Genomic DNA, 56,456 nt, shown 5'->3' on the forward strand with positions numbered 1-56,456 from the left:
CCACGACCGGCCCAAGCGGGAGCGGACGCCGGGGGAGCCGCTGCGGATCGGGATCGGCGGGCCCGTCGGGTCCGGGAAGACCGCGCTGACCGCGGCCCTGTGCCGTCAGCTGCGGGACGAGCTGTCGCTGGCCGTGCTGACCAATGACATCTACACCACCGAGGACGCGGATTTCCTGCGCCGGCACGCGGTGCTGCCCGACGAGCGGATCACCGCGGTCCAGACCGGCGGCTGCCCGCACACCGCGATCCGCGACGACATCACCGCGAACCTGGACGCCATCGACGACCTGATCGAGGCGAACCCGCCGCTGGATCTGATCCTGGTCGAGTCGGGCGGCGACAATCTGACCGCCACCTTTTCCTCCGGCCTGATCGACGCGCAGATCTTCGTGGTCGACGTGGCCGGCGGCGACAAGGTGCCGCGCAAGGGCGGACCGGGCGTGACCTGGTCGGATCTGCTGGTCATCAACAAGACCGACCTGGCCCCCATGGTCGGCGCGGATCTGGCTGTCATGGACCGGGATTCGACCAAGGTGCGCGAGGGCCGGCCGTTCGTGTTCACCTCCCTCACCGAGGATCCGGCCGCGACGCCGGTCCTGGCCTGGGTGCGCGAGCAGTTGCGTGTGGCGGCCGAACAGGACGCGGCGGCGGGCAGTGCCCATTCGCACTGAGCTCCGTATCACCGCGACCGCCGGGAGGCTGCCGCACATTCACGCGGTCGGCGGCCTGGCGGCGCGGCACACCGGTGTGGACACGGTGCACATCATCGGCACCGCCGCCACCCCGCTCGGCGGCGACGTGCTGGACATCGTCGTCTCGGTGGGTGAGGGCGCGCGGTTGATGGTCCGGTCGGTGGCCGCCACCATCGCGCTGCCCGGGCGCGAGACCCGGAAGTCCATGGCGCACTGGCACTTCGACGTGGCTGCCGGCGGCGAACTCGATGTCGATCCCGAACCGACGGTGGTCGCGGGCGGCGCCGAGCACGACACCTTCACCACCATGCGGCTGGAAGAGGGTGCGCGCCTGCGCATTCGGGAACGTATCCAGATCGGCCGCACCGGCGAGGACCACGGCTCCTGGAGCGGCGAGCTCACCGCCGACATCGGCGCCACCCCACTCCTGCGTCACCGCCTCGAACTCGGCGCCGAGACCATCACCGACGACGCCCTCTCGGCCCCGCGCGCACTGGAGAGTGTGCTCACCTACCCCGATGGCCGCCCGGCCGACACCACCGGCCTGAACGCAGCACTCCTACCCCTCGCCGCAGGCGGCACCCTGTTCACCTGGACGGGTCCCCTGCTGACCCGCTGACCCGCAGTTCCCCCCTCGAGGAGATCTATGCCTGGGCTGGGGTGAGCGCTCGGACCAGTCGTTCGAGCCATTCGCGCAGGCTGCCGGTGACGTCAGGATGGCTCTGCCGGAACGTGTCCCAGTGGACGTTCCAGGTGAGGATGTCGTCGGCTTCGAAATCGTCGGCTGCTGCGCCGAGGGCTCTGCGCAGCAGCGGCCGGGGTAGGTGGATGCACGGGGACTCCGCCAGGAGCACGGCGTCGTAGAGATCCTTGCCCGCGCCGCCGTCGCGGATGTCGACGTACTCCGAGGTTCTGGTGGATTCGGCGAACAGCCACAGGAGTTTCCATGCCAGGGACAATTCCGGGCTCGCCGTGACGCAGGGGGTGGGCGCGCTGCCGTCTCCGCGTGGCACGAGGGTCCAGACGGGGGAGTCGGGGAGGGATAGGTCGGCGGCGAAATCCACTTGAACCGAGCCCGTCATCGCGTCGGGGCCGGTCGTGTACCAGGGCACCCGGACCCTGAGGCCGGGGGTGTCGTTGTAGTCGAGGGCATAGCTCTCGTCCGCAGTGTCGTCGATACCGTCGGCGCTCAGGACCACACCTGCCGGGGTCGCCGGTCGCTGCCGGATCGTCTCGATCAGGTTGTCCAGCAGGGGAGTCCAGGTGTGGTTCTCGCTGTAATCGTCCGGATCCACCCAGTGCAGGCCCTCCGGTGGCAGGATCGGGCGTAGCCCGAAGGACTCGAACTGCTCGTCCTCCCACATCTCGTCGGTCGCCGCTCCGAACGCGGCCTCGGGCCAGTGCTGCACCCAGGACATGTCGTCGACATAGGGAACCGGGTCGGCAGGATCGGTGAAGGCGATATCGGTCGGTTCGGGCACGATCCAGTCCAGATCGGCCGGCGGCCTCGCCTTGTCGCCGACCCACGCGGCCATGGTGATGCTCCCGCGCAGCACCAGCCCACGACCCCAGGGTGATTCGGCGATCAGCTCCAGCGTGTGGTCCAGCGCCGCCCGATGAGCGGCGCGGAACCGCGGTGTCGTCTCCACCTCCCTGACGCTAGAACAGGGGTGTGACAGGAAATCGCGGTCATTCCAGGTTGTAGACCGCGAAAGCGCCACGCGCTCAGCAGACTTGGGCGATCAAGATCCGGGAGCTGTCACTGCGGAATTCTGCCCCTTACCCGCTCCGGGAGCGCCCTGATGTTGTCGCCAGCATTGCGCCGCAACGGATTCGGGCCCCCGATCATCGCGCTGCACGGGCTGCCTGGCCGGCCACGCGCGTCGCTACCTTCCGACCCGGGCCCGAGATGGCGGGACCAGTTTCGCAGCGGCCTCGGCGAGATCGATGCCCACCCTGACGACGGCAGATCCACGACCTGTACCTGCTCGGGCAAGTTGGCTATAGTTAGATATAGTCAGATGGCGCGAGTGAATCAGGAGGTAGATATGACGACAATCGAGGGTGCGAATGTTCTGGTGACGGGCGGGCAGCGTGGGCTGGGCCGTGCGTTTGCCCGGGAGTTTCTGGACCGGGGTGCGGCCAAGGTGTACGTGAGCGCGCGGAAGCCGGAATCGAGCGACGTTCCGCGGATCGTGCCGGTCGAGCTGGAGGTCACCGATCTGGATTCGATTGCCGCGGTCGCGGAGCGGGCCGGGGATGCGAGCATTGTGGTGAACAATGCGGGGGTGTTGCGGCCGGCTCCGCTGTTGCAGACCGAGATGGCGGATGTGGTGGAGACGTTCGAGACGAATGTCTTCGGGCCGCTGCGGATCGCGCGGGCCTTCGCGCCGATCCTCGCCGCGAACGGTGGTGGGGCGCTGGTGGATATCCACTCGGTGCTGTCCTGGAGTTCGGGGGCGGCCGCGTACGGCGCGTCGAAAGCCGCTCTGTGGTCGATCACCAATTCCCTGCGGATCGAATTGGCGGGGCAGGGTACGCAGGTGGTCGGTGTGCATCTCGGGTTCGCCGACACCGACATGGTGAAGGCCATCGCGGCGCCGAAGATCAGTCCGGCCGAGGTGGCGGCGGCGGTCGCCGACGGGCTGGAACAGGGGTCGACCGAGGTGCTCGTGGACGACTTCACCCGGCAGGTGAAGGCCGCGCTGTCCGGCCCGGTCGAGGGCCTCGTACTGACGCTCGGTCGCTGAAAATCAGTCTCTTCCAAGGGAGTTCATCATGCCGCTGTGGCACATCTATCACCCCGCCGACACCCTCACGGCCGAGGACAAACAGGATTTCGCCAAGGACATCACGGCTTACTACGCGCGATTCGGGCTGCCGGAGTTCTACGCGGTGGCGCTGTTCCACGAGGTCCCGGTCGACTCCTTCTACGTCGGCGGGGTATCGATCCCCGCGGTGCGGATCACCATCGACCACCTGGCGCGCCAACTCGACGACCCCGATCTGCGCAAGCACATGAGCCAGCGCCTGCACGACCTCATGGCCCCGTACACCCTCGATCGGGGGCTGCATCTCGAATTCAATATCAACGAGGTACCCCGGGACACCTGGATGATCGGTGGACTGTTCCCGCCCCCGCCCGGCAGCCATATCGAGCGCGGCTGGGCCGAGGCGAACAAACCCATTCCCTACTGACCGAGCGTGGCCCGTATCGGCGCGGTGGGATGGCGGGGGCTGGTGGGAACCGGCCCTCACCGCCGGTTCCCACCGCGAGCACAGCGGTGCTCGATCGAGCTGCTCGACGGCGAGGGTCAGTCGCCGACGACGCGGGGTTGAGCATTGAACGCGTTGAACGCGTCGACTGCAGCGCCTGCGGCGTTGGCCGAGACCGGGATCGCGCCCGGAATGTGCAGGCCCTCATGGGGATTCATGTTCGGGGCCTCGGCGGCCGGCCACTGCCTGGGCGCGTCGTCCTGCTGTGTCACCGGAGCGACCTCGGCCGGTGCCGCGTTCGCGGTGCCCGATCCGACGATCGCCGGTAATAGCGGAACCGCCCCTGCCGCAACCACATTGCCGACCTTGTTCCGGTGCGGGTTGAGTGGTCGGTGCTTACCTGCGGCCATGCAGAACCTTTCTGTTCAGGCAGAACATCTAGGGGTACATCGACGCTCGGCATTCGAACCCGCCGGTCGCCTGGATTGGTGACAAAGTGGGCAACCGGAAGTCATTGCCATAACTGAAAATTAGCCACAGTGATAATGAAAGGCCATGAAAGAGGCCGGAATCCAGTTCAGGGATTCCGGCCTCAGTGCATCTGCACTCACTTCTGAGTTGCCGACTCGTTCGCGATGGTTCCGCCGACGGGTGCGGAGTCGTCGATACCGCTTGCTGTCAGCCCGCGCGCTGCTGCGAGGACTTCTCCGCTTCCGCATTCGCCGCGGATTTGCCGTTACCGGAAGAACTTTCGCCGCCGATCTGTTTGGCGAGCTGACGCGCCTCGGCCGGATCGTCGAGCGCCTCGAGCGCCAGCCGCGCGAACACCCACTGCTCGGTGGCGGCCATCTGACCGCGGTGGCGGCCGAGGAAGGAGACGAACCATTCGAGCACGGTGACGAAACGGCTGCGGAAGCCGACCAGGTACCACAGGTGCAGGCCCAGCCAGGCCAGCCACGCGAAGAAGCCGCTGAACTCCAGCTTGCCCACCTGGCACACCGCGCTGAATCGCGACACCGTGGCCATGGAGCCCTTGTCGAAGTACTTGAAGGGCTTGCGGTCGGCCACCGTCTGCTTGCCCGCGACCTCGGCCTTGATGGCCTTCGCGGCGTAGGTGCCGCCCTGGATGGCGCCCTGCGCCTGCCCGGGCACGCCCGGCACCGACATCAGATCGCCGACCACGAAGACGTTCGGGTAGCCCTTGATGGTGAGGTCGGGCTCGACGATGACGCGCCCGGCCCGGTCCACCTCGGTGCCCTTGGACCGGTCGGCGAGGATCTTGCCCAGTGCGCTGGCCTGTACGCCGGCCGACCACACCTTGCAGGCGGATTCGATGCGCCGCTCGGAGCCGTCCTGGTCCTTGATGGTGACGCCGCGCGCGTCGACATTGGTGACCATGGCGTTGAGCTGGATCTCCACGCCCATCTTCTCCAGCCGCTGCTGCGCCTTGCCGCCGAGCTTGGGGCCCATGGGGGCGAGCACCGCGCCCGCGCCCTCGACGAGGATGACGCGCGCGTCGCGGGTGTCGATATTGCGGAAGGAGCCTTCCAGGGTGCGGTCGGCGAGTTCGGCGATCTGCCCGGCCAGTTCGACGCCGGTGGGCCCGGCGCCGACCACCACGAAGGTCATGAAGCGGTCGCGGACTTCGGGATCGGTGGCGAGCTCGGCCTCTTCGAAGGAGCCCAGGATGCGCGCGCGCAGCTCGAGGGCGTCGTCGATGGTCTTCATGCCGGGCGCGTAGGTGGCGAAGTGGTCGTTGCCGAAGTAGGACTGCTGCGCGCCGGTGGCCACGATGAGACTGTCGAACGGGGTGACGTAGTCCTGGTTGAGCAGGCGCGAGGTGACGGTGCCGTTCTCGACGTCGATGTCGGTGACCTCGCCCATGACGACGCGCGCGTTCTGCTGCTGGCGCAGCACGATGCGGGTGGCGGGGGCGATCTCGCCGGTGGAGAGGATGCCGGTGGCGACCTGGTACAGCAGTGGCTGGAACAGGTGCGTGGAGGTCTTCGAGATGAGGGTGATGTCGACGTCGGCCTTGCGCAGCTGCTTGCAGGCGAACAGTCCACCGAACCCGGACCCGATCACCACCACGCGATGACGCTGTGCGACGGATTTCTCGGTGTTCATCTAGTTCCTGCTCCTCGCCAGACGGGAAAGTACGACAACTCACCCGTAACGGTAATGCAGTGTGAGTAGCGCGGACCAATCAGGATCGACCGAAAACAGACCTTTAGGCAACAACCTTGAAACTACAATATGGACGGTCGTCCAGCGAGGATTGCCCAGAAGCGTGCCGCGGGCGGCCCCGGCCGTGCCGGAACCGCCCGCGCGTAGTGTCGGTGTCAGCGCCCCTGGAACAGCAATTGCGCCACGTGCGTGGTGGTTTCGGAGCCGTCGGCGTAACCGCCCTGATCGCCCTGCTCGGTCATGATGGCGAGGGTGTAGCGCTCACCCGGGCCCGCGAAGCCGACCGAATTGACCACCCAGCCCCCCTGCTCGTCGGACCAGCCGTTCTTCAGACCCGGGTTCATGGCCGCGCCCGCGCCCCACACGCCCCAGTGCTGGTTGGTGTCCACGTGGCGCATGCGGTCGAGCAGGTAGGCGCGGTCATCCGGGTGCATGCGGGTGAGGACGTTGTCCATCAGCCGGTCCAGGTCGGCGGGGGAGCATTGCTGGAAACCCCAGTCGGGGAACAGCTTGACCTGCTCGATCGAGGTGGTGGGCGGCATGGGGACCAGGCCGGTCATGCCGTTGGCGCGGAAGGCGTTGTTGAACGACATGCGGTCGATGCCGGCGTACTTGTTCCACAGGATGTCGGCGGCATTGTCGTTGGAGGTTGCCAGCATGGACTCCATCAGCGCGCGGTCGTCGGGGCCGAGCTGGATGGCGCCGATCCGGGCGCGGTTCAGCAGATCCTCGGCGATTGCCAGCTTGATGGTGGAGGCGGTCCAGAAGTTGGTGTCCGCGTTGCCGTTTCGATAAATGCCGCCGGTGACGCGGTCACGCATCACGTAGCCGGTGACGCCGGGGCGGGTGCCGAGGTAATTGTCGACGGCCGCGATGCGGCTGCTCATATCGGCGTCGAATCCCGCGATCGGACCCTGGGTGTGCACCGGTGCGGCACCGGCCATGGGGACGAAGGCGGGTGCGGCCGGAATGAGGGCCGCGGCAGCGAGAACACAAGCGGAGGAGGCCACGCGCCGGGCCTTGGGGGAACGCACGAGGGAACACAATAGAGGGGACGATGCCCGATACGCACGTCTTGAGGTGAATCGGTGTGTGTGTTATCGAATCGACACTGTTGCACGGACTTTCGCGCGGGTCAGTGGAAAGCCGCTTGTAGCTCTTCGATGCTGCGGCCATTGAGGCGGTAGCAGTGCTCGAATGCCTCGGTGTGCCGCTCCCGCGGCCACGACTGCAGTACGACGCCGCGTCCGTAATGCCGGGAGTTGACGAGTTCCCAGCGGTCTCCCACCCGCCGAACGGTGAACCCGGTTCTGGGCACGAGCGGAATCACCGACGCAGACATCGACGCGGACCAGCCTTTCCTGAGAACTTCGAACCTCCCCGAAAGGCACTGTCGCATACCACACTCGAATTTCGGAGTGACGCGCCCTAGCAAATCCTGGGCATGTGGTAGGTGTCACCCGGCGAGCCGGGGCGCTCGGTGTTTGCATGTCGTTCGCCGACTGTATAAACACAGCTCGTGCACATTCACCGGGCCGAACGCGCGGACACGCTCGCCGACGCGCTGGCCGAGCTGCTCGCCGATCCGCTCGGCGATCCGTTCACCCCGGAGGTGGTGGCGGTTCCCGCCAAGGGGATCGAGCGCTGGCTGAATCAGCGGCTGGCCACGGTGCTCGGCAGTGGCGCGGCGGACGACGGTATTTCGGCCAATATCGATTTCGCGGATCCGGCGGCCCTGGTGGCGGCGGCGCTGGCGGAGGCGACCGGGGTGGATCCGGAGCAGGATCCGTGGTCGCCGGAGCGGCTGGTGTGGACTCTGCTGCCGGTGCTGGACGGGGTGCTGGCCGAACCGTGGGCCGCGGTGCTGGCGCGCCATCTCGGGCAGGGGGACGCGGGCGGCCATCGGGTCGGCCGCCGGTACGCGACGGCCGCGCGGATCGCGTCGCTGTTCGACAGCTACGCCACCCAGCGCCCGGCCATGATCACCGAGTGGGCCGACGGCCGCGACACCGACGGCGCGGGCCGGGCGCTGCCCGCGGATCTGGTGTGGCAGCCACTGCTGTGGCGGCGCCTGCGCAGCGTGGTCGGGGTGGCGAGTCCCGCCGAGCGCCTGGGCGCGGCGTGCGCGCGGCTGCGGGTGGAACCGTCCATCGTGTCGCTGCCGGAACGGATTTCGCTGTTCGGCGTGACCAGGCTGACCACCGATCAGTTGGAGGTGCTGTCGGCGCTGTCGGCGGGGCGGCAGGTGCATCTGTGGCTGGTACATCCCAGCCCTACGTTGTGGACCAAGCTCGCCGATGCCGAGGTGATCCCGAGTCCCGGTGTGCGCGTGCGGCATCCGCTGCTGGCGGCGCTGGGCCGGGATGTGCGGGAGCTGCAGCAGCGGCTGTCGGGGTACGACCACATCGACACCTATCACCCGCGCCTGGAGACGGCCGCGCCACGCACGCTGCTGTCGGAGCTGCAGGCCGCGGTGCGGCAGGACCGGTGGTCGCTCGTGCCGGAGCCGAGCCTGGCCGACGGGACCATCGCGGTGCACTCCTGCCACGGGCCGGCGCGGCAGGTGGAGGTGCTGCGCGACGCACTGCTCGGACTGTTCGCCGCCGACCCGACGCTGGAGCCGCGCGACGTCATCGTCATGTGCCCGGATGTGGAGCGTTACGCGCCGTTGGTGCGCGCGGCCTTCGGGCAGTGGTCCCTCGACGGGGCCGAGCCCGGGCATCCGGCGCACGGGCTGCGGGTGCGGCTCGCCGATCGCGCGCAGCGGGCGGTCAATCCGGTGCTGGATGTGGTCGGCACGCTGCTGGAGCTGGCCGACGGGCGCGTCACCGTGACCGAGGTGCTGGATCTGTGTGCGGCCGAACCGGTTCGGGTGCGCTGCGGCTTCGACGACGACGATATCGAGCGGCTGCGGGAGTGGGCCGCCGAGACCGGGGCGCGCTGGGGGATCGGGCAGCGACAGCGGCAGGCGTTCGGGCTCGGCGACTTCGCGCAGAACACGCTGAACGCGGCGGTGGATCGCATCCTGCTCGGCGTGGCCGCCGGGGAATCCAGCGAGGACTGGCTGGATCTGGTGCTGCCGCTGGACGATGTGGACAGCAATGACATCGATCTGGCCGGCCGGTTCGCCGAATTCGTGGACCGGCTGGCGGTGTGCCTGCGCGATCTGCGCGGGTCCACGCTGGAGGAACCGGCGGGCACCGCGCGGCCCGCGGCCGAATGGGCGGCGGTGCTGGGCCGGGCACTGGACCTGCTCACCGAGATGCCCGCGAGCCAGGGCTGGATGGGGGTGCAGGCCCGCCGGGAACTGGCGACCGCGCTGGAGCCCGCGGGCGGGATTCCCTTGCGGCTCAGCGATATCGGGGCGCTGCTGACCGCCCGGCTGGCCGGGCGGCCCTCGCGCGCCAACTTCCGCACCGGCGAGCTGACGGTGTGCACCATGGTGCCGATGCGGTCGGTGCCGCACCGGGTGGTGGTGTTGCTCGGCCTCGACGACGAGGTGTTCCCCCGCGCGGGCGGCGTGGACGGGGACGACGCGCTGGCCCGGCACCGCTGTCCCGGGGATCGGGATCCGCGCAGTGAGGACCGGCAGCTGCTGCTGGACGCCATCATGGCCGCCGGGGAGCGACTCGTCCTGCTGCACACCGGATCCGATCCGGTGTCGGGTGCGCACCGCCCGCCCGCGATTCCACTGGCCGAGCTGCTCGACACGGTGCGCGCGCATGTCGGCGCGGCCGCCCTGGAGCGGGTGGTGACGCGACATCCGTTGCAGCCCTTCGATCGTCGCAACTTCCGGCCCGAGCAGCCGTTCAGTTTCGACACCGTGGCGCTGGCGGGCGCGCTGGCCGCGGGGCGTTCGCCGCAGCCGCGGCCATTGTTCCTGGGTACGCCGCTGCCCGCGCGCGAACGCGGCGATGTGGAGCTGGCCGATCTGGTGGCCTTCGCCGAGCATCCGGTGCGGGCATTCCTGTGGCAGCGCCTGGGGATCCGGGTGCCGGAGGACGAGGAGGAGATCGCCGACCGCCTCCCCATCGAGCTCGACGGCCTGACCAAATGGAACATGGGCGAGCGCATGCTGGCCGCGCGTCTGACCGGCGTGGACCCGAACGCGCTGCGCGCGGCCGAATGGCGGCGCGGCACCCTGCCGCCGTTCACCATGGGCGCGGCCGTGCTCGACGAGGTGGAGGGCACCGTCGACCAGTTGGTGCGGGTGGCGCGCCCGCTGCACGAGATTCCCTCCCGCACCGTCGATATCGCCGTGGATCTGGGTGACGGCCGCCGCCTCACCGGTACCGTTCCCGACGTCCACGACGACGCGCTGCTGCGCACCACGTTCTCGCGGCTGGCTCCGAAACACCGGATGGCGGCCTGGATTCGCCTGCTCGCGCTGGCCGCGACCGGGACCCACCAGTCGTGGCGCGCCATCACCATCGGCCGCGGCAAACACCATCGCCCGGCCTGGCAGTCCACCCTCACCTCGCCGACCGCGCACCTGGCCCGTGGCATCCTGCGCGACCTGGTGCTGCTGCGCGACGAGGGCCTGTCGGAACCCCTGCCCGTCGCCCCCTCGGCCTCGGCCACCTACGCCGAACGCCGCCTCGCCGGTGCCTCCGCCGAGGACGCTCTGCACGCCGCCGGACAGGACTTCGACGACCGCTTCGGCGAACACACCGACCGCTACTTCCGTCACATCCTGGGCCGGTCCCCGCGCTTCGACCAGCTCACGGGGGCCGCCGCTGCCGCGCTCCCCGGCGTCGACTCCGAACCCACCCGTTTCGGCGAACTGGCACGCCGACTCTGGAACCCCTTGCTCACCAACGAGAATCAAGGTCAGCCATGACCACTCCGAGGAGGAAACCCCTGCCCGTCACCGCGCCCGGGAGCCCCGAATGACCGACGACCTCTTCTCCCTGACCGATCCGGACCTGGCCCCGCGCCCGGCCACCCGCACGCGCCGCAGCAGCGACGGTCCCGCCGGCGAGGGGCGCCGTCGGGAGACCGCATCCTCGATCGGCGACACCCCGGAACTGTTCGATCTGTCTGCCGCCGAGCCGGATTCGGCGATGCCGGGCGGCGAACCGGACCGCGATCATTCCGGGGCCGCCGACGACGGGCTGTGGGATGCGCCCGCCGATGTCGGCGATCATGCGGGGCCGCAGGATGATTCGGTCGCCATGTCCGCTATTTCCCAGTCGTTCGGGGACTCGGGGAATCGGTTCGAGCTGACGGGGCCGTTGCCGGTGGGGACCACTGTGCTCGAGGCGAGTGCGGGGACGGGGAAGACTTACGCCATCGTGGGGCTGGCGGTGCGGTTCGTGGCCGAGCTGGGGGTGGATGTCTCCGAGTTGCTGCTGGTGACATTCAGCCGGGCGGCGACGCAGGAGTTGCGGGAGCGGACGCGGGACCGGTTCGTGGGAGTGGCTTCGGCGCTGGGGGATCCGGAGCGGGCACTGACCTCGGGGGACGAGCTGATCCGGCATCTGGCGCAGGGGAATCCGGGGGAGATCGCGACGCGGCGGGAGCGGCTGCTGGCGGCGTTGTCGGACTTCGACGCGGGAACCATTGCCACCACGCACAGTTTCTGTCAGCGGATGCTGGACGAGCTGGGGCTGGCGGGGGAGCAGGATCCGGGGGTGCGGCTGGTGGAGGGGATCGAGGATGTGGTGTCCACGGTCGCCGATGACCTGTATCTGAGCCGGTACGCACGTGGCGGCGCGCCGTTCGGGCCCGCAGATGCGCAGCGGCTGGCCGCGGCGGCGGTGGGCGATCCGCACGCCCTGCTGCTGCCCGAGGCCGAGGGCGAGGAGGATCCGGCGGCCGAGCGGGTGGCGTTCGCGACGGCGGTGCGGGTGGAAACGGCTCGGCGGAAACGGCTTTCGGGCCTGCGGGACTTCGACGACCTGCTGGTGCTGCTGCACGAGGTGCTCGCCGATCCCGAGCACGGGCCGCGCGCCTGCCAGCGCATCCGGGACCGGTACCGGGTGGCGCTGGTCGACGAATTCCAGGACACCGACCCGCTGCAGTGGGACATCCTGCGCCGCGCTTTCCACGGACACGCCACCCTGGTGCTGGTCGGTGACCCGAAGCAGGCCATCTACGCCTTCCGCGGCGCGGAGGTGCTCAGCTATCTGGACGCGGTGGCGCACGCCGACAGCAAACGTGAGCTCACCACCAACCGGCGCAGCGACGCGGGCCTGCTGACCGCGCTCGAGCATCTCCACGGCGGTGCGGCCCTGGGGCACAAGGAGATCACCGTGCACCGGGTGGCGGCGACCAGGCCGTTCTCGCGGCTCTCCGGTGCGCCGGAGCGGATCACGCCCCTGCGACTGCGGTGCCTGCCGCGCGGTGGCGCGGGTCCGCTGAACAAGTCCGGGTATCCGACGGTGGGCCGTCAGCGGGAACGGGTCGCCGTCGACGTGGCCGCCGATATCGTCGGCCTGCTCGAATCCGGGGTGCTCATCGATGCGGGCACACCCGGCGAAAGACCGATCGGGCCGGGCGATATCGCGGTCCTGGTCCGCAACCGGAATCAGCTGGAAATGGTGCGCACCGAACTGGAAGCGGCCGGTGTGGCCTCGGTGCTGGCGGGCGGCGCGAGCGTATTCGGCACGCCCGCGGCCACCGAATGGCTGTGGGTGCTACACGCTTTGGAGCAGCCGCACCGCGCCGACCGCGTACGCCTGGCCGCCGGCACCGCGTTGCTCGGGCTGAGCGCCGAGGACATCGACGCCGGGGGAGCGGATCTGGTCGGCCGCCTCAGCGCCGAGCTGCGCGACTCGGCCCGGCTGTTCGCCCGCGCGGGCTTCGCCGCCGTCGCCGAAAAACTCAGCGCCGAAACGCAATTGGCCCCTCGCCTGCTCGCTCTCGCGGGCGGCGAACGCCAGCTCACCGACCTGCGCCAGATCGCCCAGCTGCTCGACGACGCGGCCCTGCGCGAGGGCCTGGGCCTGTCGGCGCTCACTCGCTGGCTGGCCGACCGGGTGCGTGATCCGGCCTCCGGCAGCGTCGCCGACCGCAGCCGCCGCCTGGACCGCGACGCCGCCGCCGTGCAGGTCGCCACTGTGCACGCCAGCAAGGGCCTCGAATTCCCGGTCGTGTACCTGCCTTTCGCGTGGGACGCGGCCAAACTACGCAATCCGCCCACCCTGCTGTTCCACGACGAGCAGGGCCGCCGCGTCCTCGATGTCGGCGGCCCCGACGCGCCCGGCTACAGCTCCCGCCGCCTGCGCGCCGAGGCCGAGGAACAGGCCGAGGAACTGCGCCTGCTGTATGTGGCCCTCACCCGGGCCGGCGCGCAGATCGTGGCCTGGTGGGCACCCGCCTACGACACTCAGACCGCGCCCCTGCACCGCATGCTGCTGGGTCGCGAGCCCGGCAGCCCGGCCGTGGCCGACAAGGTGCCGGTGCCCGCGGATTCGGTACTGCTGGAACGCATCCGGGAGTGGGCCGCCACCGCGGCACCGGGCGTCATCGCCGTCGAGCCGGTGCGCGAGATCACCCGCGCCCGGCTGCCTCTCGACGACACCGCCACCGCCACCGAGCCTTTGGCGGCCGCCCACTTCGGCCGTGCCCTCGACCAGGCCTGGCGGCGTACCTCCTATTCGGCGCTCACGGCGGGCGCACACGACGCCCTGCCCGCCGCCGATCTGCCCGAGGGCAGCGGCGTCGCCGACGAACCGGCCACCCCGTCCGTACTCGCCGAGGACCTCACCGCCTTCGCGGGAGCCAGGCCGTCGCTGATGAATTCGCTGCCCTACGGCGCGGAGTTCGGCACGCTCGTGCACGAGGTCCTCGAATACGTCGATACCGACGCCCCCGACCTGGCCGCCGAGATCCGCGCGCGGGTCCAGCACGCGGTGAGCGAGCAGATGTTCGACGCCGACCCGGACGTGCTGTCGGACGCACTGCTGGCGGTCATGCACACGCCCATCGGTTTCGGCGCGCTCGCCGACTTCTCGACCCGGGATCGCCTGAGCGAGCTGGACTTCGAGCTGCCGCTGGCCGGTGGCGACCATCCGGTCGCGGCGCGGGTGACCGTCCCGCGCATCGCCGACCTGCTGCGCCGCCACCTGCCCGCCGACGATGTCTTCGCCCCCTACGCCGACCAGCTGGCCCACCTCGACGACACCCCGCTGCGCGGCTACCTCACCGGCAGCATCGACGCCGTGCTGCGCACCACCGGACCGCGATTCGTGGTCGTCGATTACAAGACCAACCGGCTCGGCACCGGCGACCTCACCGTCGCCCACTACACCCACGAGCGCATGGCCGCGGAGATGATGCGCTCGCACTACCCGCTGCAGGCCATCCTGTATTCCGTTGCCCTGCACCGGTATCTGCGCTGGCGGCTGCCCGGCTACGACCCGGCCGCGCACCTCGGCGGCATCCGCTACCTGTTCGTGCGCGGCATGGTCGGACCCGACACCCCGGACGGCTGCGGCGTTTTCGACTGGCTGCCGCCCGCGGACCTGATCGTCGAGCTGTCGGCCCTGCTGGCCGGGAACCCGGAGGTGGCGCGATGACCGCGATCCAGCTGGCGCAGCGCGGCACCGGCCCGCTGCAGGTGTTCAATGCCGCCGGAGTGCTGTCGGCGGCCGACGTGCATGTGGCGCTGCGGCTCGCCCGGCTCGGCGGCGAGCGGTCCCCGGCCGTCGTCTTCGCCACCGCGCTGGCCGTGCGCGCGGTGCGCTCCGGGTCGGTGTGCCTGGAGGTCCGGCGCATGCACGAGATCGGTGTCGACGCCGAGGGCGCCGAGGAATCGGCGATCGACCCGGCCACCCTGCCGTGGCCGGACGTGGATTCGGTCATCGCGGCGCTGCGGGTGAGTCCGCTGGTGACCGGCAGCCCGTCCGGGCCGCTGCGCCCGCTGCGGCTCATCGACCCGCCCGGCGCGAACGACTCGGGCCCGCTGCTCTACCTCGACCGCTACTACCGGCAGGAGGAGACCATCCGCCGCGTCCTCACCGAGCGCGCCGCCACCCATCCCATGGTGGACGCGGAACTCGTGCGGCGTGAACTGGATCGGCTCTTCCCCGACCACGCGGGACCCGGCGAGCCGCCGGACCGGCAGCGGCTCGCGGCCGCCCTGGCCACCACCCAGTGGACCACCGTGATCGCGGGTGGCCCCGGCACCGGCAAGACCCACACCATCGCCCGCGTGCTGGCCCTGCTGGTCGCGCATCAGCGGGCCGTGCCCGGTGCGCCCGCGCTGCGCATCGCCCTGGCGGCCCCGACCGGCAAGGCCGCCGCCCGCATGCAGGAATCGGTGCGTGAGCAGGCGGGCGAGATCGGCCTGCCCGAGCTGACCGCCGCCACCCTGCACCGCCTGCTGGGCTGGCAGCGCGGCGGCGCGGGCCGGTTCAAGCACAACGAGTTCAACCGGCTGCCCTACGACGTCATCGTGGTCGACGAGACCTCCATGGTGTCGCTGACCATGATGAGCCGCCTGCTGCCGGCCGTGCGGCCCGACGCTCGCCTGGTGCTGGTCGGCGACCCGGACCAGCTGGCCTCGGTCGACGCGGGCGCGGTGCTCGCCGACCTGGTCGCGGGACCCGTTCCGGGACAGGCGAATCCGGCGCTGGAACGCATTCTCGGCGGCGACCCCGCGGCCTCCGCCGCCCATCCGGACGCCCTGTCCGGGCGCGAGCGGGAGCGCCTGCGCGGCGGCATCGTCCGGCTCACCCGCGGCCGCCGCTTCGGTGGGCGCATCGCGGAACTGGCCGTCGCGATCCGGGCCGGTGACGCGGACTCCGCCCTGGCCCTGCTGGCCGACGGCGGCGACGAACTCTCGCTCTACCCGCCCGACGACATCACCGAGGTGCGCGCCGACGTCCTGCGCGCCGCCCGCGAGGCCACCGACGCCGCCGTCGACGGGAACGCGACCGCCGCGCTCACCGCGCTGGAATCCCATCGGCTGCTGTGCGCCCACCGCCAGGGCCCCTACGGTGTCGAACGCTGGGATCGCCTGGCCGCCGGCTGGGTCACCGCCGCCGGGATCAGCGCCGATCCGGGTGCCGGGCACTGGTACCCGGGCCAGCCGCTGCTGGTCACCGCCAATGACCACGAGGCTCGCATCTACAACGGCGACACCGGCGTCATCGTCCGCGCGGCCGACGGCACCCTGCGTGCCGCCCTGCAGCGCGGTACCGAGCCCTACCTGGTGCATCCCACCCAGTTCCCCGGCGTGACCACCGTCTACGCCATGACCATCCACCGCAGCCAGGGCAGCCAGTACGACACCGTCTCGGTCGTGCTGCCCGGACCGGAGTCCACGCTGCTCACCCGCGAACTGCTGTACACGGCCATCACTCGCGCCCGGCGGCACGTCCGCATCCTCGGCACCGAGGAATCCATCCGTTCGGGCATCGCCCGCCGCGTGCTGCGCGCCAGCGGCCTGCGCAGCCGGGAATGACTCGCCGCGCCCACCTCGAAACACCTGGCCACCGCCGGAGTATCCCGCTGGTAGGCCGGCCTGCGGTGGCGCGATCGGCGTAGCGTGGACGGGGCCCGATACGGCTGTCGCCGTGGTCTTTCGGAGTGTGCGGCCGAAAGTGGCGCGTGCGGCCGAAAGCGGAAGGTTGCCCATGGCCGAATGGGAAGGCGAGCGGTCCACGGATGCCGTGGTGTCAGCGGACGGTACGCGGATCGCCTACGTGACCGAGGGAACGGGGCCGGGGGTGATCGTGGTTCCCGGGGTGCTGGCGCTGGCGCAGGGGTACAGCGCGTTCGCCGACGCGCTGGCCACCGCGTTCACGGTGCACACGATCGAGCGGCGCGGGCGCGGGGACAGTGGCCCGCAGCGGTCCGGCCACGGCGTCGAGGACGACTGCGCGGATGTGCGTGCGCTCCAGGACGAGACGGGTGCGGCGTTCCTGGTGGGGCATTCGTACGGCGGGTTCGTCGCCCTCGAGGCGGCGCGGAACAATCCGGGCACCCGCAAGGTCGCGGTGTACGAGCCGGGCCTGTCGGTGGGGGGTTCGATGCCGTCCGACTGGATGGGTCCCTACGAGAAGTACCTGGCCCAGGGCAAACCCTTCGACGCCTTCGTCGAATTCATCCGTGCGATCGGCCCGGACGGCGCGCGCAAGGTCCCGCGCTGGATGTTCCGGCGCATGATGCCGAGGTTCATGGAGGCGCCCGAGATGGACATGGTCATCGAGCAGCTGCCGCAGAATCTCATCGAGCACCGCCAGTACGTGCGGCTCGACGGTACCTACCACCACTACGCCGAGATCACCGCCGAGGTGCTGCTGCTCGAGGGCGACAAGGACCAGCGCGCGTGGACGGCCTCCGATCAGGAGCTGCTGGCCTCGGTGATCCCGCACTGCGAACGCGTCACGGTGCCGGGACTCGACCATTTCGGCATCGACAAGGGCGATCCGGACCGGGTGGCGGGCTTGGTGGGCGAATTCTTGTCGCGTTCGTAGTGGGTGTCGCTCACCGCGGTCGATAGGCTGGGGCTATGGCCACTACGCCCGAACACGTCGACGTGCTGATTGTCGGGGCCGGACTGTCCGGTATCGATGCCGCCTACCATCTGCAGCGCGCCTTCCCGTGGCGGACCTACACCATTCTGGAGATGCGCGAGGCCAGCGGCGGCACCTGGGATCTGTTCCGCTACCCCGGGATTCGCTCCGACTCGGACATGTTCACCCTCGGCTACCGGTTCCGGCCGTGGCTGGGGGAGAAGGCCATCGCCGACGGCGACTCGATTCTGGAGTACGTGCGCGACACCGCGGCCGAGAACGGAATCGACTCGCATATCCGCTACCGGCACAGGGTGGTTCGGGCGGAATGGTCCTCGGCGGACAACCGCTGGACCGTCACCGCCGACCATGACGGCCGGTCGGTCACCATGACCGCGAACTTCCTGTTCAGCTGCTCGGGCTACTATCGCTACGACGAGGGCTACACTCCGGACTTCACAGGCACCGAACGCTTCCCGGGCCCGATCATCCACCCGCAGCACTGGCCCGCCCATGTCGACGTCGAGGGCAAGCGGGTCGTCATCATCGGCTCCGGCGCCACCGCCGTCACCCTCGGCCCCGCCCTGGTCGAGGAGGGCGCGCACGTCACCATTCTGCAGCGGTCGCCCTCGTACATCATCTCCCTGCCCTCCCGCGACGGCCTCGCCGACCGCGCCCGCGCATACCTGCCCGCGCGCATCGCCTACGGCCTGACCCGGGCCAAGAACGTCGTCCTCAGCACGCTGATGTACCAACTGTCGCAACGCTATCCGAAGCGCATGCGAGCCTGGATCCGCGGCTTTCAGAAGCGCTGGCTGCCCGACGGCTACGACATCGACATCCACTTCAACCCGACCTACGAGCCGTGGGATCAGCGACTGTGCCTGTCGCCCAACGGCGATCTGTTCCGCGCCATCCGCGAGGGGCGGCTGGAGCTGGTCACCGACCGCATCGACACCTTCACCGAGACCGGCCTGCGCCTCGAATCCGGCCGCGACCTCGAGGCCGATCTCATCATCACCGCAACGGGTTTGAACCTCATCCCCTTCGGCGGCGTCGAGCTGGTGGTGGACGGCCGCAAGGTCCACCTTCCCGACACCATGGCCTACAAGGCCACGATGCTCTCCGATGTCCCCAACTTCGCCTTCGTCATGGGCTATACCAACGCCTCCTGGACGCTGAAGGCGGATCTGGTGTGCGAGTATGTGGTTCGCCTGCTGCGCTATATGGATGCCCACGGCTACGCCACGGCGACCCCGGTGCGCGACCCGTCCATCGGCACCGCGCCCTTCCTGAACTTCGAGCCCGGCTACGTGCTCCGCGCCCTCGACATCCTCCCCAAAACGGGCGACCGCGCCCCCTGGCGCCTCTACATGAACTACCTTCGCGACCTCCCCAAACTCCGCTACGGCCGAATCACCGACCACGCCATGCGCTTCGAGCGGGCCTGACTCCAACGGAAGCAAATCCATTGCAGCTCAGGTGATCAGCTCTTCCGGGTGGGGCGACTGACGGGCACCGACCGCCCCGTCTCCAAAATCGACGACAGGACAGGCGGATGCGCGGCCTCGGCTAATTTCCTGGGAATTCGATGGCCGGATCCTGATCCGAGCCGAGCAGGAAGTGACCCGGGAGCACGACGTCCTCGTCGAGTGCGTCGAACTGGGCGATGCGCACCGCCTCCGGCTCGAAGAACACATCGCCCGGCCGCAGCACTACCAGTGGCTCGCCCTCGATCCGGTAGGCCACCGAGCCGGACACGATGCTGCCCACCACGGGACCATTGTGCGTGTGCAGGCCGGCCGCCGTGCCCGCGGGCATGGAGATGCTGCGGGTCTGGATGCGGTCGGTGCGCTTGGCGGACGTCACCGTGACGTCCTGGACGATGGTGCGGGTGACGGCCGAGAAGGATTGGGGCGGAGTGGTTTCCGGCACGCGCCGAGCCTAGACCCGGGGCGTCGATGGCTGACCTGCTGGACCGGTCAGCCCTGGGTGGATTCGAACAACCCCGGAATCGTGAGCGCGTATTCGACATCCGCGCGCGTGCCGAGCATGGTGAGCACCCCGCGGATCATGGTCAGCCGGGCCGCGTCGATGGTGGCCTGATCGGGTTCGCCGTGCGGTGCGTCCGCGGAAATGCGGTAGACGACGAATTCGCAGGTCTGCAACGCGGTATCGAGGTCGAGATCGCTGGGGGCCGGCCGCCCCAGGCCGGTGATCTTGGTGCGCACCAGGACCCGGATGTCGTCGATGGCCTGCTCGCGATAGGCCGATACCGGCGAGCCCGGATCGTGCAGTTCGGCGAACAGCGGCGCCAGCATCCGGCCGTGACCGCCCGCCCAGTGTAGATACGCCTCGATCATATTGATGCCGAGATCGACCGGTTGCTCACTGCGTTCCAGTGCGGACCGGATGCCGCCGACCAGGTCCTCGTTGGAGACCGTGAGCACCGCGTGCAGCGGCTCGACGGCATTGGCGAAATAGCGGTAGAAGGTGGGGCGCGCCAGCCCGGCCTTCTCGATGATCCGCGCCACGCTCAGCCCGCGCGAACCCTGTTCGGCGAACACCTCGGCGGTAGCCAGCACGATGCGGGCGCGCACCTGGTCGGCCTGCTTCTCCGTCTGCGGCGGGCGGCCGCGGCGGCCCGGGGTGCCCTTGCCCGCCGGAGGGCTTGACATGGTGTGCGTCACGTCCATTAATCTAACACCAGTGTTCATGTAACACCGATGTTCAGTTAATAATGGGTTTCACCCGCACCCGACTCCTCGAGAGGGCGACCAATGACGACTGCCCCGCAGCTCGCCGCCGCCGATGCGCTGCCTTTTGACCTGGTCCAGCGCCTGCTCGGCCACGCCCTCGCGGGCGGTGCGCCCTCGGTGGAGGTGTTCGCGCCCGCCACCGGCGCCAAGATCACCGACCTGCCGCAGTCCTCGGTCACCGATATCGAAGCCGCCTTCGCCACCGCGCGCGCCGCGCAGCAGGAGTGGGCGAGGGTGCCGGTCGGGGAGCGGGCCGCACTGCTGGGGCGCATCCACGACCTGGTGCTGGCCGAGCAGGACACCATCCTCGACATCATCCAGCTCGAGACCGGCAAGTCCCGGGTGCACGCCTTCGACGAGGTCTCCGACGTCGCGGTGAACACCCGCTACTACGCGGCCGAGGGCAAATCGATTCTGGCGCACCGCAAGCCGCGCGGTGTCATGCCGGTCCTCACCCAGGTGGAGGTGCGCAACCGGCCCAAGGGCGTGGTCGCGGTCATCTCGCCGTGGAACTACCCGCTCGCGCTGGGCGCCTCCGACGCGCTGCCCGCGCTGCTGGCCGGCAATGCCGTCATCGGGCGGCCGGACAACCAGACCGCGCTGACCCTGCTCTGGGCCATCGACATCGCCGAGCGCGCCGGTCTGCCCAAGGGCCTGTGGCAAGCGGTGCTCGGGCGCGGCGCGGTGGTCGGCACCGAGGTCATCGCGCGCGCCGACTACGTCGACTACACCGGATCCAGCGCCACCGGGCGCACCATCGCCCAGCAGGCGGGGGAGCGGCTCATCGGGTATTCGCTCGAGCTCGGCGGCAAGAACCCGCTGCTGGTGCTCGCGGACGCCGACGTGTCCGCCGCCGCCAAGATCGCGGTGCGGGCCTGCTTCGCCTCCGCCGGGCAGCTGTGCGAATCGATCGAGCGAATCTATGTGCACGACACGGTGTACGACCAGTTCGTTACCGAATTCGTCGCCCACACAAAGAAACTGGGCCTCGGCAAGACTCTCGACTACAGCTACGAGATCGGGTCGCTGACCTTCCCGCGCCAGATCGACACCATCAGCAAGCACGTCGACGACGCGGTCGCCAAGGGCGCCACGGTCCTCGCCGGTGGCAAGGCGCGGCCGGATCTCGGCCCCTACTTCTACGAGCCCACCATTCTCGCGGGCGTGCGCGAGGGCATGACCGTCTACCGCGAGGAAACCTTCGGACCGGTCGTGTCGGTCTACCGCGTGTTCAGCGACGACGAAGCCGTCGCCCAGGCCAACGACACCGCCTACGGCCTCAATGCCAGTGTGTGGAGCCGCGATACCGCCCACGGCCGCGAGGTCGCCGCGCGGGTACGCGCCGGATCGGTGAACGTGAACGAGGGTTTCATCGCCGCGTGGGGCTCGGTGGCCGCGCCCTCGGGCGGGCTCGGCATCTCCGGCACCGGCCGCCGGCACGGGCCCGAGGGCCTGCTGAAGTACATCGACACCCAGACCATCGCGGTGCAGCGGGTGCTGCCCATCGCACCGCTGCCGGGCATGTCGGAACAGCTGTGGGCCAAGACGATGACGCTCTACCTGGGCGTCATGAAGACACTGCGGCAGAAGTGATTCCGCGGTTCATTCGACAGGGGTACAGAGGAGTATGAAGACCGTAGCGGGCAAGAAGGTTCTGGTTACCGGGGCGGCCATGGGCCTGGGCAAGTCGTTCGCGCAGCGCGCGGTGGCCGAGCGGGCCGCCGACGTGGTGCTGTGGGACGTCAACGAGAAGGCGCTGAAGGAGACCGCGGCCGAGCTGGCGGCGCTGGGCGGCAGCCGGATTCACCACTACGTGGTGGACGTGTCCGACCGCGACGCCATCGCCGAGGCGGGTGCTACCGTGCGCGCCGAGGTCGGCGGAATCGACGTGCTGGTCAACAATGCGGGCATCGTGCGCGGCAACGGGTACTTCTGGGAGACCGGCAACCGTGCCGACATCGACAAGACCATGGCGATCAATTCGCTTGCGCCCATGTACATCACGCTCGAATTCCTGCCCGCCATGGTGGCGAACAAGGGCGTCGAGGGCCGCGTTCTGAACATCGCCTCCTCCGCCGGGCTGGTGGCCAACCCCCGCATGAGCGTCTACGCGGCCTCCAAGTGGGCGGCGCTGGGCTGGTCGGACTCGGTGCGCCTGGAGCTCGAGCAGTCCGGCAACGAGCACGTGAAGTTCACGACGGTCTGCCCGACCTACATCAACACCGGAATGTTCGACGGCGCCAAGGGTTTCTGGTTCACCCCCATCCTGGACCAGGAGGAAGTCGTCGACACCTCCTGGACCGAAATGAAGAAGGGCTCCGCCCTGGTAGTCCTACCCTGGACCTCCCGCCTCAACCGCGCCATCTCCGGGCTCCTCCCGCTCAAGGTCCGCGACTTCTACCTCAACACGGTGGGCGTCTACCACTCCATGGACGAATTCACCGGCCGCAAATAGCGATTCGAGCCGGAGCGGCTCGAGTGAGCGAATGATCCAACCGGGTCCCGTGCCGCAGAATCCGCGGTACCGACCCCGGTGCCGTTCCCTGGTCGGGAGGCCGAGGGCTGGGCGAGTGGATCCATTGTTGCCAGGGGTCCTCTATTCCACACCACATCGGCAGCCGCGCCGGGCACCCCGGGCAACCCACCATATTGCCGAGTTGCGTGCGGCTTTGGATCGGATACCGCCGGTACCGATGCGATGGCGATGGAACGCCCTGCCACGCCGCGACTCGCGTGCGGTCCGAAGCGGCGAGGGCACTCGCCGATGAACGCACTGAACTAGCCGACTTTCGTGCGCTTGTAGCGAGCCGGATGATCTTCTGGGAGTCCATGAAACGTGTTCTAATCGAGATGTTTGGCGAGTCGGAAACAGAGGGGGCCGATCGAGGTGGTTTCGTTCTTCGTGGCGCGAGACGGGCGGTACCAAGCGCATGGCTTCGGGGTCAGTCAGTGGTCATCGAAACAGGTGAACGGGCCGGCGGTGTGTGGACTGTTGGCGCGTCAGCTGGAAACGCATTGCCCCGCAGAGGGCTTCATACCCGCGCGGCTGACAGTCGATATGCTGCGGCCGGTACTCAACGAACCGATCGCGGTGCACAGCGCCGTCATCCGCGAGGGCACGCGGGTAATCGTCGCCGATGCCTCCATCGTGCAGCAGGGCGAGCTCCGGGCGCGGGCGAGTGCGGTCTTCCTCGCTTCAGCTTCCGCGGCACCGGGTGAAATGTGGCAGCCGCAGGCGTCATTGCCCGCACCGCAGGCTCGGCTGACATCGCCGGACGGCGAGCCGCCGTTGCTCAAGTGCGGTGAGTCGGAGTGGACCGACAACTTGACGTCAGGCCGGAATGCCGATCGTAAGGTGCTGTGGCAGAACCTCATTCCCTTGATTGAGGGCGAACCGATCTCCCCGTTTCAGCGAGCAGCTGCGATGGGAGACGCCACGAATTTTGTCTGTCATTGGGGATCTGCGGGGATCGGCTACATCAATACCGACATGACCTTGACGCTGTCTCGGTTGCCCGAGGGCCCCGAGCTCGGGCTTCAGGCCCAGGATCAGGTCACCGGCGACGGTATCGCGGTCGGCACCGCAACGCTCTACGATCGCGTCGGCCGGTTGGGCACCTGTGTGGTGACTGCCGTCGCAGATGCCCGTCGGCCAATGTCGGTCGCACGCCACGCGTCGGCCGCACGCTGATCAACCAACATCCCCATCCCGCAACACGTACCGCGCTTGCCACACCGGCCAGTGCGGCGCAGATGACGATGAGACCGACTGCGGCACAGGAACATCCGCTACTGTCGAGTGCAGGACGTTGTGGGTTGGCATGAAGATGGTGTGGTCACTAGTTCACGCGACGCACGTACAGCTGCTGGGTGGTTCGGGCAACTAAATCTAAAAGTGAACCTGCCGGTGGGTGTTTGCTACCGCGGTGACGGAAGATACTCCGAGGACGCCGTATTCGTCATAGAGTGTGGCGGACCCGATAGCGATGCCGTCCGCCGCGTGTTGTCCGTTCGATTCCAGGCCCAACCCGTCCGATTCGGGCATTCGGTACAGGTTCAGGGTGACATCGACGTTGATGAAGGGCACGCTGTCCCCGTCCCAGTTGGTGATGAAACTCGTAGCCTCCGCCAGCGTGGCGACACGAGTGAAGGGGGTCGCCTTCTCACCTGCGACAGCGGAGATCATCGTCGGTGTCCACATCCGTTTGCGGGCATTGTTCCGGTGGTCAGCGAAGTTGGCCGACCAGTCGTCTGGATACCCAGCGCTGCTCAACATCGGCGCCGGCGCGATCGCCTCCCCAGAGCTCACTACGATGCCCGGGCGCGAAAATTCCGAAGCGGATGTCCAGGCATTGCCATCTGCCCTGTCCGTGTCCAGGGGACGAACGAACAGCGCCGAGGCCCGGACGACCACGCGATCCGACTGGAGCAGCTCCAAATGTAAGAGCGTCACTCGCGTGCTCGATCGGACGAGTTCGGTCCGCGTTCGAATCGCGTCGAACGTGGTCGGCCTGACGAAGTCGAGAGTGAGCCGGCATCCGGCCGCCTCGATCGGGCAGTGGCGCTCCGCTTCCCGGGCGGCGAGCGCAGTCAGCGCTTGGCCGCCGATCGTGCCGTGTCCCCATGGTCCCCGTGCTGCTTCGAGCGGAACGAACCCATCGTCGAGGGGTTCGAAAAACCCGGCTCGCGAATTCTCCGCACCTGTCATCTCCCGCGCCCCTCCCGGTCTTCTTCCGCATCGCGGCGATGCTCATCGAGATACTAGAACACGTTTCATAGCCTGATCGATCACAGACCTGGAACGTTCTGCGGCGCAAGGAAATCCACACGCCGCGATATCGCGCCGCGGCGGACCATGGCGGTGATCGATTCCCGGTCTCACCGCACCGCCGAGTCCATCGGCACCGAATCCGGTCCGTCGCCTGTAGCCGATGAGCTCGTGAGAAGGCGCGGCGGTGCTGATCGTGGATTTCGTCGGATCCTTCTTGTTGGTGCAGCTGACGCACTTCGGTTCAGGACCTGGCGTTATATCTAATGTGAGATATCGTTGTAGGTATGAGCGAGGAGGTGAGCCAGTCGCCGGGCGAGGAACCTCTCCCGGTGCTACCCGGGTTCCGGGAGATGGCGCTGCGCAAGATGTCGGAGGATCGTGCGCGGCTGATCGCTGAACTGGTGGAGCGGCGGCGGGCAGCGGGGTTGTCGCAGATCGAAGTTGCCGCCCGTATGGGTACGTCGCAGTCGGCGGTGGCGCGGTTGGAGACGGAGAACGTCGATGTGCGGACCTCGACGCTGCAGCGGTATGCCGCTGCGGTCGACAGCCGCATCACGTTGCAAGTGACGAGTACGACAGCTGAATCGAATCGGATCGGAGAACAGCCTTGAGAATCGAGACGAGCACACCTACTTCTCAGTGGCAGCCTTGGCCGTCGGAGTTTCCGAACTTCTACCCGGCGAAACGTGAACAACCGCAGCCTGTTCCGGCCCCGCCGCCCTCGACGCAGGTATGGATCGATCCTCGCCCGGAGGGACCGGCGGATGCGTTGCTCATGCAGCGGACGGTCATCGCGCGCGGGCATTTGGACGCCGCGGCTGCCACCGAGCTGTGCGCTCGATTGCTGACGCTGGACGCTGAGAGCGCCCGACCGATCCGGCTCGAAATGTACGGGCTGGAAGCGGATCTGCTCGACGCCAGCACTGTCACCGATGTGCTGGACGTGCTTCGCGCGCCCGTCAGCGCCTATGTGAGTGGCACGCTCGGCGGCGCAGCGCTGGGACTGCTCGCATCGTGCGAGCACCGCTACGCCTACAGGAGTGCCCAGTTCGTGTTGCGGGAGCCGTCGGTGCGTCTGGATGGCGGACTCAGTCGTGTCGAACCACGACTCGAACACGCGCGAGCCATGTTCGACACACTGCTCGCTCGACTGGCGGAACTCACCGGACGCGACACAGATCGGATCCGTCATGACCTCGAACAGCAACGGACACTCACCACCTCCGCCGCTGTCGAGTACGGGTTGATCGAGGGCCCCGCAGCCCGCGAGCAGCCGCGCTGAACGCACAAGCCGGTCGACTCCCCGGTCCGAACGAGCATCCACCAAGATCAGGGGTGCTCGTTCGGCGTCGATAGCACCACGGAAATGGAACTGAGCGTCTCGGACGACCAGACAAATCAGTTTCCGGACAGTCGGCCCCGGGTACCGGTCAGAGGCTGACGCGCGCAGTCTGAACGCGCAAATCGCACCTCTGACAAGGCTTCTCGTCGAACGAGGCCAGCACAGCCTCGGAACCAGTTCACGGCCCACCCGTAGCGGATCGCGCGATTCCGAATCGAGAAGCCATGTGGCGCAAGCCATCAACTCAGGCCGGGTGTCGGCCTGTGATATTCATAGTGGTGGAGCGGCCCTTGCGAGAGGCGGGGCCACGGAGCTATGACCGCGATAGCCAGATCTGGTGCGATCGCACTCGATGACTGGACGCACGACCATATGCGCTATGCCGCGTAGTCCGCGGCCCGAACCGGCCGGCGCGGGCCTGTGGAAGATCGATGGGCCGAGCGTTTCACAGGTGCCCGCACACACAGGCCGACGAGTGGATGTCAGCGGGCAAATTTTGCGACGGCCTGCGCGGTGACCGGGGTGAAGAGGTTGATCAGGTTGCCGTCGGGGTCGCGAAGCAGCAATGACCGATTGCCCCACGGCATCGTCGTGGGCTCGTTGACGAAATCGTCGACCGTGTCCCGCAGGCGCTGGTAGTCGGCATCGACGTCGGGGACCAGGAACTCGATGATCGCGGTGTGGTTGTCGGCTGGGTGCGCGCTGCCGGCCGCGAACAACGCGACGGTGCGGGTGCTTCCGATCGCGAGTGTGCCGGACGGTGTGACGATTTCGGCGAAATCCGGTGTAGCCCAGGTGGCTTCGACACCGGTCAGGTGCTGATAGAAGCCGACCAGTCGTTGGATGTCGCCGGTGATCAGACGGATCGAGACGAGATTCATCGCGTACTCCTGTTGTTGGTTGGGGCGGAGGGTTCGCCGCCCACAGGCCACGTTAGAGCCGATACCGGACAGTTTCCGCCCGGTATAGATGAGAGAATTTCCTGATGACGCGCCCCACCGCCCGAGTGCTGGCACTCCTCGAGCTGTTGCAGGCCGGCGGCACCCACACCGTCGGCGAACTCGCCGGACGGCTCGGCGTCGATGAACGCACCGTCAGGCGATACGTCACCCATCTCACCGACCTGGAGATCCCCGTTCGATCGGTGCGTGGCCGCTACGGGGGATACCGCCTCGCTCGGGGGTACCGAATGCCGCCGCTGATGCTGACCGATGACGAAGCGGTGGCTGTGTTGCTCGGACTCCTCACCAGCCGCGGCGTCGGTCAATCGACAACAGCCGCCCACGCGGCCGAGAGTGTGACGGCCAAACTCCGTCGCGTCCTGCCCGCACGCCTGACGGCGCGGCTGGACGCACTGATCAACACCGCCGAATTCACCGCCGACGCCCGCTCGGAGGTTGCCGTCGAGACCGCGGTCCTCCTCCAGCTCGCCGAGGCCACCCGCGAGCGCCAACCGGTCGCGATCGGTTACACCGACCGGAACGGGCGTCGCAGTGAGCGGACCGTACATCCGTACGGGCTCATCGCCCACTCCGGCCGGTGGTACCTGACGGGGATGGACAGCAACAGTGACGAACTACGTCAGTTCCGGCTCGACCGCATCACGGCGGTGACAACACTGCCCGGAACGTTCACTCCGCCAGCGGGATTCGAGCCGACCGCGCATCTGCTGTCCGCACTTGCCACGGCGCCCTATCGGTATGAGGTCTCGATCCGAGTTCAGGGCACCCTCACCCAGGTCCGCCCACTGCTCCCCGCGGCGATCGCGACCGTGCACGAGATCGACTCACCACCCTCTGACACCCACCCGTGGGTCCGGGTCAGAATCCGAGCCGAACAACTCGACTGGATTCCCCCCGTCCTGGCCGGCCTGAACCGCCCGTTCGTCATCGAACACCCCGACGCACTCAACGACGCCGTGCGCGCCTTGGCCCGCCGACTCATGGCAGCCGCCGACGGTCCATCCGAAGCCCACCTGTAGACCCGTGTCGCCACACAGCGCGAACGCACGGAAGACCGCCACCCGCGCCGTTCGACCTGTCGGCGCGCGGCGCCGGAAGCCCAACGGCCCGAGCGCCGTACGGAGGCCGGTAGCGCACGCAAATGCCAAGCTTCGGCCGACCGGTGCAATCCCGCACAAGCCGCTGTAAAACAGCAATTTCGCGTCAATTCCTCAGCTGTAGTGCGCGTTTAGAACGGTTGGGTTGGCCGTTCATGCGCGCATGGCAGCGTGCTCGTCTCCCGCTGGTCGTGTGGTTAGAGCCGGCTGCGGGGCCTGCCGCGCGAGCGCACGCAGATGCCGAAATCCCTTGCTTCGTGGTCCGTCTGGATGTTCGGTCTGTCATGGGCTACCGTGTGGTCGATCGCGACTGGCGTTGCGTGGGCCGACCACGAGGAAGCGCAGTTTCGGAGCGTCGTACGCCTGGGTGCTCCCCATCTCGAGACGAGAGAGGGGGTGTGGCAATGGACTTGCGCTACGGCATGAATCCACATCAACACGCGCGGGTTTCGGCTGGCGGTGACCATGTTCGAGTGGTGCACGGTGCGGCGTCGATGATCAACTACCTCGATGCGCTCAATGCCTGGCAACTGGTCGCCGAGGCCAGCCGCGCCACAGGCAAGGCGGCTGCGGCATCGTTCAAGCACGTCTCACCAGCCGGTGCGGTGCTCGCCGGAGACCTCGATGAAACCATGCGTGACAGTTGGGGATTGGGCGACAGCTCGGTCGGCCTGATCACGGCGGCCTATGTGCGGGCGCGCGACGCCGATCCTCGTTCGTCCTACCGCGACATGATCGCGGTGTCCGAACCGGTTGATCTCGAACTCGCCGAACTGTTGGCCTCGGCCGTCTCCGATGGCATCATCGCGCCGGGTTATGCCCCCGGAATCGTAGCGGCACTGGGTCGCAAGAAGGGCGGGCGATTCGTCGTATTCGAGATCGATCCCGCATTCCAGCCACCCAAGCCGGAGGTTCGAACTGTCTTCGGCGTCAGCTTTGTACAGGGCCGCGACATTTGCCGATCACCGAAGATCTGCTGCATGTGGCTGTCGGCGACCCCATCAGCCGCAACGCGACGATCGATGCACTGCTCGGCATGGTGATCGCCCGGTACACCCAGTCCAATTCCGTCGTTTACGTCCGGGACGGCATGAGTATCGGTGCCGGACAGCAGTCGCGAATCGACTGCACATTGCTCGCCGGAAGTAAGGTACGCACCTGGTGGATGCGGCGACACCCCGCCGTTCAGCAGATACCACTGCCTGCGACGATGGCGCGTCAGCAACGGTTGAATTGGCAGATCTCGACCGCCGCAGGCACTCTCACTCCCGCACAATCGCGTGAGCTCGTCTCGAGCCTCACCCGATCCCACAGGTTCCTGGAAAAGGCTGAACGGGTCAGCTGTGCTCATCAACTCGCGGGCGTCTCACTGGTCTCCGACGGGTATCTCCCGTTCCGGGACAACATCGACGTTGCTGCCGAACACGGGGTTGAGCTCGTCATCGAGCCGGGTGGTGCTCTCCAATCAAATGTCATCGCCGATGCTTGCCGCGAACACCGCATCACCCTCGCCCGCACCGGAATTCGACTCTTCCACCATTAATTCGCGGCGACTGCTGAGACCCATCGATCGCAATCATCCGCCGGTGCCGCATACCCCGCTGGCCGAACCGGCCGGCGCGAGCGCTCCGAAGATCAACGGGCTGAGGTCATCTCACCCGACTGGGCGTGCAGCAGTGCACGGAAATGCCGAATATCGAGCGCGTCGCCACCGGCCTCTGATGTCGTATGGCCCAGTTCGGGTTCGATCGGTGCGGGGGTTCTGGCGTCGGGGCAAATAGCATCAGGGCGGCCGGCAACAGCACCCGTGCCCTAGCGACGGCCATTGGCGAGTTCCGCTCTGTTGGCGGTGTGGCGTCGCCGCGCCCGATTTCAGCGCTGGACGTGTCGTGGCGATTATGCGGACGTATTTACTCCGCGGTCCAGTCCGCGCACGGGCATCAAATGTGACGAAGTCGAACCGTGAAACGTGATGCAGGTCATTGCCCGAGACGGCGTGGTTGGGCATCGTCGTCAATTCGTTTTTGGAAAGAACCTGGTTGGAGATGCCCAAATGGCCGACCACAATTTTGCTTACGACCTCACGCTGGACGAGGTACGACGGCGCAGCGCCGTCCTCGAGGCGCTCGGTGACGACTGGGATCCGGTCGCGGTACTCGCCGAGGAAGAACTGGCGTACGACATGCTGTACTCGAACCTCGACGATGAGCAGCAGCGGATCTACGACGAACTCGTCCAGGCCGGGATCCTGCCGGATCGGGCGATGCGCCCCATCGCCGACTGATCTCACCGCGTAGCCCGAACCATGACCAGTGTTCGGCCGGTTGCCTCCAGCGAGTGGCGACCTGGCCGCTCCGGCTTTCGGCTGAGCTTCGTGAGCAGAGGATGCGCAGTATTGGCGATCACTCGGCGATCAGGTTGGCCGAACCCCGAGACCGCGCGACGTCGAGCCCTACAGCTCACTGCGATCGACCGAGTCGGTTTTACGGCCATTGCCAGTAGCGAAGACCCGCACCTACGCCGAGAGTTTCGCGGGTGGGTCCAGGACGGATTCACCATCGTCGGCCAGGCGATGCGCGAAGTGGCAGCCGCTCGAGGGAACATCCCACCGGGCACCTGGATCGAATCCTGGCCGGGACCCGGCCCTGACACCGGTCTTACGAAGCCGATGAGCGGTATTTGTCCCCTCCGGGTCGCACCGCGGCGCTTGGGCGCATCAATCAAGTTCGTTGGGCCCAAATGGCGGCTGATACATCTCGGCGATCCGAGCAACCCGCAGACCGGGGTTCGCGCGGACTGCGCTCTCATCGATGATGCCTCCGGCCCGAGATCCATTGGTGCCAGCGCAATCCGACGTGACAGACGAGCGTGTCTACCTCTGTAGTCCGTAGTAGACGGATGTCCTGTAGCGCCGCGGACCACGCTGACCGATCTGGCCAGCGTGGCACGACGGAAGATTCACTGGCGGCGCCCATCCGAGGTCGGCCGAACCCGCACCGAATATCGGATACAGGGTCGGCCATCGGTGGGTGAGTTGATCGACGACGAGCACCCTGAGCTCGACACCCCCACCGCGCCGGCCGCGCTCGATCGCTATCCGAAGGCTGCCGTGTTGGTGTTTCGGGTGCTGATGTGCATAGGGGACTGGCCCGTTGGGGCCACCGGTGAAGGAGAATTGGGGGCGGATCGGCGTGGTGGTCGCCGGGTTCATCTCGACGTGCTGGGCGATGGTGGCCAGTGCGAGGACCGCTTCGGTGTTGGCGAAGACGGTCTGAATGTCCGGAACTGCCGCTGACCGTTCTGGCCGGACCGGCTGACTCGGGGTGGCTGGCGGCGAGACCGACTGCGGCCCAGAGATATCCGTTACTGCCGGATGCTGTGCGGTTACAACCGCGATATTCTTTTGCTCGCTGAACCGATCCGCGGCTACCGTCGTCCGGATGGGGCGCACCGTCGTTATCGGCGACATCCACGGCTGCTTCGATGAGCTACTCGAGCTACTCGGGAAGGTCGAACTCACTGGAGACGATCTCCTCGTCAGCGTCGGTGACCTGGTCGACCGCGGCCCGAAACCACACGAGGTGGTCGGCCTTTTTCGTGAACGCCCGAACTCGGTGGCGGTCATGGGCAATCATGAACGCAAACACGTCCGCGGGATCTTCTCCTACGCGCAGGAAATCACCCGGCTGCAGGTCGGCGATGGTTATGCCGACATGGTCGACTGGATGCGGACGCTTCCGTGCTACTTCGAAAACGAACATGTCCGCGTTGTCCATGCCGGTATGGTGCCCGGCATCCCGCTCGCCGACCAGCGTGCGGAGGTCCTGTGCGGTTCCACTCGCGGTGAGCGCGAACTCAGTGCTCTGTTCCCGGACAGCGTCTGGCACGACCACTACACCGATGCCAAGCCAATCGTGTTCGGACACCACGTAACCGGCAACGAGCCACTGATTCGCGACAGCCGGATCTTGGGCCTGGACACCGGGGCCTGCCACGGCGGAACCCTGACCGCACTCAGCCTGCCGGACTTCGCGATTCACTCGGTGCCGGCATATAGCGATCACTGGTCAGAGGTCAGGCGCCAATGGCAGTTGCCGGTCCTGAAAACCAAACCGTGGGCCGACTACACCTGGCCGGAACTGAGCGAGGCAATCGCACGATTCTCCTCGACATCCGATGCCGCCACCCACGCCTGGCTGACAGCGGTCGAGGAATGGGCAGCCGAGCTCCAGTCGGCGTTCCCCGCTCTGGTCGCCGCCGCCCACCACACCGCCGACGGACTCGACACCGATCAGCTACGACAGCATCCCGCCGCACTGTTCCTGTTCCAAGCCCGCCACGACAGGCTTGATCTGCAAAGCCTGACCCGGCAGTGCGCCACTCCCCGCAGAACGATAAATCTCGCAACCGCACTGGATTTCGACGTGCCCCAACTTCCCCGATAGTCGAAACACTCGGGTCATTTCGGCCCGATTACGGCACAGCCGCAACGCATTTTCATGCCGCTGGTCGCGCGACTGCGGGGTCTGCCATGCCAAATTGAGTGCCTCTTTGCTTCGTTTGCTTCCCCGCGCCGAGCTCGAGAACACTCGGACCCTTGGTCTTCGACGATCGACTGTACGGCGCCGTCGTCGGAGAAGAACTCGTCGCGGACACGGAAATCGATTGCGGCAGGACGGAATTGAGCTGCCGTCGCCTGGGCTTGAAGTGAGCCTCCTTGTCTCGCTGGTCCTTTTGGCGGCGGCATCCGGCCTTTTCAATGGCAACCACGATAAAGGCTTGGTCTGAAACTGACAGAAGCTTTGATGTTCGATACCGGCGTTCTCCAACTGACTTGCCGGCGTGATCGCTGATGGCTTGTAGATGCCGCATCCCACTTCTATCCTTACGAACAGAGGGGGCGGACCCTGCGGAGTAGAGATGATCTACGACAATCTGCTCGCGCTCACAGCGCGGGCACCGATCACCAGCGGATTGCGGCAGGGTGAAGCATTTACGCCCTACGCCGCTTTGGTCGAGCGGATCGACCGGCTCGCCGCCGGCCTTATCGACCGTGGCATCGGGCGCGGCGATCCCGTTGCCCTGCTGATTCCGAACTCGCCAGATCTTTTCGTGACCGCCCACGCGCTCTTCGCCATCGGCGCCATCGCGATGCCTCTGGGCGAGACGGCCACGCGATCCGAACTTGCCGCACTCGCGCAGAAGACCGGACCCCGCGCAGTCATCTCAACTCCCGGTCTTGCCGCTGTTGCCGAGACCCTGATCGCAGATGCAGCCCCCGGCATCCCCCTGCTTCTGACGAGCGCCCTTCCTGAAGGAAGCGCAACCCCTCGGCTGCCGAAACTGGGAGGCGATACAACGGCGCTCTACCTCTTCTCGTCCGGCTCGACCGGGTTGCCCAAGGTGGTGCCGCACACCCATGCCGAGCTCGTCGCTGACGGTGAACGGGCCAGCACAGCCTGGGAAATTCAGCCCGACGATATCGTCGTGGACATTCTGCCGGGCAACTTCTCGCTGGGCTTCTTACTGGGCGCTACGCAAGCCGTCGCCGGCGGTGCAACGACGCTCTATTGGAGCGATCGCCTGCCACTGGCGCTTTCGCGCAAGAAGCTGCTCGACACCATGGTCCGCGAGCGCGTCACCGTCATGGGCGCCGTTCCGGCAATGTACGAAATCGTCACCGGTCAGACCGGCAGTTTCGACCTCAGGATGCGCCTGGCCTTCTCGGGCGGCGTCGCGCTGAAACGGCCGATCTTCGAAGCGGTGCGCGAGCGCCTCGGTACCCCACTTCGTCAGGATTACGGCTCGACCGAAGCGAGCATGTTCTCGCACAACAACTCCGCCGATCTCGACGCGAACTGGGCCTCGGTGGGCAAGCCCGCGGGCGACGCCAGGGTCCGCATCGTCCCGTTCGATACCGAATTCGGCCCATCCGTCGGTGAAATGGAAATCAGATCATCCTCGCTCATGCAGGGCTATCTCGGCGATGCCGTGGCCAATGCCGAGGCGTTCGATGAGGGCTGGTTCCGGACCGGCGATCTTGCCTCGCTCGATGAAGAAGGTCGCATCTTCATCCGTGGCCGCAGCAAGCTGCTGATCGAGGTATCCGGCTACAAGATCGACCCCATCGAGGTGGAGGAGACGCTCATGGCCTTGCCTGCTGTCGCCGAAGCCGCAGTGGCGGGTCTCCCGGACTCGCGCAACGGCAATCGGCTGATCGCGTTCGTCGTCAAAGGGGCGGAGGTGTCGGCCGATGAGTTGATCCGCTATGCCCGCGAAAGGCTGTCGGTTCAGAAGGTCCCGGACGAGATCGCGTTCATCGACGCACTGCCGCGGAGCGCGGCCGGCAAGGTGCTCCGCGCGCGGCTGCGTGAGCTCTAGGCGAGCTGAGCCGCTCGCTGCGAGACATAGGCCGCTATGTTCGCAGGCGATTCGAACAGCTCCGGCCGTATCTCCGTGTCCGGGATGCTGATCTCGAATCGCTCCTCGAGGAAATGCACAAGTTTTACCAAACTGATCGAGTCCAGCAGGCCTGCCTCGAGCAAAGGGGTCTCGCGATCGACCGGCGCACCGCCGGTTTCGGCCACCATGGCGGATATATACTCGACTATCGGTCGTTCGACATCGTTCATCACTAAGTCCCTTGTGTAGTCGGCATGTTAGCCAATTTCAGCGCGACCTGGAAATGGTATTCGAAAACGTGGGAGGAAGGCTTGGGCGATACACGCCCGCTGGGCGAAAAGGAACAGCTGCTCAGCCATTTGCATGCCCATGGCGGGCTGATCACCATGCAGGTGCTGCATGTGCGCGGCCGCCTCGATCCGGCGCTGGTGAAGCGCGCGCTCGCCTGGCTACAGAACCAGCACCCTATCCTTCGCGCTCATGTCCGCTACGGCAAGATGGTCTGGCGGCACATACCGTTCTTCGCCTATCGCCAGCCCTGGTTCGACACCGAGGGCACGACGGAGATCCCGCTGAAGGTGCTCGAGGACACCGACCCGGACGCTTGGCGCACGGTTTTCGCCGCTGAGATCCGCACACCGATCCCGAAGGGCAACCATCCGCGCTTGCGGATAACGCTGGTGCGGCAGTCGCCCGACGCCGACCTCAACCACATCGTCATTTGCGCCGATCACGCGACGCTCGACGCCCAGTCCGCCAACATGCTCGCTCGCCAGCTTCTCGAATTCCTCGCCGATCCAGCCGCGGCGCAACTGAAACCCCCGCTCGACACCACGCTGCCCCCGTCGATCGAGGACAGCCTGCTCAGCAAGTCCGGCAGTGGCAAGAAGACCACCTATACGCCGGCCATTCGGCTACCCAAGCAGGCGGTACCCGACCGGAAGAAAGAAACGCGTGTAGTGGCACGGCACCTCGAGCCCGTCGTAACGGAAACGCTCATGGATGCCGTCAAAGCCAACAGAACGACGCCTCACGGTGCGGTAACGGCAGCCTTCCTGCTTGCCATGCGCGAGCGGTACAGGCTCGATGCCATGACCGTGTTGACCACGGTCGACCTTCGTCGCCTCAGCAGACTCGCGCGGGCGCACGAGACCTTCGGTTGCTATGTCGACATCCTGCGCACCGAGCACCCGATTACCGACGACTTTTGGGCAACCGCCCGTGACGTCTCGTTCAAGCTGATCGCCGCCCTGGCGAAGGACCACGAGTCCGCCTCGATGATGAAGTTCCCGGGATGGGAAGTGTATCGGCACGAAGTCGGCCCAGGGATCCGGCACGACCGGCGCCTCGACGGACTTGCTGTGACCACGACCGGCGATTCCGGCCTGCAGGCCGCCTACGGCGACTACACGCTCGAGGACGTCACCAGAGCCGTTTCGCTCGACATGTTCGGCCCGTCACTGTTCGTGATCGCGAACGAGCGGCTCGGTGGCCTCGATCTCAGCGTCGGGTACTCGGCACTTGCGATGAGCGACGATGAGGTGTGTCGGCTCACCGACAACGCGGTGGCCCGGCTCGAGCTGGCTGGATAAGACGCCACGCCGACCGCGGCACACCCCGCGTCGTGGACGAGGTCCCGGAGACCGGCCCGGCCGGCCGCCGAGTCATCCTCTGGCGCGGGCGGATTCGAGTCCTTCGAGGGTGGCCTCGCTGATGAGATCGTTCGCCGGCCGACCCGTCGATGCGATCGAAACCGTGCCGTCCGCTGAGCGTAGAGGCCCGATTGTGCCGCTTCCCTCGTGGATTGCCGTGCGCCTCGGCTAGTCGATCTGGTGCGGGACCGTCAGATGCTCGGCCGTCAGAGGTCGAATCGCACGGCCAATACCATCTTGATGAAGTCGAGCATTTCGGTGGTCACCGTCCCGTCGTAGGTCCCGGCCTCGAGTACCGCTCGCACGCAGGGTATGAACCGGTGTACCGCGAGCACGCGGCCTTCGTCCCAGCCCACCGAGAAGATCCGCAGATCCTGCGGCATCTCGCGGGCGTCGACCACCGGCACCGCCAGGGCGACATCACGATGGCGCAGAAGCGCCTGGCCATCGACGATTACCACTGTCAGATAGCCGTCACCGGCTGCGATGGTGTAGGTGTCGCCCTGGCGCAGTTCCCTCACAGGGGCATGCCCATGCCGATGCGCACCAGGTCGGCATCACTGTATTTCGGTGGGTTGTCCTGCTCGTGTGCGGCGATGCGCCGCAACTCCTTGTCCGCGAGCCGCTGGAGAACGGCCCGGTTGATCTCGGCACTGACGTTGCCGTCGGCACTTTCGCGCAGGGCCTCGGCGGTCGCGTCCGGGAGGCTGATGTTCAGTTTCGCCATGCCACCACGGTAAAGCGTGACGCTTTACTGTGGCAACTGCTCGCCGTGCCCGCGTCGCGTCAGCAACCCTGCAGGGGATAGCAGCCGGGCGGGAATTGGCGGGTTGCCGGTGCGTTGGTGGACGGCTCTTGTTCGGGCTGGGTAGCAGGTTCCGGGATACCGGCCTGGCTCGTTCTGGTGGGATGGGCGGCCGGATGGTGGGGCATGGCGGAGATATTCGTCCCGACGGACACGTCAGCTGGGTAGGCTCGATCGAGGACATCGTGCATCAGGGGAAACAGTGCTCAGATGATGTCGGCGACACATAGGGGGCTCGAATCAGCCGCGGCCGGTACCTAACTTGACATAGCGCACATTGCATAATAGATGTATCGGCGATACATCGTATACGTTGTTGCCCAACCCCACAGGCGACATCCACGATGCCTCAGCTCGGTCAGGCAGCAGCCGGGTTCCCGGGGTGATGCCACAGCCCAGGCAGCACGCGGGGTGCTGATGTTGCAGAAACTGCCGCAAAAAGGTTCGGCGTCAGCCGATTTCACATGCTTCACACTCGGGCCGGGCGGCTGGCCGGCTATTCCAGGTCGGCGATCGACGCATTCCCGACCCGGGTGTAGCGGCACGCGGATCGTGACCCTGCCGACGTGGCGACCGAGACGGCGTCCGGGCTTCGCGCAACTTCCGCATGCGCGTCCCTGTCAGGGGCGAGCAACTCCTTCAGCGGCACCGACGTCATGCAGACGATAACCCCCGTCGGCGGCGGGTCGGGCGAGTAGGCGGGGCCCGGGGGTCGCGGCCTCGCGCGATAGCGACTCCCGTGATGTCGTCTGAATCTGCTGTCACACTGGGGTTTTCAACAAGTTCCCCGGAGTGAAAGTGAACGTGACCAATGGCTAACCCGGAGAGTATGCGGGCAATGGAGTCCTTACGCCACGATCTGCTGATTTCCGGCATCGCTACGTCACGGATGAAGCTCCACGTGATGCGGTCGTAGACGCCGTTGGCGTGTTGACCGCCGCGGTAGCGCCAGCGTCGCTGCAGGATCCCAGCCATGCAGGTGATGGCCGACTCGGCCCGGTGCCTTCATCGATCCGCCGGCCGGATTCAGTTCACGGGCACCGTGTGGCGGTCGATGACGTCGTCGATCGGTCGGCCGGCGGCATCGTGGCTCGCGGGTTCGATGCCGTCGAGGATGGTGTCGAGAATGGCGGCGCGGTCGAGGGTGGCTGGGAGGCGGTGGGATTCGCGGGCGCTGACGATGACCGCGTGCAGCACGGTTGCGTAGACGCGGGAGCGAGGGACGGTCAAACGCCAACCGTGGCGTTCGCGGTAGCGCAGACGGGTTTCGATGGTGTCGAGGACGTCCTGGATGACCTGGATCTCGATCAGGTCCGGGTCATCGCAGGGCATGGCGACCACCGAAAAGCAGTGTGCTGTAGCCGAATACAGCGGCCCGTAGCAGGGTGAACAGGGATTTGTGCGCGGTCGGCGGTGTTCGCGCCGCACGGGGCTCGGGGACCATGCGCCCGGATGCGACCAGGGCGGTGCGCGCCCGCCACCGCACCGCACAGCTCTCGACTCCGCATTGGAGATGCAGTTGCATCGCGATATGTGCTTGTGCGGCAGTCAGTTCGCCGGGATCGGAGTAGCACGACCACAGCCCGCGCACCGAATACCCGACCGTAGCGCTCTCGATCGATGGGGGTGCGGTGTCGGCGGCTTGTCGCTTCTCTCGTTCGATGCGGTCGATGATCGCCTGCACAGACCACGGGTTGTTGCCGGACATAGTCACCTACCTGTGTGTCGTCGTTGGAGCCCAAGCACACCACCGTGGGCGTTTCTGAAAACGCGGAATCTGAATATTCAGATTAGGTAGTCTGAAATCCCAAGGCGGGATGCGGATCCAAGGCGATCCAGCATTCAGATTCTGTTGGCGGATGTATTCACTTTTCAGGGGGAGCATCGATGGCAGAGGATGTGTCGCCGACCCTGTTGCGGCGGCAACTGGGCAGGTTTCTGCGGGAACGGCGTCAGGCGACCGGGCTGACCCTTGAGCAGGCCGCGGTCCAGGTTCAGCTCAGCTTCAACGCATTACAACGACTCGAGGCCAGTCGCACGGTCAAGCCGCGCCGGCAGGACGTGCGGGAGCTGTGCATGCTCTATGAGGTGGATGCCGACGAGACCGAGCAGGCGGTCGGTCTGGCGTTCCGGGCGGCGACGGCCAAGGACGAGGACGGGATCTTCTCCCTCGGCGGGCTTTTCAGTGATGCGTTCAACATGTATGTCGGCATGGAGCGTTCCGCCCGCCGTCTGGTCACCTATCAGGAACAGATACCCGGACTGCTGCAAACGTCTGACTACGCGCGTGCGGTTTTCCGCGCCTTCCCGGGCTTCGAGAACGATGAAGACATCCAGCGGCGCATCGATATTCGGTTGAAGCGTCAGGTGATCGTGACCCGGAAGGCCAATCCGCTGGCGGTCGAAGTGTTGCTGAACGAAGCGGCGCTGCGTCGGGTCGTTGGTGGCAAGCGGGTGATGGCCGCACAGCTCAAGCATCTCGCCGACCTGAGTACCAGGTCGAACGTGACCTTGCGGGTCCAACCGTATGCGGCCGGCTACACCTGGGGTTTCCAGCACGGCCCGTTCGTGCTGTTGGACTTTGGCACCGACGCCAGGAACAACCAGGTCGAGCCGCCGGTCGTCTACGTCGAGGGTCGGCTGACCAGCGATCTGTACGTGGAGAGGCTCGAGGACGTCCAGCGATACAGTGAGTTGGCCGAGGCCGTTCGGGCAAAAACGCTGGATGAAGTGCGAACGCGAGACCTGGTCCGCCAGATAGCAAGGGAGTTCGATCGTGAACGGTGACCTGTCCGGGGCACGCTGGTTCAAGAGCAGCTACAGCGAAACCGGTTCCCAATGTGTAGAGGTCGCGTTTCTCGATTCGGGCAAGGTCGGGATTCGTGACTCCAAGAACCCGACCGGCCCAGCGCTGGTGTTCGCCCCCAGTGAGTGGGACGCCTTCACCGCCGGTGTGGTGGCCGGGGAACTCGACTCTCCCGCCTGATCCGGACCGGCCGGATCCAGTTCTCCGGCAAGATAGCGTGGCTCGGTGGCGGGACAGCGCGATGAGCCCTGGGCGCCACGGGGATTTGGTAGCGGATTGATATGGCCCGCGTGGGAAAGCTCGCGCGGGCCATGGTCGTTCATGAATGATTAACACTGCCTGTGGTTGGCTCGATAGCCACACGACGGTGACCGCGCGCGCCGGCGACCCTGTGCCATACTCGGCCGGGGTCGGGCGCAGCGCCCGAGGGAGGAAAGAGAACTCAATGGGCCTGTTCGACATGATCCGCGGCGAATTCGTCGACGTCATCGAATGGTTGGATGACACTCGCACCACGCTGGCGTGGCGGTTTCCCCGCTACGAGAACGAGATCAAGAACGGCGCGGAGCTGATCGTCCGGGAGGGGCAGCAGGCGGTCTTCGTCTACCGCGGGCAGCTGGCCGACAAGTTCGGTCCCGGCCACTACCAGCTGACCACCGAGAACATGCCGATCATGTCCACCCTGCAGGCCTGGCGGCACGGCTTCAACTCGCCGTTCCGGTCCGAGGTGTACTACGTGAACACCCGTGCCGTCACCGACATGCGCTGGGGCACACCGCAACCGGTCACCGTGCGCGACCCCGACTTCCGCATGGTGCAGATCCGCGCCAACGGCACCGCGAACGTCCGTGTCACCGACATCGAGGTGTTCCTGCGCCAGATGATCGGCACCAATGCCGAGGTCGACGCCGACGTGCTCAGCGAGCAGCTGCGCGCCAATGTCGCGCTGGCCTTCTCCGACATGGTGCTGGCCAGCGGCCTGGGCGCCATCGATCTGCAGGGCCGCCAGGTCGAATTGTCCGACAAGCTGCGTGAATTCGTCGGTCAGCGCCTGTCCGGTTTCGGCATCGGGGTCGAGGGCGTCACCATGACGATCTCCCTGCCGGAGGAGATCCAGCAGGCCATGACCCGCGGCGTGGCGCGTGGTGTCGAAGCCGGCGGCTTCATGAACAATGTCGACCTCAACCGCTACCAGCAGATGCAGGCCGCTGACGCCATGCTCGCCGCCGCCCAGAATCCCGGCGGCGGAATGGGAGCCGCCATGCAGGCCGGTATGGGCGTGGTCCTCGGCGGCCAGATGGCCGGCGCCATGCAGAGCAGCATCGCCCAGCCCCAGCAACCCGGCTACGCCCAGCCTCAGCAGGGTGGCTACGCGCAGCCCGCCGCGCCTCAGCAGGCGGCCCCGCCGCCGCTCCCCGGCCAGCAGCAGTTCCACTTCGACAACGCCGGCCAGGCCGCGGGCCCCTTCGCCATCGACCAACTACGCCAGTACGTCTCGTCCGGCCAGCTGACCCGCGACACCAACGTCTGGACCGAGGGCATGCCCGGCTGGCAACCCGCCGGCTCCGTCCCCGCCCTCCAGCCCCTCTTCGCCACCCCGCCCCCGCTCCCGGGCACCCCGCCGCCCTTGCCTCCGCAGTAGCAGCCTTCCTACCCAGCCCGGCCGCACCCGTCGGCACCCTCGACTGCCGACGGGTCCGCCGCCGTACCCCGCTGGAACCCAACGCCCGACGACTCGGTGCGTCCCGAAATCCCTTCCACCGCAATGCGTGACCCGCGAGTCCGCCGCACCGAGTGAGCCCAGATGAACGACAACCAGCCCCCACACCCCTCCGGCCCGCCGCCGCTCCCGGGTAGCGACTCTGCCGCCACCCCACGCGCGGCAGACCCCCAGCCATGGACGCCGCCGCGACCGGCCCGCGACCAGGGCCCAGGCGGCCTCCCTCCCGCGCAACCCCCGTTCCCGGGCGGTCCCAGCGCAGGATCGCCTGTGCCGCCGAATTTTCCACCTGCCGACGGCGGACAAGGTGGAGTCCCGCCCATGCCGCAATCCGCCCCGCCCCAGAACTTCGGGCAGGCTCTGGCCGGTCCACCCCCGCTGCCGACCTCCGCGCCGAGTGAGGGTGGTGTCCCACCCATGCCACAGCGCGGAGCGGCCCCGCCGCCACTGCCAGGTGTCGGAGCCGGGGAGCAATGGGGGCCGTTGTCAGCCCCCGCTGCGCCGCCGGGACTTCCGTCCGCTGCTGGTGGGCCCGGCGGCGTCCCGCCCATGCCGCAGGCCGCCCCGCCGCAGAACTTCGGCCCGCCGCCGGTCGCTGCTGCCGGGCCGGGAACCGTTGCACCGGCGCCGCTTCCGGGGTCCGAGGCTCCGGCACGAACGTCGGCTCCCATGCCGCCGCCGATCGCCGGCGCTGGATCAGCAGTTGCTGCGCCGCCTTCGCCAGGGACAGGTGGGCTTGGCGGGCCGCCGCCACTGCCCGGTGGTCCGGGCGAGCAGCAGGGCAGATGGCCATCGGCGTCCGTTGCGGCGCCTTCGGCTGCTGCTGGGCCGGGAACCGTTGCGCCGCCGCCGCTTCCGGGTGCCGGGGTGACGGCTGGGCCGCCGCCGTTGCCGGGTGGGTTCGGGGCGGGGAATCCGGGGCAGGGGCCCATGGGTGCGATGCCGCAGCCTATGATCGTGGCGCCGGTCATTGTTGTTCCGGGAGTCGGAGACGGCGGGGCGGTCGGGGCGGAAAGTCCAGTAGCGCAGCCGGGGCCGGGGGTGCCGGATCGGGCGATGTTGCATCAGACGGAGTTGACTCGGACGTATCCGTGTTCTTCGTGTGGGGCGCAGTTGGTGTTCGATCCGGTGGGGCAGGATCTGCTGTGTCCCAGTTGCGGGAATCGGTCTCCGGTGACGGCGCCGGATGTGGCGGTTCAGGCTCGGGAGTTGGGGCCGGCGATCGCGGCATTGCGGGAGTTGCAGGCGCATGCGGCGGGGCCGCAGGTGACGGGGGAGTGGGAGGTGAAGTGCCAGAACTGTGGTGGGACAACCGGGTTCAATGGGAGTCTCACCGCTACTCGGTGCCCGTACTGTGCCACGCCCATTCAGCGCGATGATGTGCACAATGCGCCGGCCCGGCTGCCGGTGGACGGTGTGGTGCCGTTCCTCGTGGGGGAGAAGCAGGCTCGGGAGCTGGTCGAGAAGTGGGTGTCAGGGCGGTGGTTCGCGCCGTCGAACTTCCGGAAATATCGGCGGATCGGGGCGTTCTCCAGCCTGTACACCGCGTATTTCACCTACGACGCCGATACCCAGAGCTGGTATCAGGGCGAGCGCGGCGACGACTATCAGGTGCGGGTCGGGACGGATTCGGACGGGGATCCGATCTACGAGACCCGGACCCGGTGGTATCCGGTGGCGGGTGAGGTCGCCAATGAATTCGCGGATCTGCCGGTGCTGGCCAATGACAATATGAACCGCGACCGGATTCGGGCGCTGGAACCGTGGCCGGTGGAGCAGGCGCGCGCCTATTCACCGGAATTCGTGGCCGGGCACCTGTGCCGCACCTACGACAATGATGCCGAGCAGTCGCTCCCGGAAGCGCAGCAGCGGATGGAGTCGGCGATCGAATCCACCGTGCGCGGCGATATCGGCGGTGACCATCAGCGCATCCACCAGCTCAACACCAACTGGAACTGGCTGGCGTACAAGCATCTGCTGCTGCCGATCTGGCTGCTGACGGTCGTCTACATGGACAAGACCTACCAGGTGTACATCAACGGCCTCACCGGCCAGGTGTCCGGCGACCGCCCGTGGAGCAAGGTGAAGATCATCGCCGCGATCCTGGCGGTGCTCGCGATCATCCTCACGGTGATCCTGGTGTACAGCAAGGTGCACGGCCATCACACCCCGGCGCATCCGACCGGACCGAGCCACTCGACCGTCGCCCCGCCGCATCCCACCACCCACCGCTGACCGACCGACGAAAGTGAGCCGACCATGTTGATTGTCGTGCTGATCGTGCTGATCGCGATCGGGGCCGCCGTGGGTGGCGTGATGCTGGTGTCCTCCCGTCAGAAGACCGCGATCGCGGCCGCCAACCAGGTCGTCCCCGGCGCCCCCACCCGCGCCCCCGCCTCCTGGGCGGGCTCGCACGATCCGGAACCGCGCCTGCACCGCCGCCTGCGCGACGCCATGACGGCCCTGCACACCGCCGATGTCCTCGACGACGCCACCACCATCGTGCTGCGCGCCGAACTCGAGCAGGCCGCCCTGGCCTGGGACGACCGCCTGGTCGCCATGGCCGCCCTGCCCGCCGCCACCCGCGGCGATCAGCTGGTGACCGCGACCACGGCGGTGGAATCCATCGAAGCGGCGGTGGCACAGTATGTTTCGGCCGCCACCCAGCGCACCGCCGCCGACGTGAGCGCGGGCCTGACCGCGGCCCGGGCGCAGCTCGAGATCCAGGCCGAGATCCGGAAATCGCTCGAGGCGGGCTGAGAGATTCACCCGGCCGGCGAATCCAGCTCCGCCAGTGAGCGAATGACCGTGATCCCGTCGGCCGGGGTGACCCCCGGCCCGCTGCGGACCAGCCAATAGGCCCGCAGCCCGGCATTTCTGGCGCCCAGTGCGTCCCAGTCGTACCTGTCGCCGACGTACGCCACCTGCTCCGGCGGCAGCCCGAGCATCTCGCATCCCGCGCGGAAGATCGCCGGATCGGGCTTGGCCGCACCGAATTCGTCCGAGCACAGGATGGCGTCCCCGAAGTGGTGCAGCAGCCCGACCGTGCGCAGCTTCCCGATCTGGTACGGCTGGGAGGCGTTCGACACCACGCCGAGCGCCATCCGCCCGGCGAACCGCTCCAGTACCGGCGCGGCATCCGGGAAGGCCGACCACGCGGAATCCCGGTGTACCGCATAGCGGGCGAACCATGCGACCGGATCGTCGGTAGTCATGCCCAGGCGAGCGAGAAATCGCTCGGTCCGTACCCGCTGCTGTCCCTTGAAGGTGTGTTCACGGGCCAGGAACCGCGGATACTCTTCCTCCTCGATCGCCCGCCACAGCGCCAACGCCGCCTCCGGCGACTCGACGCGATCCAGGAGTTGTTCCGCCGCGAGATGCCGCAGGAATCCGATCCGCACCGTCGCGGAATAGTCGATGAGTGTGTCATCGACATCGAACAGCACACCGCGAATACTCATGCGCGCGTACCGATCACCACGGTCGCCCCCATGTCCTCGCACTCCACGATCCGAGCCGACAGCCCGTATTCCCGCATGATCCCGGCGGCGACCGGAGCCTGCTCCTCGCTCTCCTCCACGAGCAGATGCCCACCGGCACAGAGCCATTCACCCGCCACGGCGGCAATCCGCCGCAGTACGTCCAACCCGTCCGCACCGCCGTCGAGCGCCCGCCGAGGCTCGTGATCGCGCGCCTCGGGTGGCATCCACGCAATGTCCTCCGACGGCACATAGGGCGTATTCGCCAGCAGAATATGCACGCGCTCGCGCAGATCCGCGGGCACAGCGTCGAACAGATCGCCCTCCACGACCCGCGCCCCCACCACGCCGAGATTCGCCCGCGCGCAAGCCACTGCCGCAGGCTCGATATCGGCCGCAGTCAGCTCGACCCGAATACCTTCCTCCGCCATTTCTTTCGCGAATGCCAATCCCAGAGCCCCACAGCCGCAACACATATCGAGCGCCACCAGTGTCGAATCCGCGTGAGCGACGGTGGTCTCGGCCGGGTCCGTCAGTGTTCGCGACCGGACAGGCTGCTCACGGGTAGCGGCAATGGTGGTGCCGGCAGCAGCGTCAGTCGCCGCGCTGTCGTGTGCGATACCAGTGGACACGGGTGGCCGGATCATGCTGTGGCCCAGGGCGATAGCCTGTTCGACCAGAAAGCTCGTGCGTTGCCGTGGGACGAAAACGCCCGGCCCGACCGCAACCCTGAGGCCGCGGAACTCCGCCCACCCCAGCAGATGTTCCAGCGGGAACCCGGCGATGCGCTGCGTGACAAGCGATTCCAGGTGGTCGGCGCCGGTGGCCGCATCGAGTAGCAGCGCGGCCTCGTCCTCCGCGAACACACACCCGGCCGCGCGGAGCCGCGCGACCAGCGTTTCGGTGGCGGAAAGAGTCACCCCGTCATTGTGCACGCCCGGACGGCCGCCCCGTTCGAGCGGGGTCCGGGCGTGGGGATCAGCGTTCGGCGGGGATCCGCAAGGTGCGGGTGGTGTCGAGGTAGATGCCGCGCTGGCTGCTGCGCGCTGGCGGCGGCAGTTGCGAGACGAGCTGCTCGAGGGAGGTGGTCGCGCCGATGACCGGCATTCCGGCGACGATGAAGTCGGCCACGGCGCGGCGAATGTGGTTGGGGGAGGTCACCACAATGGCGCTGGTCGCGCCCGCGTCCCTCAGCATCTGCGCGCCGAACAGCGCGTTCTGCACGGTCGACGCGGCGCGGTGGTCGGCCACGATGCGGCCGGCGGGAATGCCGTGCCCGATCAGCCAGCCCTGCATGGCCGCCGCCTCGGTGATCCCGTTCTGCGGATTGCCGCCGGTCACCAGGATCGGCGACAGGGGCGAGGCGATCGCCTGCAGCCAGGCCGCCTGCATCCGGTTGACCAGCTCGGGCCGCATGGACCCGTCGGGGAGCAGGCCGTAGCCGAGCACCGCGATGCCGGTCTGCGGTCCCGCGATCGCAGGAATCGGATTGGGCAGTGTGCCCACCGCGGCGCCGATGGCCCGGAACAGCGTCCGGGTGTCGTCCGCGAGCCGTCCGTCGATGCCGTTGAGGCGGTTCAGCGCCACCTCGCGGGTGATGATGTCGCCGGTGTAGTCCGACCAGATCGCCTGCAGCGCCAGCGCCTGCGCGTCATCCGGTGATTCACTGAGCAATTGGCGCAGGTCGTCCAGCCCGGCCGCCTCATTGCCGGCGGTGAAATTGTCCTGCGCGGAGTTGTACAGCGCAGCGGGGTTCGCGTGCGCGGCGCCGCTGCCGAGGATGGTGAAGGCGGCGGCCGCCGCCGCGAGCATGATGGAAAAACGCCTGGCGATCTGCACTGCTGTCGACCTTTCGGGGGTGTCACGCATTGCTTGGTTGCTGGCTATCCATGGAATTAGCTGGCTATTGGCTCCCATCGAATGGAGACACGATACGACTGCCCACCCTGGTTGTCGGGTATTTGCCGAACTGATTTCGCCGTTTTGCCCGAATCCATAGTGGGAACGCGCGAAGCATGCGGTGTCACGTGTCGTCCCGGAACGCATCGCCCGCCCGGTCTCCGGTGTGCGCGGGGAGGGCGCGGCCGGGACTCGGGATAAACTGTGCACCCGTGGATACGACTTCGCTCATCGGCAAGGAACTCGCCGCCGCCATCAACGCCGACACCAAGCAGCGCGCCGCCGCCCTCACCGAGCAGGGCGCCGCCCCCCGCCTGGCCCTCGTGATCCCGAACGACGACCCCGCCAGCGCCTGGTACGTGAAGTCCCTCAACCGTGCCGCCGAGCGCAATGGAATCGCTTGCGAGAACGTCGATCTCGGTGTCGACGCCACCGCCGAGCAGATCCGCGCCAAGCTCACCGAGCTGTCGCAGGACCCGTCGGTGGACGCCATCATGCTGCAGACCCCGCTGCCCAAGGGTGTCGGTCTCGACGACGTCAGCTCCGCCATCGCCGCCGAGAAGGATGTGGACGGCGTCAGCCCGCTTTCGCTGGGCCTGCTCGCCGCGGGTCTGCCCGGCTTCCCGCCCGCCACCTCGGAGGCGGTCGTGGAACTGGCCAAGTTCCACGAGATCCCGCTCGCCGGCCGGCTTGTCGCGGTCGTCGGCCGCTCCAATGTGGTCGGCAAGCCCCTGCTTCAGCTGCTGCTCGCCGAGAACGCGACCGTCACCATCGCCCACTCCCGCACGACCGACCTGCCCGCGGTGACCTCGGCCGCCGACGTCGTCGTCGCGGCGGTCGGCCGCGCGGGCCTCATCACCGCCGACCACGTGCGCGAGGGCGCGGTCGTCATCGATGTCGGCACGAACGAGGACGAGAACGGCAACATCACCGGCGACGTGAACGCGGCCTCGGTCACCGGCAAGGCCGCCGCCCTGAGCCCCGTCCCCGGCGGCGTCGGCCCCGTCACCACCGCACTCCTCATGCGCCACGTGGTCCAGGCCGCCGAGAACGGCCGCTGACAACAGCGAATCAGGGAGCTCTCAGCGCGGGAATCCGTCCGATTCCCCACGCCGGGAGCTCCCTGATCTTGTCCTGACCGGTACCGGTCACCAGTGCGTGGTGACGGGGTCGCCGACGGAGACGTTGTCGAAGTACCACTCGGCGTCGGCGGGGGCGAGGTTGATGCAGCCGTGGCTGACGTTCGAGTTGCCCTGGGAATCCACGGACCAGGGTGCGGAGTGGACGTAGACGCCACCCCAGGTCAGGCGCTCGGCGAACTCGCCGGTGAGCAGGTAGCCCTCCGGATCGTTGAGCGGGATGCCGATGGTCCGGGAGTCGAAGGTGACCGAGCGCTCGCGGGACAGCACCGGGAAGGTTCCGACCGGTGTTTCGCGCCCGGGCTTACCCATCGACGCGGGCATGGTGCGGGCGACGCCGTCCACCCAGACCGTGAACGTGTGCGCCGACATGTCCGCATCGGCGGTGGTGCCGCCATTGGTCTGGAACTTGGCCTGCTCGCGTCCAGCGCTGACCGTGATCGGCGAGCGGGCGGGCAGGTAGTTCGCGGGTTGCCACATCAGCTGGCGGTCGTCGATCCAGGTGAAGTGGCCGGCGAGGGAGTCCTGCGCGCGGACGTCGACGGAGCGTTCGGCGGCGGCGCGATCGGTGACCGCGTCGGCGAACTGGACGGTCACGGGGGCCGCGATGCCCACCACCTGACCTGAGGCCGGCGTAATGGCTTGGACGGCTGGGAGATTGGGCGTTTCGAAGGCCGCACCCGCGGCTCCGGTTCCGAACGCGGCCGCCGCGGCGACGAAGCTTGCGACGAACAGGGAGCGAATCGGTTTCCGCATTCTTCCATCCCTTCGAGAGGGTGTGGGGCAGGGTTTCTCAGACTATGACTTGGTCATCAGTCCCATCTGGAAATGTACCCGGTTCGTAACCATTGTCCCGGCGTGGGGGTTATGCGAAGTTCGTATCACCAGGTAGAGGGCCGGAAACTGACTGTGCCCCGTTCCATAACGGAACGGGGCACAGTGCAGGCCAATGTGCGTGGTCAGCGGGTGATGGCCGCGACCACATCGTTGTGCAGGGCATCGGCGCGGGCGATGACCTCCTCGATCTGCTTCAGCACCGGCGCGAACTCGGCGGCGGCCGTGCCGTCCAGCGATGTCACATTGATGGCGATGTTCAGCTGCGAGCTGGCCGCCGCGGACCGGGCGCAGTCGGCCGCCGCGCCGATGTCGGTCACCACGTTGGGGTTGCCGATGGGCAGCAGTTCCGTTGCCAGGGAGACGATTTCGTCGGCCTCGGCGACCACGGCGGCGGGCACCCGGGCGGCCTGCAGCAGCGCGGCGGTGATGGCCTCGCCGCGGGCGGCCTGCTCGGCCTCGGACTCCTTGGGCAGCTTGTAGGCCGCGCCGACCGCGGTGAAGGCGGCGGCGTCGGCGTCGGCCAGGGCCAGGGAGCGCTCGCGGGCCACGTCCGCGGCCGCGATGATCCGGTCGATGACCGGGCGATTCTCGGCATCCTTGGCCCGGGTGGTGTACCGCGCGACCATGGCGACCAGGGCCGCGCCCTGGGCCGCGTGCAGCGCCGCGACCGCGCCGCCGCCGGGAGCGGGCACCTTGGCTGCCAGTTCACCCAGGTACCCCCGCAGTGTCGAATCACCGAAGGTGGTGGTGTCCTGAGTCATGAGGGGTGGCCTCCCTTGGCAGTACGGCGAATTCAGGTGATTTCGCCGCTTACCGTACCGGTCGCGGGGCCGTGTGCGGCAACCCGCCCGCTGTCGGTGTGCCGACCGGTGAGTAAGGTCCCGGACATGCGTATCGGACTGTCGATCAATTACACCGACGGCTTCAAGGAGACCGCCGCCGAGGTCGCCGACCTCGAACGGGCGGGCCTCGACATCGTGTTCGTGCCCGAGGCGTATTCGTTCGACGCCGTGAGCGCGCTCGGATACCTGGCCGCGAAGACCGACCGGGTGCAGCTGGCCTCGGGCATCCTGCAGCTCTACACCCGCACGCCCACGCTGACCGCCATGACCGCGGCGGGCCTGGACTACGTCTCCGACGGCCGCTTCATCCTGGGCCTGGGCGCCTCCGGCCCGCAGGTCATCGAGGGCTTCCACGGCGTGAATTACGACGCGCCGATCGGCCGCACCCGCGAGGTGCTCGAGATCTGCCGCAAGGTCTGGAAGCGCGAACGCCTCGAGCACAGCGGCAAGTACTACAACATCCCGCTGCCCGAGGGGCAGGGCACCGGCCTGGGCAAGCCGCTCAAGCTCATCAATCACCCTGTGCGCGAGAACATTCCGGTGCTGCTGGCCGCGCTGGGTCCGAAGAACGTGGAGCTGGCGGCCGAGATCGCCGAGGGCTGGCAGCCCATCTTCTTCCTGCCCGAGAAGGCCGACCTGGTGTGGGGCGACTCGCTGAAAGCCGGTCTGGCCAAGCGTGATCCGGCGCTGGGCGACCTCGAGGTGTTCGCCGGCCCCGCGCTGGCCATCGGTGACAATGTCGACAGCTGGCGCGACGGGGTCAAGCCGCACCTGGCCCTCTACATCGGCGGCATGGGCGCCAAGGGCAAGAACTTCTACCACGCGCTGGCCACCAAGTACGGCTACGGCGCCGAGGCCGATCGGATCCAGGAGCTGTACCTGGCGGGCCGCAAGGAAGAGGCCGCCAAGGTGGTTCCGGACGATCTGGTCCGCGACATCAACCTGATCGGTTCGGCCGGATTCGTGAAGGAGCGGATCGCGGCCTTCCGCGAGGCCGGTGTGACCGTGCTGAACGTGGTCCCGATGGCCGGCACCGCGGCCGAGCGCGTGAAGCTGATCGAGCAGCTGCGCGAGCTCCTCTGACCGAGCCGTGAACGCCGCGAAGCCGAGTCCGGAATGAACCCGGACTCGGCTTCGTCGTTCACGGGCGGCCCGCAGCGGTGTGCGGGCAATACCCTCAGCGCAGCGCGCTGAGCGCTTCGTCCAGGGTGGAATGCAGCGAGAACACCTGGTCCAGGCTGGTCATCTTCAACTGGCGGCTGGTGGCAGGCCCGTCGGCCACCACCACGAGGCGGGTGCCCCCGGCGCGCTTGTGGACGCCCACCAGCACCGCCATGCCCGCCGAGGCCAGGAAGCTGACCGCGGACAGGTCGATCACCAGTGCGGCGGGCTTGCCCGCGAGGGCCGCGTCGATCGCGCTCTCGAGGGCGGGGGCGGTCGCCAGATCGACTTCGCCGGTCACGGTGAGCACGGTGGCCTCAGCGTGCGGGGTGACCGAGGTGGTCATCGTTTCGGCGAAGGGATAGCCGTCTCCGGAAGTAGTGGTCACATTTGTTAAATCTGCCATGATCCGTCCGTTCGTGCTGCATCGTCTACCACATCGGTACTGGTTCGGTAGCGGGCCTTATAGCGAAAACCGCAGCTACCGCACTCTTTCGGAGTCCTCCGAAACCGCCCGCCGAATTTGTGCCGGCGGGCCCAGATTCACATGCGCCCGGCCGCCGAAAATGAAACGGCCATTAGTCGCACCGACATCCGCACCCGGGTGCCCGGACCGGAATTGTCGATGTCGAGCTCATCGGTGAGCGCACGCATCATGGCGATGCCGCGGCCCCGGTGACCGGGATCCGCGGGCAGCGGCCGCCACACACCGGTATCGGACACCTCGATGGTGAGGGTGTCCACGCCGCAGTCCGCGCTGAGCCGCACCCGGCCGGGTTCGCCGCCCAGGTACGCGTGCTCGATGCTGTTGCTACAGGCTTCGTTCGCGGCCGCGACCAGATCGACCGCCGTGTCGTGCGGCACCGCGGCGGCGGTGAGCCAGAAACGCAGCGCGCGCCGGATGCCGGACAGTTCACGGGCTTCGGCGGGCACGTCCAGGCGCAGCGGCCCGGGCGGCTGCCGGTAGACGACCATGGCCACGTCATCGTCGTAGCCGGCGGCGGGCCGCAGCCGCGACAGCACCGAATCGGCCACCTCGCGCGGCAATTGCCCGGCCACGCGCGACAATTCGTCGGCGAGTTCGACGAAGCGGTCATCGATGTCGACCCCGCGCTGCTCGACCAGGCCGTCGGTGAACAGGACCAGGGTGGAGCCCGGAGCCATGGCCGTCGTGGCCTCCGGGCGGCGCGGAATATCGAAGGTGGCCAACGGGACTGCGCGACCGCCCTCCAGCAGCCGGCCGCGCTTGGCGGGCTCGGCCAGCACCGGGGGCATGTGCCCGGCGTTGGAGTAGCGCACCAGCCCGCGCACCGGGTCCAGGATGGCCGCGCATACGGTGGTGCACATCGCCCCCGGAATGCGGGAGGCCACCGTGTCCAGTTCGGCAAGCAGCTGGGCCGGGCCCGCGCCGCGCAGCAGCAGAGCCCGTGCGGCCGTGCGTAATTGGCCCATCACCACCGCCGCCGAGAGACCACGGCCGACACAGTCGCCGACCACGACGCCGATGGTGCCGTCCTCGAGCCGCACCACGTCGTACCAGTCGCCGCCGATTTCCAGCGGGGGCAGGGCGGGCTCGTAGTGCACCGAGAAGCGCGGCGGCAGTTCGATCGGGCCGAGCATGGCGCGCTGCAGGGTGAGCGAGGTGGAACGGGCCTGGTCGAAGTTGCGCGCCCGCTGCACGGCCAGGCTCAGATGTCCGACCAGCAGCGAGAACAGCGCCCAGTCACCGGGTGTGATCACGCGTGGCGCGGCGAAGCGCAGCCACAGCGCCGAGTCGCCGCTCTCGCCGAGCGGCGCCACGATGCCCTCCGAACTCGCCGCCCCCTCGGGGATGGCGAACATGGTGCGGCCGGGCTGCAATCGGGCGCGATCGAGCAGGGCGCGGGCCCGGGCGTCCAGGACGCGCCGGGATTCGCGGCCCTCGGTCGGCTCGGCCTCCCCGCGTCGGCGGATGGGCTGGGTGTCGTGCGGGGCAAGGCCCGCGCCGGTGTACGGATTGTCCTCGGAGACATACAGTTCCGGGCCGGCGTGATGGTTGGGCCAGACCGAGACCACCGCGGCCTCCGCGCCGATAGCGCGCCGCAGCTCCTCCAGGCCGACGGTGAGCACCTCGACCACGCTGGTGGCCGCGCCGACCGCCGTGGCCAGCCGGGAGACCGCCTGGTCGCGGGCCTGGGCGTCGTGCTCGGCGGTCACATCGCGCAGTGTGCCGACGACGATCCGTTCCCCGTTCTCGGGTTTCACCAGCGAGGACGTCGACACCGCGAGCCACAGCAGCCGCCCGTCGCGGTGGCGGATGGGCATCACGAAGCGGGCCGCGTCGGTGCCCAGATCCGGGTAGCGCGGCGCCTCGGGCACGGTCCAGGGATGGGGGAGCGGATACGGAATCCCGTCGGGCCCATAGCCGGTGAGCGCGCCGAATGCCGAGTTGACCTCGACCAGCGTGCCCTGGGCGTCGACGACGAAGAACCCGTCCTGCAGCGACTCCACCAGCGCCGTGCGGAAGGCGTCGCGGCCCGCGAGATCGTCGGCGCGCGAACGCTGTTGCTCGTAGCGCCTGGTCCCGTCCAGGAAGCCGCGGGTGGCGACGTCCAGCGCCGCCATGGTCTGCAGCAGGAACTCCAGCGCAGCCTCGGTGCGGTCGGTGCCGTCGGGCGCGGGTCCCAGGCCCTCGAGTTCGAGCAGCCGGAAGTGGTGCTCGGTGAGGTCGAGGATGCTCACGCCCTCCACCAGCGCCCGCCGCCCGAGCTCGTAGCCCTCGGCCAGCGTGTTCTGATTGGGGGCGCGCAGGTGCAGCCGGAGCGCGGCGGCGTACGCCTCGCGAAACGCGGCCAGTACCGTACTCACGCTCGGCTCCATGGGCATGAGCGCAGGCCCTGCGTGGTTACGCAAGCTTCCGCCTCCGGGCCTCGACCGGTCATGCCGGGTTCTCGCTCATGGCTTCACACTCGGAATGGGTTGGGAGGGATGGGATTGCCCGCGGTGGCGGGCCGCGAGCACGAGCGCGTCGTCGGTGTCCTTGGCGTGGCGGGCCAGGATCTCGGCGGTGATCTCCGCGGTCGGCTTGGACAGGTCGACGGCGTCGGCGAAACTGCTGGTGATGCCGTCGGTGGACATGAGCAGCAGGTCGCCGGGGCGCACGGCCACGGTCTGCGGCTGCAGGTTCGGCGGCAGCAGGTAGCCGACGATGCCGCCCGAGAGCAGGGCCGTGGCGCGGATGGCCGGTTGGCCGGGAGCCGCCGCGACGATGCGGGATTCGACATTGCCGACGCCCAGCCAGTGCACCCGGTCGCGAGAGTCGAACAGCGCCAGCGAGACCGCCGCGCCCCGGGTGTCGGACATGGCGCGATGGCACAGCAGCAACAACACATCCAGCGGCTCGGCGCGGTTCTCGGCCAGCACCTGTGCCGCCCGATCGGATGCGTCGGCCGCCGCCGCGCCATGGCCGAGACCGTCCAGTACGGCGAAGAGCACCGAGCCTCCGCCCGCGTCGAGCACGACCGATCGGTCGCCCGAAACCCGTTGCCCGGGCAGTGCGCGACCGGCGACGGCCCATTCGACCGCGCCGATGAAACCGTCCTCACGCACCGGTGGGCACCCACTTCCACATTTCGACGAGGGTGCCGTGTCCCGGCCTGGAATTGATGACCATGCCGTCCATCAGTCGCTTGGCGCCCGGAAGACCAAGCCCCAGACCGCGTCCGGTGGAGAAGCCGTCCTCCATCGCGCGCGGAATGTCGGGAATACCGGGCCCGCTGTCCTTGGCCTGCACCACCATCGAGCGCCGGCCGTCCCGATCCTGCACGGCCAGCCGGATCTCCCCGGTGCCCGCGTAGCTCGTGATATTGCGCGCCACTTCGGAAATGGCGGTCGCGATCATGGTGCGATCGGAGAGCGAGAAGCCGAGTTTGGCAGCCAACTCCAGCCCCGCTTGCCGAGCGGTCACGATGTCGTTCGACACGTTCACCGCGATCACCACGTCGTCAGCGGCCACGTTCACGACCGTCTCGTTGGCCTCGGCTCCTGATCTTCTTGTTGAGCCAGGACAGGCCCTCCTCGAGGTCCAGCGCGGTGTGCATGTCCTCGAAGGTGAGACCCAATTGCACCATGGCGAAAGCGACTTCGGGTTGTAGGCCCACGATGACCGTTTCCGCCCCCCGCAGCTTGGTCATGTGGGCGATAGTACGCAGCGATCTAGCGGCAAAGGAGTCCATTACGTCGATTGCGGTGACATCGACGATGATGCCCTGGGCTCGGTATCTGCTGACGTAGGTCATCAGATCGTCTTGCAGGCGTTCGGTATCCGCGTCGGTGAGCGCTGACTGCACCGACGCAATGAGATAGGTGCCCTGCTTCAGAATGGGTACCGGCATCTGACCCGCCCTGATTACCGTCCGTCGCGATCGGTGACGCGCGACACCTCGTAGCCGAGCAACCGCTCCGCCTCCTCGATGCCGCCCTGGAGGTCACCGACGGCGTTCATCTTCGACAGATCCAGGCCGATGGTCACCAGGGTAAGTGCGATCTCCGACGACAGGCCGGTAATGATGACATTGGCGCCCATGAGGCCCGACGCGTCGACGGTCTGCACCAGGTGGTTGGCGACCGTGGAGTCGATCGCGGGCACACCGGTGATATCGATGACGACGACCTTGGCGCGGTTGGCGCGAATCGCGCGCAGCAGCTGCTCGGTGAGCTGACGCGCGCGCTGCGAGTCCAGCACACCGATGATGGGGAGGATCAGCAGCTGCTCACGCACCTGGAGAACGGGCGTGGACAGCTCGCGAATCGCCTCCTGCTGCTGGCGGATGACGCGCTCGCGCTCCTGCACGAAGGAGACGGCCACGGTGTTGGCGATGCGGTTCGCGGCCGGTTCGTAGGCGTCGAGCACCAGCTTCAGCAGCTCGAAGTCGGACTGGTATTTCTCGAAGAGGCTGCGCGCCAGCACGTCTCGCAGCAGGAGCACGATGCCGACGACCTCGTCGGTCTCGACTCCTCGGGGGATGATGCGCTCGGACAGGTCGCGCGCGTAGGCCTGAAGTGCCTCGACGCTACCGGTCTCGAGCACCTCGACGTAGTTGTCGTAGACGGAGGTGGCCTCGGAGAAGATTTCCTCGGGCGTCATGGCGGTGAGCAGCTGGGCATCGGTGATGCGACGGGCCCACTCCTCGCGCAGTTCGGTGCGGTTCTGCCGCAGGTGCTCGACGAGCTGCGGAAGCAG

Annotated in this window: 54 protein-coding genes (2 of these 54 only partly in view); 29 read left to right on the forward strand and 25 right to left on the reverse strand. The window is 67.7% G+C overall.

What is annotated here, in order from left to right:
* A protein-coding gene (gene ureG, locus AB0L60_RS24970; protein ID WP_354831895.1) for an urease accessory protein UreG crosses the window boundary here: on the forward strand, positions 1-673 show its 3' portion. Its footprint begins 41 nt before the window's first position; only the last 673 of its 714 coding nucleotides appear in the window; its start codon lies off the left edge, out of view; the stop codon is at positions 671-673.
* Entirely contained in the window at positions 663-1,313 is a 651-nt protein-coding gene (locus AB0L60_RS24975) for an urease accessory protein UreD (protein WP_364618167.1), read from the forward strand. Before ureG ends, AB0L60_RS24975 begins: the two co-directional genes overlap by 11 nt.
* A gap of 25 nt (positions 1,314-1,338) precedes the next feature.
* Here AB0L60_RS24975 and AB0L60_RS24980 read toward each other — a convergent pair whose 3' ends face one another.
* Positions 1,339-2,343, reverse strand: coding sequence for a nucleotidyl transferase AbiEii/AbiGii toxin family protein (locus AB0L60_RS24980; protein WP_364618001.1), 1,005 nt, complete (start codon positions 2,341-2,343; stop codon positions 1,339-1,341).
* Between the two features lie 399 nt (positions 2,344-2,742).
* On the opposite strand from AB0L60_RS24980, the gene AB0L60_RS24985 reads away from it, so the two are divergent.
* Positions 2,743-3,444, forward strand: a complete 702-nt coding sequence (locus tag AB0L60_RS24985) for an SDR family oxidoreductase (protein ID WP_364618003.1) — start codon at positions 2,743-2,745, stop codon at positions 3,442-3,444.
* 28 nt (positions 3,445-3,472) lie between these two features.
* Positions 3,473-3,892, forward strand: a complete 420-nt coding sequence (locus AB0L60_RS24990; RefSeq protein WP_364618005.1) for a tautomerase family protein — start codon at positions 3,473-3,475, stop codon at positions 3,890-3,892.
* 116 nt (positions 3,893-4,008) lie between these two features.
* On the opposite strand, the gene AB0L60_RS24995 is transcribed toward AB0L60_RS24990, so the two are convergent.
* From AB0L60_RS24995 to AB0L60_RS25010, 4 genes are all read right to left on the reverse strand, one after another.
* Positions 4,009-4,320 carry a hypothetical protein gene (locus AB0L60_RS24995; RefSeq protein ID WP_364618007.1) on the reverse strand — a complete coding sequence of 104 codons (312 nt, stop codon included), beginning with the start codon at positions 4,318-4,320 and terminating at the stop codon, positions 4,009-4,011.
* Positions 4,321-4,588: 268 nt separating this feature from the next.
* Positions 4,589-6,037, reverse strand: a complete 1,449-nt coding sequence (locus AB0L60_RS25000) for an NAD(P)/FAD-dependent oxidoreductase (protein WP_364618009.1) — start codon at positions 6,035-6,037, stop codon at positions 4,589-4,591.
* Positions 6,038-6,252: 215 nt separating this feature from the next.
* Positions 6,253-7,041: a tat pathway signal sequence gene (locus AB0L60_RS25005; protein ID WP_354833094.1), complete on the reverse strand. Its 789-nt coding sequence runs from the start codon at positions 7,039-7,041 to the stop codon at positions 6,253-6,255.
* A gap of 191 nt (positions 7,042-7,232) precedes the next feature.
* The gene (locus AB0L60_RS25010) at positions 7,233-7,385 is read right to left on the reverse strand and encodes a hypothetical protein (RefSeq protein WP_326361853.1); all 153 of its coding nucleotides are present in this window, start codon (positions 7,383-7,385) and stop codon (positions 7,233-7,235) included.
* A gap of 231 nt (positions 7,386-7,616) precedes the next feature.
* On the opposite strand from AB0L60_RS25010, the gene recC reads away from it, so the two are divergent.
* The 5 genes from recC to AB0L60_RS25035 all read left to right on the forward strand — a co-directional run bounded on the left by recC (position 7,617) and on the right by AB0L60_RS25035 (position 19,013).
* On the forward strand, positions 7,617-10,937 hold the full coding sequence (gene recC / locus AB0L60_RS25015) for an exodeoxyribonuclease V subunit gamma (protein ID WP_364618012.1): 3,321 nt from the start codon (positions 7,617-7,619) through the stop codon (positions 10,935-10,937).
* A gap of 334 nt (positions 10,938-11,271) precedes the next feature.
* Positions 11,272-14,619, forward strand: a complete 3,348-nt coding sequence (locus AB0L60_RS25020) for a UvrD-helicase domain-containing protein (RefSeq protein WP_364618169.1) — start codon at positions 11,272-11,274, stop codon at positions 14,617-14,619.
* On the forward strand, positions 14,616-16,508 hold the full coding sequence (recD, locus tag AB0L60_RS25025) for an exodeoxyribonuclease V subunit alpha (RefSeq protein WP_364618014.1): 1,893 nt from the start codon (positions 14,616-14,618) through the stop codon (positions 16,506-16,508). Before AB0L60_RS25020 ends, recD begins: the two co-directional genes overlap by 4 nt.
* A gap of 172 nt (positions 16,509-16,680) precedes the next feature.
* Positions 16,681-17,523, forward strand: coding sequence for an alpha/beta hydrolase (locus tag AB0L60_RS25030; RefSeq protein ID WP_364618016.1), 843 nt, complete (start codon positions 16,681-16,683; stop codon positions 17,521-17,523).
* Positions 17,524-17,558: 35 nt separating this feature from the next.
* Positions 17,559-19,013, forward strand: coding sequence for an NAD(P)/FAD-dependent oxidoreductase (locus AB0L60_RS25035; RefSeq protein WP_364618018.1), 1,455 nt, complete (start codon positions 17,559-17,561; stop codon positions 19,011-19,013).
* Positions 19,014-19,134: 121 nt separating this feature from the next.
* Here the strand turns inward: AB0L60_RS25035 and AB0L60_RS25040 are convergent, their stop codons facing one another.
* Together AB0L60_RS25040 and AB0L60_RS25045 are read right to left on the reverse strand one after the other, a co-directional pair.
* Positions 19,135-19,497, reverse strand: coding sequence for a hypothetical protein (locus AB0L60_RS25040; protein WP_364618020.1), 363 nt, complete (start codon positions 19,495-19,497; stop codon positions 19,135-19,137).
* A gap of 47 nt (positions 19,498-19,544) precedes the next feature.
* Complete coding sequence (locus AB0L60_RS25045) at positions 19,545-20,240, reverse strand: TetR/AcrR family transcriptional regulator (RefSeq protein WP_364618022.1); 696 nt, start codon at positions 20,238-20,240, stop codon at positions 19,545-19,547.
* 102 nt (positions 20,241-20,342) lie between these two features.
* Here AB0L60_RS25045 and AB0L60_RS25050 point away from each other — a divergent pair, with 102 nt between their 5' ends.
* The 3 genes from AB0L60_RS25050 to AB0L60_RS25060 all read left to right on the forward strand — a co-directional run bounded on the left by AB0L60_RS25050 (position 20,343) and on the right by AB0L60_RS25060 (position 24,012).
* Positions 20,343-21,914, forward strand: coding sequence for a succinic semialdehyde dehydrogenase (locus AB0L60_RS25050; RefSeq protein WP_364618024.1), 1,572 nt, complete (start codon positions 20,343-20,345; stop codon positions 21,912-21,914).
* Positions 21,915-21,948: 34 nt separating this feature from the next.
* Positions 21,949-22,776: an SDR family oxidoreductase gene (locus AB0L60_RS25055; RefSeq protein ID WP_364618026.1), complete on the forward strand. Its 828-nt coding sequence runs from the start codon at positions 21,949-21,951 to the stop codon at positions 22,774-22,776.
* Positions 22,777-23,208: 432 nt separating this feature from the next.
* Positions 23,209-24,012 carry a thioesterase family protein gene (locus tag AB0L60_RS25060; RefSeq protein ID WP_364618028.1) on the forward strand — a complete coding sequence of 268 codons (804 nt, stop codon included), beginning with the start codon at positions 23,209-23,211 and terminating at the stop codon, positions 24,010-24,012.
* A 198-nt stretch (positions 24,013-24,210) separates the two neighbouring features.
* On the opposite strand, the gene AB0L60_RS25065 is transcribed toward AB0L60_RS25060, so the two are convergent.
* Positions 24,211-25,029, reverse strand: coding sequence for a thioesterase family protein (locus AB0L60_RS25065; RefSeq protein WP_364618030.1), 819 nt, complete (start codon positions 25,027-25,029; stop codon positions 24,211-24,213).
* A 347-nt stretch (positions 25,030-25,376) separates the two neighbouring features.
* Here AB0L60_RS25065 and AB0L60_RS25070 point away from each other — a divergent pair, with 347 nt between their 5' ends.
* Together AB0L60_RS25070 and AB0L60_RS25075 are read left to right on the forward strand one after the other, a co-directional pair.
* Positions 25,377-25,703, forward strand: coding sequence for a helix-turn-helix transcriptional regulator (locus AB0L60_RS25070; RefSeq protein ID WP_364618032.1), 327 nt, complete (start codon positions 25,377-25,379; stop codon positions 25,701-25,703).
* Positions 25,704-25,867: 164 nt separating this feature from the next.
* The gene (locus tag AB0L60_RS25075) at positions 25,868-26,374 is read left to right on the forward strand and encodes an ATP-dependent Clp protease proteolytic subunit (RefSeq protein ID WP_364618034.1); all 507 of its coding nucleotides are present in this window, start codon (positions 25,868-25,870) and stop codon (positions 26,372-26,374) included.
* A 542-nt stretch (positions 26,375-26,916) separates the two neighbouring features.
* Here AB0L60_RS25075 and AB0L60_RS25080 read toward each other — a convergent pair.
* Positions 26,917-27,315 (reverse strand): VOC family protein, encoded by a 399-nt coding sequence (locus tag AB0L60_RS25080; protein WP_364618172.1) that lies wholly within the window; start codon positions 27,313-27,315, stop codon positions 26,917-26,919.
* 104 nt (positions 27,316-27,419) lie between these two features.
* Here AB0L60_RS25080 and AB0L60_RS25085 point away from each other — a divergent pair, with 104 nt between their 5' ends.
* From AB0L60_RS25085 to AB0L60_RS25115, 7 genes are all read left to right on the forward strand, one after another.
* Complete coding sequence (locus AB0L60_RS25085) at positions 27,420-28,415, forward strand: YafY family protein (protein WP_364618036.1); 996 nt, start codon at positions 27,420-27,422, stop codon at positions 28,413-28,415.
* Positions 28,416-28,897: 482 nt separating this feature from the next.
* The gene (locus AB0L60_RS25090) at positions 28,898-29,536 is read left to right on the forward strand and encodes a hypothetical protein (protein WP_364618038.1); all 639 of its coding nucleotides are present in this window, start codon (positions 28,898-28,900) and stop codon (positions 29,534-29,536) included.
* The gene (locus AB0L60_RS25095) at positions 29,476-30,036 is read left to right on the forward strand and encodes a hypothetical protein (RefSeq protein WP_364618040.1); all 561 of its coding nucleotides are present in this window, start codon (positions 29,476-29,478) and stop codon (positions 30,034-30,036) included. Before AB0L60_RS25090 ends, AB0L60_RS25095 begins: the two co-directional genes overlap by 61 nt.
* Before the next feature lie 492 nt (positions 30,037-30,528).
* Positions 30,529-30,777 carry a DUF6400 family protein gene (locus AB0L60_RS25100; RefSeq protein WP_364618175.1) on the forward strand — a complete coding sequence of 83 codons (249 nt, stop codon included), beginning with the start codon at positions 30,529-30,531 and terminating at the stop codon, positions 30,775-30,777.
* Between the two features lie 741 nt (positions 30,778-31,518).
* The gene (locus tag AB0L60_RS25105; RefSeq protein ID WP_364618042.1) at positions 31,519-31,788 is read left to right on the forward strand and encodes a hypothetical protein; all 270 of its coding nucleotides are present in this window, start codon (positions 31,519-31,521) and stop codon (positions 31,786-31,788) included.
* Positions 31,789-31,816: 28 nt separating this feature from the next.
* Positions 31,817-32,938: a metallophosphoesterase family protein gene (locus AB0L60_RS25110; protein WP_364618044.1), complete on the forward strand. Its 1,122-nt coding sequence runs from the start codon at positions 31,817-31,819 to the stop codon at positions 32,936-32,938.
* Positions 32,939-33,413: 475 nt separating this feature from the next.
* On the forward strand, positions 33,414-34,874 hold the full coding sequence (locus tag AB0L60_RS25115; protein WP_364618046.1) for a class I adenylate-forming enzyme family protein: 1,461 nt from the start codon (positions 33,414-33,416) through the stop codon (positions 34,872-34,874).
* Here AB0L60_RS25115 and AB0L60_RS25120 read toward each other — a convergent pair.
* A complete protein-coding gene (locus AB0L60_RS25120) occupies positions 34,871-35,125 on the reverse strand; it encodes an acyl carrier protein (RefSeq protein WP_364618048.1) in 255 nt (84 codons plus the stop codon). The two genes, AB0L60_RS25115 and AB0L60_RS25120, sit on opposite strands and share 4 nt — an antisense overlap.
* Before the next feature lie 24 nt (positions 35,126-35,149).
* On the opposite strand from AB0L60_RS25120, the gene AB0L60_RS25125 reads away from it, so the two are divergent.
* Positions 35,150-36,487, forward strand: a complete 1,338-nt coding sequence (locus AB0L60_RS25125) for a hypothetical protein (protein ID WP_364618050.1) — start codon at positions 35,150-35,152, stop codon at positions 36,485-36,487.
* A 266-nt stretch (positions 36,488-36,753) separates the two neighbouring features.
* On the opposite strand, the gene AB0L60_RS25130 is transcribed toward AB0L60_RS25125, so the two are convergent.
* The 4 genes from AB0L60_RS25130 to AB0L60_RS25145 all read right to left on the reverse strand — a co-directional run bounded on the left by AB0L60_RS25130 (position 36,754) and on the right by AB0L60_RS25145 (position 39,060).
* Positions 36,754-37,068 carry a hypothetical protein gene (locus AB0L60_RS25130; RefSeq protein ID WP_354842347.1) on the reverse strand — a complete coding sequence of 105 codons (315 nt, stop codon included), beginning with the start codon at positions 37,066-37,068 and terminating at the stop codon, positions 36,754-36,756.
* The gene (locus AB0L60_RS25135) at positions 37,065-37,274 is read right to left on the reverse strand and encodes a hypothetical protein (protein WP_354842345.1); all 210 of its coding nucleotides are present in this window, start codon (positions 37,272-37,274) and stop codon (positions 37,065-37,067) included. Before AB0L60_RS25135 ends, AB0L60_RS25130 begins: the two co-directional genes overlap by 4 nt.
* A 1,104-nt stretch (positions 37,275-38,378) precedes the next feature.
* Positions 38,379-38,684, reverse strand: coding sequence for a hypothetical protein (locus AB0L60_RS25140; RefSeq protein ID WP_364618053.1), 306 nt, complete (start codon positions 38,682-38,684; stop codon positions 38,379-38,381).
* Positions 38,671-39,060 carry a hypothetical protein gene (locus AB0L60_RS25145; protein WP_364618055.1) on the reverse strand — a complete coding sequence of 130 codons (390 nt, stop codon included), beginning with the start codon at positions 39,058-39,060 and terminating at the stop codon, positions 38,671-38,673. Before AB0L60_RS25145 ends, AB0L60_RS25140 begins: the two co-directional genes overlap by 14 nt.
* A gap of 179 nt (positions 39,061-39,239) precedes the next feature.
* Here AB0L60_RS25145 and AB0L60_RS25150 point away from each other — a divergent pair, with 179 nt between their 5' ends.
* The 5 genes from AB0L60_RS25150 (at position 39,240) to AB0L60_RS25170 (ending at position 44,638) form a co-directional block, all read left to right on the forward strand.
* Complete coding sequence (locus AB0L60_RS25150) at positions 39,240-40,139, forward strand: helix-turn-helix transcriptional regulator (protein WP_364618057.1); 900 nt, start codon at positions 39,240-39,242, stop codon at positions 40,137-40,139.
* Positions 40,129-40,338, forward strand: a complete 210-nt coding sequence (locus AB0L60_RS25155; RefSeq protein WP_364618059.1) for a DUF397 domain-containing protein — start codon at positions 40,129-40,131, stop codon at positions 40,336-40,338. The genes AB0L60_RS25150 and AB0L60_RS25155 overlap by 11 nt, the downstream gene beginning before the upstream one ends.
* A gap of 265 nt (positions 40,339-40,603) precedes the next feature.
* On the forward strand, positions 40,604-41,800 hold the full coding sequence (locus AB0L60_RS25160; protein ID WP_364618061.1) for an SPFH domain-containing protein: 1,197 nt from the start codon (positions 40,604-40,606) through the stop codon (positions 41,798-41,800).
* 1,287 nt (positions 41,801-43,087) lie between these two features.
* The gene (locus AB0L60_RS25165; protein ID WP_364618063.1) at positions 43,088-44,113 is read left to right on the forward strand and encodes a hypothetical protein; all 1,026 of its coding nucleotides are present in this window, start codon (positions 43,088-43,090) and stop codon (positions 44,111-44,113) included.
* A gap of 24 nt (positions 44,114-44,137) precedes the next feature.
* The gene (locus AB0L60_RS25170) at positions 44,138-44,638 is read left to right on the forward strand and encodes a hypothetical protein (protein WP_364618066.1); all 501 of its coding nucleotides are present in this window, start codon (positions 44,138-44,140) and stop codon (positions 44,636-44,638) included.
* A 5-nt stretch (positions 44,639-44,643) separates the two neighbouring features.
* Here AB0L60_RS25170 and AB0L60_RS25175 read toward each other — a convergent pair whose 3' ends face one another.
* The 3 genes from AB0L60_RS25175 to AB0L60_RS25185 all read right to left on the reverse strand — a co-directional run bounded on the left by AB0L60_RS25175 (position 44,644) and on the right by AB0L60_RS25185 (position 47,196).
* Positions 44,644-45,339: an HAD family hydrolase gene (locus tag AB0L60_RS25175; protein WP_364618068.1), complete on the reverse strand. Its 696-nt coding sequence runs from the start codon at positions 45,337-45,339 to the stop codon at positions 44,644-44,646.
* Positions 45,336-46,223, reverse strand: coding sequence for a methyltransferase (locus AB0L60_RS25180; protein ID WP_364618070.1), 888 nt, complete (start codon positions 46,221-46,223; stop codon positions 45,336-45,338). Before AB0L60_RS25180 ends, AB0L60_RS25175 begins: the two co-directional genes overlap by 4 nt.
* A gap of 112 nt (positions 46,224-46,335) precedes the next feature.
* Positions 46,336-47,196 (reverse strand): YdcF family protein, encoded by an 861-nt coding sequence (locus AB0L60_RS25185; protein ID WP_364618072.1) that lies wholly within the window; start codon positions 47,194-47,196, stop codon positions 46,336-46,338.
* Positions 47,197-47,468: 272 nt separating this feature from the next.
* Between AB0L60_RS25185 and AB0L60_RS25190 the strand changes: the two genes are divergently transcribed.
* Positions 47,469-48,317, forward strand: coding sequence for a bifunctional 5,10-methylenetetrahydrofolate dehydrogenase/5,10-methenyltetrahydrofolate cyclohydrolase (locus AB0L60_RS25190; RefSeq protein ID WP_364618074.1), 849 nt, complete (start codon positions 47,469-47,471; stop codon positions 48,315-48,317).
* Positions 48,318-48,404: 87 nt separating this feature from the next.
* Here AB0L60_RS25190 and AB0L60_RS25195 read toward each other — a convergent pair whose 3' ends face one another.
* Together AB0L60_RS25195 and AB0L60_RS25200 are read right to left on the reverse strand one after the other, a co-directional pair.
* Positions 48,405-49,151, reverse strand: coding sequence for a L,D-transpeptidase (locus tag AB0L60_RS25195; RefSeq protein WP_364618076.1), 747 nt, complete (start codon positions 49,149-49,151; stop codon positions 48,405-48,407).
* 203 nt (positions 49,152-49,354) lie between these two features.
* Complete coding sequence (locus tag AB0L60_RS25200; protein ID WP_364618078.1) at positions 49,355-49,993, reverse strand: cyclodeaminase/cyclohydrolase family protein; 639 nt, start codon at positions 49,991-49,993, stop codon at positions 49,355-49,357.
* Between the two features lie 126 nt (positions 49,994-50,119).
* On the opposite strand from AB0L60_RS25200, the gene AB0L60_RS25205 reads away from it, so the two are divergent.
* A complete protein-coding gene (locus AB0L60_RS25205) occupies positions 50,120-51,157 on the forward strand; it encodes an LLM class F420-dependent oxidoreductase (RefSeq protein WP_354832004.1) in 1,038 nt (345 codons plus the stop codon).
* Between the two features lie 94 nt (positions 51,158-51,251).
* Here the strand turns inward: AB0L60_RS25205 and AB0L60_RS25210 are convergent, their stop codons facing one another.
* The 6 genes from AB0L60_RS25210 to AB0L60_RS25235 form a co-directional block, all read right to left on the reverse strand.
* Entirely contained in the window at positions 51,252-51,581 is a 330-nt protein-coding gene (locus AB0L60_RS25210; protein ID WP_364618178.1) for an STAS domain-containing protein, read from the reverse strand.
* A gap of 197 nt (positions 51,582-51,778) precedes the next feature.
* The gene (locus AB0L60_RS25215) at positions 51,779-54,082 is read right to left on the reverse strand and encodes a SpoIIE family protein phosphatase (RefSeq protein WP_364618081.1); all 2,304 of its coding nucleotides are present in this window, start codon (positions 54,080-54,082) and stop codon (positions 51,779-51,781) included.
* Positions 54,083-54,169: 87 nt separating this feature from the next.
* Positions 54,170-54,823, reverse strand: coding sequence for a SpoIIE family protein phosphatase (locus tag AB0L60_RS25220; protein WP_364618083.1), 654 nt, complete (start codon positions 54,821-54,823; stop codon positions 54,170-54,172).
* Positions 54,816-55,229, reverse strand: coding sequence for an ATP-binding protein (locus AB0L60_RS25225; protein WP_354833098.1), 414 nt, complete (start codon positions 55,227-55,229; stop codon positions 54,816-54,818). Before AB0L60_RS25225 ends, AB0L60_RS25220 begins: the two co-directional genes overlap by 8 nt.
* Entirely contained in the window at positions 55,219-55,608 is a 390-nt protein-coding gene (locus AB0L60_RS25230; protein ID WP_364618085.1) for an STAS domain-containing protein, read from the reverse strand. Before AB0L60_RS25230 ends, AB0L60_RS25225 begins: the two co-directional genes overlap by 11 nt.
* A 14-nt stretch (positions 55,609-55,622) precedes the next feature.
* Positions 55,623-56,456, reverse strand: partial view of an STAS domain-containing protein gene (locus AB0L60_RS25235; RefSeq protein WP_354832015.1) — the 3' portion only. 60 nt of this gene lie beyond the right edge of the window; only the last 834 of its 894 coding nucleotides appear in the window; its start codon lies off the right edge, out of view; it ends in the stop codon at positions 55,623-55,625.

This window comes from Nocardia sp. NPDC051981 (genome assembly GCF_040680715.1).
GTDB lineage: Bacteria > Actinomycetota > Actinomycetes > Mycobacteriales > Mycobacteriaceae > Nocardia.

What these genes read in the sequence shown, in the direction of transcription:
- AB0L60_RS24985 (WP_364618003.1), top strand. Translation starts at nt 2,743, where the DNA reads ATGACGACAATCGAGGGTGCGAATGTTCTGGTGACGGGCGGGCAGCGT.
- AB0L60_RS24990 (WP_364618005.1), top strand. Translation starts at nt 3,473, where the DNA reads ATGCCGCTGTGGCACATCTATCACCCCGCCGACACCCTCACGGCCGAG.
- AB0L60_RS24995 (WP_364618007.1), bottom strand. Translation starts at nt 4,320, where the DNA reads ATGGCCGCAGGTAAGCACCGACCACTCAACCCGCACCGGAACAAGGTC.
- AB0L60_RS25000 (WP_364618009.1), bottom strand. Translation starts at nt 6,037, where the DNA reads ATGAACACCGAGAAATCCGTCGCACAGCGTCATCGCGTGGTGGTGATC.
- AB0L60_RS25005 (WP_354833094.1), bottom strand. Translation starts at nt 7,041, where the DNA reads ATGGCCGGTGCCGCACCGGTGCACACCCAGGGTCCGATCGCGGGATTC.
- AB0L60_RS25020 (WP_364618169.1), top strand. Translation starts at nt 11,272, where the DNA reads ATGTCCGCTATTTCCCAGTCGTTCGGGGACTCGGGGAATCGGTTCGAG.
- recD (WP_364618014.1), top strand. Translation starts at nt 14,616, where the DNA reads ATGACCGCGATCCAGCTGGCGCAGCGCGGCACCGGCCCGCTGCAGGTG.
- AB0L60_RS25030 (WP_364618016.1), top strand. Translation starts at nt 16,681, where the DNA reads ATGGCCGAATGGGAAGGCGAGCGGTCCACGGATGCCGTGGTGTCAGCG.
- AB0L60_RS25035 (WP_364618018.1), top strand. Translation starts at nt 17,559, where the DNA reads ATGGCCACTACGCCCGAACACGTCGACGTGCTGATTGTCGGGGCCGGA.
- AB0L60_RS25045 (WP_364618022.1), bottom strand. Translation starts at nt 20,240, where the DNA reads ATGTCAAGCCCTCCGGCGGGCAAGGGCACCCCGGGCCGCCGCGGCCGC.
- AB0L60_RS25050 (WP_364618024.1), top strand. Translation starts at nt 20,343, where the DNA reads ATGACGACTGCCCCGCAGCTCGCCGCCGCCGATGCGCTGCCTTTTGAC.
- AB0L60_RS25055 (WP_364618026.1), top strand. Translation starts at nt 21,949, where the DNA reads ATGAAGACCGTAGCGGGCAAGAAGGTTCTGGTTACCGGGGCGGCCATG.
- AB0L60_RS25065 (WP_364618030.1), bottom strand. Translation starts at nt 25,029, where the DNA reads ATGACAGGTGCGGAGAATTCGCGAGCCGGGTTTTTCGAACCCCTCGAC.
- AB0L60_RS25070 (WP_364618032.1), top strand. Translation starts at nt 25,377, where the DNA reads ATGAGCGAGGAGGTGAGCCAGTCGCCGGGCGAGGAACCTCTCCCGGTG.
- AB0L60_RS25075 (WP_364618034.1), top strand. Translation starts at nt 25,868, where the DNA reads ATGCAGCGGACGGTCATCGCGCGCGGGCATTTGGACGCCGCGGCTGCC.
- AB0L60_RS25080 (WP_364618172.1), bottom strand. Translation starts at nt 27,315, where the DNA reads ATGAATCTCGTCTCGATCCGTCTGATCACCGGCGACATCCAACGACTG.
- AB0L60_RS25085 (WP_364618036.1), top strand. Translation starts at nt 27,420, where the DNA reads ATGACGCGCCCCACCGCCCGAGTGCTGGCACTCCTCGAGCTGTTGCAG.
- AB0L60_RS25090 (WP_364618038.1), top strand. Translation starts at nt 28,898, where the DNA reads ATGGACTTGCGCTACGGCATGAATCCACATCAACACGCGCGGGTTTCG.
- AB0L60_RS25115 (WP_364618046.1), top strand. Translation starts at nt 33,414, where the DNA reads ATGATCTACGACAATCTGCTCGCGCTCACAGCGCGGGCACCGATCACC.
- AB0L60_RS25120 (WP_364618048.1), bottom strand. Translation starts at nt 35,125, where the DNA reads ATGAACGATGTCGAACGACCGATAGTCGAGTATATATCCGCCATGGTG.
- AB0L60_RS25125 (WP_364618050.1), top strand. Translation starts at nt 35,150, where the DNA reads ATGTTAGCCAATTTCAGCGCGACCTGGAAATGGTATTCGAAAACGTGG.
- AB0L60_RS25135 (WP_354842345.1), bottom strand. Translation starts at nt 37,274, where the DNA reads ATGGCGAAACTGAACATCAGCCTCCCGGACGCGACCGCCGAGGCCCTG.
- AB0L60_RS25140 (WP_364618053.1), bottom strand. Translation starts at nt 38,684, where the DNA reads ATGCCCTGCGATGACCCGGACCTGATCGAGATCCAGGTCATCCAGGAC.
- AB0L60_RS25145 (WP_364618055.1), bottom strand. Translation starts at nt 39,060, where the DNA reads ATGTCCGGCAACAACCCGTGGTCTGTGCAGGCGATCATCGACCGCATC.
- AB0L60_RS25150 (WP_364618057.1), top strand. Translation starts at nt 39,240, where the DNA reads ATGGCAGAGGATGTGTCGCCGACCCTGTTGCGGCGGCAACTGGGCAGG.
- AB0L60_RS25160 (WP_364618061.1), top strand. Translation starts at nt 40,604, where the DNA reads ATGGGCCTGTTCGACATGATCCGCGGCGAATTCGTCGACGTCATCGAA.
- AB0L60_RS25170 (WP_364618066.1), top strand. Translation starts at nt 44,138, where the DNA reads ATGTTGATTGTCGTGCTGATCGTGCTGATCGCGATCGGGGCCGCCGTG.
- AB0L60_RS25175 (WP_364618068.1), bottom strand. Translation starts at nt 45,339, where the DNA reads ATGAGTATTCGCGGTGTGCTGTTCGATGTCGATGACACACTCATCGAC.
- AB0L60_RS25195 (WP_364618076.1), bottom strand. Translation starts at nt 49,151, where the DNA reads ATGCGGAAACCGATTCGCTCCCTGTTCGTCGCAAGCTTCGTCGCCGCG.
- AB0L60_RS25200 (WP_364618078.1), bottom strand. Translation starts at nt 49,993, where the DNA reads ATGACTCAGGACACCACCACCTTCGGTGATTCGACACTGCGGGGGTAC.
- AB0L60_RS25205 (WP_354832004.1), top strand. Translation starts at nt 50,120, where the DNA reads ATGCGTATCGGACTGTCGATCAATTACACCGACGGCTTCAAGGAGACC.
- AB0L60_RS25210 (WP_364618178.1), bottom strand. Translation starts at nt 51,581, where the DNA reads ATGACCACCTCGGTCACCCCGCACGCTGAGGCCACCGTGCTCACCGTG.
- AB0L60_RS25230 (WP_364618085.1), bottom strand. Translation starts at nt 55,608, where the DNA reads ATGCCGGTACCCATTCTGAAGCAGGGCACCTATCTCATTGCGTCGGTG.